The sequence below is a fragment of the Motiliproteus sp. SC1-56 genome (assembly GCF_017309075.1).
Classification (GTDB): domain Bacteria; phylum Pseudomonadota; class Gammaproteobacteria; order Pseudomonadales; family Balneatricaceae; genus Motiliproteus.
Window position 1 is genome coordinate 282888 of the sequence record NZ_JAEMGS010000002.1, and the last position, 57311, is coordinate 340198.

Sequence of the window (57311 nt, forward strand, 5' to 3'; positions counted from 1 at the left end):
CCGTGTACGCCGGTTCGATTCCGACTCCAGCCTCCATTTATCCCTCGTTTTTCTACTGTTCCTGATTCCATCGCGCCCATTTCCGTCGCTTGAATGCTCCGGGAAGGGTGGTTTTTTGTGTCGCGGAAATTAGAATACATATCAATCGATATGTATGGAGTATCAAATGGTATCCTCAACCCAGGAACTGGTGTTTCGAGCGGCTGATGAGTTGCTGCAAGAGGGGCGACGCCCTACGCAGCAGAGTGTGCGCGAGCGGATCGGGCAGGGAAGTGTCACGACTATCAATAAGGCATTGAACCGGTGGTGGGCTGAACTGGGCGGACGGTTGCAGGGACGGCGCCGCATGCCTGAGCTCCCCGAACCGGTGGAAGCGGCCATTAAAGACATTTGGCAGCTCGCGCTGGCGCACGCCGAGCATCAGGCTGAGGAAGCGCGGCGCGAGGCCGCTTTGAGAATCAAGGCGGAGCGGGAACAGTGGACGCAGGAGCGTGACGAGAAGCAGCAGGTGCTGAGCGGCTATCAGGAGAAGCTGGAGCGGGCGTTCGACCGAATCGACGCTTTGCAGCGTCAGCTCGATGAGCGGCGCGAGCAGGAGGGCGAGGAGGACCGCAGGCTGCTGGACCAAGAGCGCAAGTTGCTGGCCGGAGAGCGGGAGCTGCGTGCGCTCAATGCTGAAAACCGCAAGCTTCGCCAGACCATTGAACGGCTCGAGGTAGAGCTGCTAAACAAGCTAAAAAACAACAGCCTGAGTGGCAAGTCGGAGAATCTAGATGAAGCGGGCGCGCAGGAGGGGTTGGCCGAAGAAAACCGGAACCTGAGGACGGTTCTCTCCCAGGCGGATACGCGGCTGGCTCACCAGGAGGCTGAATTGGAGCGTTTGCGGAAGGCCCTGCAGGGCGAAGACTGAACGGCCCGCTGGCGTTGATTACGTTGTCCGGTTAGCATTGTCGCGCAGTCAGCGGAGCCTGAATACGTTCATGAACATTACCATCCCCGATTACTACAAAGCGTCCCAGATTATCACCGCGGTGAAAGAGGCTGAGCCCGGCGCCGTACTCAGCTGCACGAACGAGCGTCAGTTTGCGCTGCTTAAAATCGCCCTGGTTAAACTTCAGCGCAGTGAGCTGACGCTGCAGTTGCTGGACCAGCAGGGATATGCTTTGCGCCAGGTCACCACGCGCAAAAAACAGGCTGAACCGCAACCCTCGGCAAGCGACGAGATGGCCGCATCCCAGGTAAAAGCCGTGCGGGAACTTGAGAAAGCGCTGGTGCTTTGCCGGCGCGAGGGGCTGGCGGTGATCGGCTTCAGTGACAGCCTGGTGGCGGTTCCCGAGCACCTCGGTGCTGGACTCGAAGTGCTCAGCTCCACCTCCGCCATGGAGGTAGATACCGGCGACTGCTACCGTGGTTTTGAAGATGATATGGAGTAGACGCTTTAGCCCAGAAAGCTCCGGGTATCCTCGATAACGCTGCTGTGAGGCAGCTCCACCAGCTTGATCAGCTCCAGCTCGTCCCCCTGGGTTTTGAATAGGCCAAGGGCGAACTCGTAGAGGTTGAGCTGGTACTTCAGCATCAGCCCTTCAGCGAGGAATTGCAGGCAGATCGAGCCGCCGGCATCACCGTCTACGGGCGCTTCCGTTTCAATTTTAATCTTGTGGTGGTTGAGTTTCTTGTAGCTGGTGCCCATCAGCCGGTTGAGGATGTAGTCGTGTTTTAGCAGTTTCTGCACGCGGCGACCGTTATTCAGGTCTTTGATCTGGTATCCGAAGCCCTTGTTGACGACCTTGTAACTGAGCTCGGACCCGGTGACGCCGTTTTTGAGGGTCAGCCGAATGCGGTCATGCCCCAGGGTTTGCGAGATCGGCTTCCAGGCCTCCCACGAGGAGCGGGGGGTGAAGGATTCCAAAATTTCGATGATCTGCATGCAGTGCTCACGAAACACGTCCGGGTCGGATTCATGGGCGTAGCGCCAGTAGGTGCCGGTGCGGGTCTCGAAACCGGCGTACCCCGGAGTGCTCTGATCGTCGATATTGATCCCGTCCTCGCGCAGATCATTGCAACCCAAGTGGAGCGTCAGGGTGCCTTCCTGCGTATCTCCCCATTCGATTGTGCCGTCGTAATTTTCTCCGCAACGGTACAAAACACGCAGCCCTTCCGGTGGCAGATCCTGGGGCCTGATATGAATCATCACGTGTGCCGCCATCCCAATTTCTCCTGACAACTGGCTTGGTAGAGGTAAAAATAGCAGCTTAATGCCCGGCGGGCCGTATTCAAGCAAAATGCTGCAGTGCAAATTAACGCATTGATAAATTGAGAAAAAGCCTGATGGCGATCTAACCGAAGGTATGGGTGAACTTTCGCCGCTTTTGACATACACTGCCCCCTTCATCGTTTGCGGAGTCCCTTATGTCTGCGACCACAGTAATGCTGGTGGATGATCACGAAATCGTCCGCGCCGGCTTTCGACGTTTGCTGGATAACGCTGCGGACCTACAGGTTATCGGTGAAGCTGCTACCGGCGAGGACGGCTACCAGCTCTACCTGGAGAGCAAGCCGGACGTCGTCGTGATGGACCTGTCCATGCCTCCCGGCGTTGGAGGGCTTGAGGCGATCAATCGCATCCTGGCCTCCGATCCGCAGGCGCGTATCCTGGTTCTTACCGTACAGGAGTGTGAGCCATACCCCTCCCGTGTGCTTCAGGCCGGTGCCAAAGGTTATCTCACCAAGCGCTGCGCTCCCGAAGAGCTGATCGCAGCGGTGCGGCAGGTCGCCCAGGGGCGTGAGTTTATCGCGCCGGGTATTCGCAAAGAGCTCGATGGGAAGGGGGCCTCCAAGCTCGAGGCGCTCACCAAGCGCGAACTGCAGGTGTTTACGCTGCTGGCCAGCGGCCAGTCGGTTGCACAGATCGCTGACGCCATGTTTATCAGCCAGAAAACGGTCCATGCGCACCGTGCCAACATTCTCGGCAAGCTGGGGTTGAAGAAGACTTCAGACCTTATTCATCTGGCTATCAGACACGGCATTATTGAAGCCTGATAGGCTTTTATAACAGATGTTTAGCGCTATTTGTTTGATCTGTTTATGAGATTCATCCCTGCTGGTCGGCGCCAAAAAAGCGCCCTTTCAATGGCTCGGTTTAGCCGACCATCACATTTTTAGGCTCCAGCATCCCCTGCTCGACGATAAAGTCGATGATGGCCTGCACACCCTGACCACTCTTGAGGTTACTGAACACGAAGGGGCGTTCGCCGCGCATCTTTGTGGCGTCGCGGTCCATCACCTCCAAGGATGCGCCTACAAGAGGTGCCAGATCGGTCTTGTTGATGATCAAGAGGTCCGATTTGGTGATGCCGGGGCCACCCTTGCGCGGAATCTTGTCACCGGCGGAGACGTCGATCACGTAGAGGGTGAGGTCCGACAGCTCGGGGCTGAAGGTGGCGCTGAGGTTGTCGCCGCCGCTCTCTACCAGTACCAGTTCCAGCCCTGGGTGGCGGGACTGCAGTTCGTCAATGGCGGCCAGGTTCATGGAGGCGTCTTCGCGGATGGCGGTATGCGGGCAGCCGCCGGTTTCCACCCCCATGATGCGGTCCGCTTCCAGCGCTTCATGGCGCAGCAGAAACTGTTCGTCCTCCTTGGTGTAGATGTCGTTGGTCACCACGGCCAGGTTGTAGTGTTCGCGCAGCGCCTGGCACAGCTCCTTCAGCAGCGCAGTTTTGCCGGAGCCGACCGGACCGCCGACACCGACGCGTAGATATTGGGCACTCATCGATTGTTCTCCTCAAACAGGTTCTTTAAATAACGGTTGCACCAGTTCAGCTGCGGAACAGGCGCGAATATTGGGTTTCATGCAGGCTGCTGGCCAGTGCCACGCCGGGCAGGGTGGCGCCGAGCCGGTCATCGGGCAGTCGCTGGGCGGTGGCCACGGCCTGATCGATCACCGGCAGCAACCGCATCATCAGCTGTTGCGCCGCGGTCTGGCCCAGCGGCAGGGTTTTGCAGGCTACCGCGATCTGGTTTTCAAGCCACGCCCAGGCAAAGCCGGTTAACATCTCGCTGTCACTGACGCCGTAGTGGCCGGCAGCGCGGGCAAACTGGCTGCAGTAGCTGGGCTCTGCCGGCAGCCGGTCGTCAGTCTCGATCACCGCCAGTGACACCAGCAGGCGGCGGAGCGCCAGTCCCAGTTGCTGGTCTTCAAACAGCAGTTCTTTGGTTTCACGGTTGGCCAGCAGCCAGTGGTTCCAGTAGTTAACAGCGCCTTCGTCTTTCTGGCGGTAGGCCTCGGCGAAGCGCAACAGCAGCGGCAGCTCCAGCCGCGCCATCCCTTCGCCGAGTACCCCTTGCAGCCACTGCTGCAACTCGCTATCGGTGGTGATCCAGCCGCTGTCGATGGCGTATTCCAGCCCTTGCGAGTAGGCGAAACCGCCGATGGGCAGCGACGGGCTGGTCAGGTGCAACAGGTGCAGCAAGGCACGACTGCTGCCCACTGATGGCGCGCTGTTGATTTCAGTGGGCATGGGAATGCCCGTGCACGTGGTCATGATCGTGACCATGACTGTGGCCCTGAGTATTGCCGTGCGAATGGCTGTGACCGTGGGTATGGCTTTCGTGGCCGATATGGCTGAGACCGTAGGCGCCGTTTTCCGGACTGAAAGGGGCTTGCTCGGCGATCGCGGTGAGGCCGTAACGCTCGGCTAGTTCCTGCAGCACGTGATCGGGCTGGAACCGCAGCCAGCGATCGCCCACCTCTAACGGCACGTGGCGGTTGCCGAGGTGATAGCAGACCTTGGCGAATGCCAGCCAGTCGTCGGTGGAGGCGGTGACTACCGCTTCCGGGGCCGCCGTTACCTGGATCAACTGGCCGCAGTCGGTCTGCAGCAGATCGCCGTCAGCCAGAACCTGGCCGCGTTCGATAAACACGCCCACCTCGCGCCCGCCTTCGGAGGTGGCCTTGAAGCGACCCCGTTTGCGCAGGTCGTAGGGCAGCGCCAGGCGGTCGAGAATGGCGGCCGGCTGGCCGTCAAAGCGTTGGGTGATTTTCAGCATCGGTAGGTCCATCAGAATAAAAAGTAACGCTGCGCCAAGGGTAAAACCTCGGCCGGCTCGCAGGTGAGCAGCTCGCCGTCGGCGCGCACCTCATAGGTCTCCGGATCCACCTCCATCACCGGCATGCGATCGTTGAGCACCATGTCGGCCTTGCCCACCGAGCGCACGTTGCGGCAGGCGGCGAGGCTGCGCTGCAGCCCCAGGGTTTCGCCTAGGTTGCTGTCCAGCGCCGCCTGCGACACGAAGGTGAGGCTGGTGGCCGCCGCCGCCCGGGGCGATGCGCCGAACATCGGCCGGTAGTGCACCGGTTGCGGGGTCGGAATCGAGGCGTTGGGGTCGCCCATGGGGGCGGCGGCGATAAAGCCACCCTTGATGATCAGCGACGGCTTGGTGGCAAAAAAGGCCGGCTTCCACAGCACCAGGTCCGCCAGCTTGCCGACTTCGATGGAGCCCACCTGGTGACTGATACCGTGGCTGATGGCCGGGTTGATGCCGATCTTGGCGATATAGCGTCTGGCGCGGAAGTTGTCGCAGCCGTGGCTTTCGTCCTCCGGCAGTAGGCCGCGCTGTACCTTCATCTTGTGGGCGGTCTGCCAGGTACGGATGATCACTTCGCCCACCCGTCCCATGGCCTGAGAGTCAGAGGCGATCATGGAGAAGGCGCCGAGATCGTGGAGGATATCCTCGGCGGCGATGGTTTCCTTGCGGATGCGTGAATCGGCAAAGGCCACATCCTCGGGGATATTGGGGTCCAGATGGTGACACACCATCAGCATGTCCAGGTGTTCGTCCACGGTGTTGACCGTGTAGGGGCGGGTCGGGTTGGTGGACGAGGGCAACACGTTGGGCAAGCCGCACGCCTTGATAATATCCGGGGCGTGGCCGCCGCCGGCACCTTCGGTGTGATAGGTGTGGATGGAACGGCCCTTGAAGGCGGCGAGGGTATCCTCGACGAAGCCGGACTCGTTAAGGGTGTCGGTGTGGATCGCCACCTGCACGTCGTAGCGCTCGGCGACGCTGAGGCAGGCGTCGATGGCCGCCGGCGTGGTGCCCCAGTCCTCGTGCAGCTTGAGTCCCATCACACCGGCCTTGAGCTGCTCCTCCAGTGCTTCCGGCAGGCTGGCGTTGCCCTTGCCGAGAAAGCCGAAGTTCATCGGCAGATGGTCGGTGCCCTGCAGCATCTTGCCGATATTGAAGGGGCCGGGGGTACAGGTGGTGGCGTTGGTGCCGGTGGCCGGACCCGTGCCGCCGCCGAGCATGGTGGTGACGCCGGACATCAGCGCTTCGTCCACCTGCTGCGGGCAGATGTAATGGATGTGGGAATCGATGGCCCCGGCGGTGAGGATCTGGCCTTCGCCGGCGATCACTTCGGTGCCGGGGCCAATGATGATGGTGACTCCCTCCTGGGTATCCGGGTTGCCGGCTTTGCCGATGGCGGCGATGCGCCCGCCCTTGATGCCGACATCCGCCTTGACGATGCCCCAGTAGTCGAGAATCAGCGCGTTGGTGATCACCAGATCCATGGCGGTGTCGTTGCTGCCTTCATTAGTGCTTCCATTAGTCACTTGGGCCTGACCCATGCCGTCACGGATCACCTTGCCGCCGCCGAACTTCACTTCGTCGCCGTAGACGGTGTAGTCCTTTTCCACCTCGATCCAGAGTTCGGTATCACCGAGCCGCACCCGGTCGCCGGTGGTGGGGCCGAACATGTCGGCATAAGCCTGACGTGAAATCTTGGCCATCTCAGTTGCCTCCCTGCGTGTCGGTCTTGGCGTCATCGAGAGTGCCCATCACTTCGCCCCGAAAACCGAAAATGGTGCGCGATCCTGCGAAGGGCACCAGCTCGATGGTTCGGGTCTGGCCCGGCTCAAAACGGACCGCGGTGCCGGCGGCGATGTTGAGCCGCCAGCCCTTGGCGGCTTCGCGGTCAAAGCTGAGGGCTGGATTGGTTTCGAAAAAATGGTAGTGGGAGCCCACCTGAATCGGACGATCGCCGGTGTTGGCGACCTTGAGGGTCTGGGTCGGGCGGCCGGCGTTGAGCTCGATCTCGCCGGGTTGAATCTGCAGTTGGCCGGGAATCATGTCGCTTTCCTCTTGTGAATGCCGCTCGCACTACTGGATCGGTTGGTGCACGGTCACCAGCTTGGTGCCGTCGGGAAAGGTGGCTTCTACCTGAACTTCGTCGACCAGTTCGGCGATCCCTTCCATCACGTCGTCACGGCCGAGGATGGTGCGGCCATAGCTCATCAGTTCGGCCACTGTTCGGCCGTCGCGGGCGCCCTCCATGATTTCGCAGGAGATCAGCGCCACCGCTTCCGGGTAGTTGAGTTTCAGGCCGCGGGCGCGGCGTCGTTCCGCCAGCAAGCCTGCGGTGAACAGCAGCAGCTTGTCTTTTTCGCGGGGGGTCAGTTCCATCGTCTGCTCCGTAGATTCGGTGTTTGCTTGATCGTTGTTGGTCTGTTTGCTTGCCTCAAAAGGGATGGCTTACGTCAGCCAGATCCGCGGTATGAGCGCCTCTCGCTGCAGCAGCGCCGGGCGGATCTGTTGCCACAGGCGGGTAAAGCAGTGGCGCGCCTGTTCGCTGTCCTGCCCCAAGAGCCTTGCGACTAGCACCCCTCGGCGCCAGGTGATGGCCACGCGCAGGTGATTGCCGATAAGTGGCTCAAGGCTGGCACGCAGCTGTTCCAGCAACGCGCTGGGTTCCTGGTTAAAACCGACCGCATACAGTGAGCCGACCTGAGGATAACCCTGCAGTCCCCAGCACTCGTTAGCCAGAGCACTGCCGGCTTGCAGGTGCTGCTGTTCCAGCAGCAGCGGCAGGCCGTCGCGGTAGAGCTGGGTTTTCTGCACAAAACGGCCGTTGTCGAAACGGATCCGGCTGGCTGGGCGACCCAGGCAGATCAGCTCCCAGCCGACAAAGCGGGCATTGCCGGTGAGGTCAACCCGGGTGTCGCTATGACCGAGGGCACCGTCATAGAGAATGGTTTCCTGCGGCAGCCACTCCAGGGTGCTGTCGGCGGCCAGACGCAGGTTGACCTGCTGGTACTGGCTGACGCCGCAACTGTCGCCCTTGTAGATCTTGCCGGCGGAGGGGGTGGTGATCAGCGCTCCGCTGCGCTCTGCCAGCTCTGCCCCGATGGCGAGCTGGTCGCCGCTGACCAGTCCGCCCGGTGGATGCAACAGGTAGACATGGCACACCGGGCCTTCCGGGTAGAAGGGGCGCTGCACTCGCAATGGGCCTTCGTGAGCGAGGTGGGGCAGTGCAGTGCGGCCATGGCGTGGCTCAAAGCCAAGGGTGAGGCGGGCGCACCACCGGCGCTCACGGCCGTATCCCGCTGTGACTGTTTCCGGTTGGACTAACGCCTGGTTCATCGGGAACGCTTCTATCCTTGGTTGCTGCGTTTATATCGCTCGGAGGTGCGGGGCCGGCGAGGCCGGCGTTGACCCGGGATGTCGCAAGATGCGGGCCAACTTGTTGATATGACAGGTGCTTGGTGCTGAGCCGCAAAAAAGAGGGCGCAGTAACCCCGGCTAAGGGCCGGACCTGGCTGCAGCTGGATCCCGCAGGCCGTAGCCACGCACCGCAGCAGTGCTGTTGGCTGAAGTTGCACTGCCTTGGTGCGGACCAAGTGGGCCTGTTACACCGTCAGGTATTCGCGCACCAAGTCATCGGAAAGCTGCGCGATAGTCCCGGTAGCGACGTTGCGACCCCGGTCGAGAATGCAGAAATGGTCCGCAACCTTGCGGGCGAAGGGCAGCTTCTGCTCCACCAGCAGTACCGTCAGGCCGATTTCACGGTTGAGTTTGCGAATGATGTCGCCGATCTCCGCCACCACGTTGGGCTGAATCCCCTCGGTGGGTTCGTCCAGGATCAGCAGCTTGGGGTCGGTAACCAGGGCGCGTCCGATGGCCAGCTGCTGTTGCTGGCCGCCGGAGAGGTCACCGCCGCGGCGGTGCCGCATCTCACTCAAGACCGGAAACAGCTCGAAAATAAAGTCAGGGATCTTTCGCTGCCGGTCGCTGCGGGCGGGAAGGCCGATCTGCAGGTTTTCCTCCACCGTCAGCAATGAAAAGATCTGGCGTCCCTGGGGCACGTAGCCAATGCCGAGGATGGCCCTTTTCTCTGCCGACGCCTGGCCAAGGTCGAGCCCATCGAACTGCAGGTCGCCCGACCGGGTGGGTAACAGTCCCATGATGCTTTTGAGGAGCGTGGTTTTGCCCACCCCGTTGCGCCCCATGAGACAGGTGCAGGCGCCGCTTGGGACCTCAAGATCCAGATCCCACAGGGTATGACTCTCCCCGTAAAACTGGTTCAACCCGCGAATGCTGAGCAGGGAGCCCGGATCCTGCTCCTGATCACTGTTTATTGCCAGTTGGTTCATCCTGTCGCTCCTTTTCGGGCCGTTAATTGTTGTTTTTCGACCAGTTCGTTGCAGGGGTCGCCGGGTCACTCCCCGAGGTAAACTTCGATCACACGGGGGTCCGACTGCACCTGGTCCATGCTTCCCTCTGCAAGAACCGAGCCCTGGTGCAGTACGGTAACGGTGCGGGCGATGGAACGGACAAAATCCATATCGTGTTCTACCACCACCACCGAGCGCTCTCCGGCCAGCGAGGTCAGCAGCTCGCCGGTGCGATCCATCTCCTGGTGGGTCATCCCCGCCACCGGTTCGTCCACCAGCAGCAGCTTGGGGTTCTGCATCAGCAGCATGCCGATCTCCAGCCACTGCTTCTGGCCGTGGGAGAGGATTCCCGCCCGCAGCCAACGGTCGTTTTCCAATCCGATCAGCGCCAGTGTCTCGTCGATCCGGTCCATCTGCTCGCCGCTGAGGCGGGCCCGGTAGGTGGACCAGACCGCTTTATCGCCGGCCATCGCCAGCTCCAGATTTTCGAACACGCTGAGTTCTTCGAACACCGTGGGTTTCTGAAACTTGCGTCCGATCCCCGCCTCGGCGATCTGGGCCTCGTTCATCTTCAGCAGGTCGATGCGCTGGCCGAAAAACGCCTTGCCGCTATCGGGGCGGGTCTTGCCGGTGATGATGTCCATCATCGTGGTCTTGCCGGCCCCATTGGGGCCGATGATGCAGCGCAGTTCCCCGGGCTCGATATAGAGGTTGAGGTTGCTGATCGCCTTGAAACCGTCGAAGCTGACGTTGAGATCTTCGATGTAAAGGATGCAGTTGTGCCTGAGGTCGAGACGGGTGGAAGCTGCCGGCTTCAGGAATTCGAACACTTCGTCCCGATTAAGCCAGCTGGGTGCGTATCCCTGGGCATTCATGAGCGCGCCTCCTGCGCCAGGGGGCTCATCGGCGCCGTGGCGGTGTTTGCTGGGGAATCTGTCACAGAGTCCGGTGATGAACGGTGTTTAGCGCCTTGCGGGTCACCGTCGGAGGACGGCGCTGGGGGCGGCGAAAGAGCGGATGATCCGCTTTCATCCCCCGCCTGCCTCCGGCTGAACAGGCCGGCGATTCCCCGCGGCAGGAACAGGGTAGCCAGCACGAAGATAGCCCCCAGGGCGAACAGCCAGGCTTCGGGCATCGCCGCGGTGAAGTAGCTTTTGCCGTAGTTCACCAGGAGTGCCCCCACCACCGCCCCGAACAGGGTGCCGCGCCCGCCGATGGCGACCCAGACGACCGCCTCGATCGAGTTCAGGGGGGCGAACTCGTTGGGGTTAATAATCCCCACCTGCGGCACGTAGAGCGCGCCGGCCAGGCCCGCCAGCACCGCCGAGAGGGTAAACACCGCCAGCTTGATCTTCTCGACCCGGTAACCGATGAAGCGAACCCGGTCCTCGCTGTCGCGGATGGCGACGCTGACCCGCCCCAGGCGGGAGTTGGTGACGCTTCGACAGAGCAGGTAGCCCGCCGCCAGGGCGACGGCGGAGGCGATGAACAGCCCGATGCGGGTGCTGTCCGCCTGCAGGCTGAAGCCGAGCATGTCCTTGAAGTCGGTGAGGCCGTTGTTGCCGCCAAAGCCCATCTCGTTGCGGAAGAAGGCAAGCATCAGGGCGTAGGTCAGGGCCTGGGTGATGATGGAGAGGTACACCCCGGTCACCCGCGAACGGAACGCCAGCCAGCCGAAGGCGAAGGCCAGCACCCCCGGCACCAGCAGCACCATCAGGGCCGCAAACCAGAACTGGTCGAAGCCGTGCCAGAACCAGGGCAGCTCCTGCCAGTTGAGGAACACCATGAAGTCCGGCAGCTCGGAGTTGCCGTAAACCCCGCGATCACCGATCTGGCGCATCAGGTACATGCCCATGGCGTAGCCGCCGAGGGCGAAAAAGGCGCCGTGGCCGAGGCTGAGAATACCCAAGTAGCCCCAGGCCAGGTCCACCGAGACGGCGAGCAGGGCGTAGCAGAGGTACTTGCCCAGCAGGGTCACCGTGTAGGTGGGCACGTGCAGCCAGGAGGCTTCCGGTAGCAGCCGGTTGGAGGCTACCACGGCGACACTGATCAGCAGCAGGGCGCTGAGTAGAATCCGTCCACCACGGTCGTTGGCCAGTAGTCTTTTCATAAACATGGGCGACCTCAATCAACCTTCTGCCGCGCGTCCCTTTTGCGGGAACAGCCCGCGCGGGCGCTTCTGGATAAAGAGAATGATGAACACCAGCACCAGGATCTTGGCCAGCACCGCGCCGGCCCAGGGCTCCATCACTTTGTTGGCGACCCCGAGTGACAAACCGGCCACCAGGGTTCCCCAGAGGTTTCCTACACCGCCGAACACCACCACCATGAACGAGTCGATGATGTAGGCCTGGCCCAGGTTGGGGCCGACGTTGGTGAGCTGGCTGAGCGCGACCCCGGCCACCCCGGCGATACCGGATCCCAGACCGAAGGTGAGGGCGTCGACCCACTGGGTACGCACGCCCATGGCCCGAGCCATCTGGCGGTTCTGGGAGACGGCACGGACTTCCAGTCCCAGTCGGGTGCGCTTGAGAATCAGGTGCAGCAGGAAAAACACGATCAGGCAGAAGCCAATGATGTAGAGCCGGTTGAGGGTCAGGCTGAAGATGGCGTTGACCTCCCAGGTGCCGCTCATCCAGGCCGGGGTCTCCACCGAGCGGTTCAGGGGAGAGAAGATGGAACGCACCGCCTGCTGCAGGATCAGGCTGAGGCCGAAGGTGGCCAACAAGGTTTCCAGCGGGCGGCCGTACAGGAAACGGATCACGCCGCGCTCGATGGCGATGCCCACCAAACCCGAGACGACAAACGCCGCCGGGATCGCCACCAGCAAAGAGTACTCGATGGCGTTGGGCATCAGCAGCTGGATCACGTAGGTGGTGTAGGCGCCGATCATGATCAGTTCACCGTGGGCCATGTTGATCACGCCCATGACGCCGAAGGTGATGGCAAGACCAATGGCGGCAAGAATCAGCACCGAGCCGAGGCTGATACCAAAGAACAGGGTTTCCAGGTTGCCGAACAGCTTAGCCCTGGACTCGATGGTGGCGAGGGCCTTGGCGGCGGCTTTGCGGACCCCCGCGTCGGGGTCGCTTTCAAGCACGGCTACCAGGCGGTTGCGGACCGGGGGGTAAAGGCTGCCATCCAGCGCCTTGAGGGCCTGCAGCCGGTCTGTGCGTTCGCCCGACTCCAGCTGTGCCACCGCGATGGCCACATCGAGCACCGCGCTGACTTCGGCGTCCTGTTCAATGCCGCGCCGTTTCTCGAGCAGGGGCAGCGAATCGGTATCGAGCTCCGAGAGCATCGCTTCCAGCGCGGTTTTCCGAATATCGGGGTCGCCCGCCCCCAGTTGCAGCTCGGCGATCGCCTGGGTGAGCTGCGCGCGTAGCTGGTTGTTGATCGAGACTTTCTTGATGTCGCGCCGATCAACGGTGCCCAGTGCTTGACCGGTCACCACGTCGGTGATCGCGTATCCCTTGTCGGCATCTTGGCGGATAACGATGCGCTTGTCGGATTTGCGGTAATAGAGGTCGCCCGCGCTCATGGTCTGGAGCAACGTCAGCGCCTGGTCATGCCCGGATTCCGCCAGGTGTTCGATCGCCAGGGCTTTCTTGTCAAAGCTCTTTTCGCTCAGCAACGCCAGTCCTGCTTCGAAGTCGCCGCCCGCAGCCCGGGCCAAATTGGCATTGAGCAGCACCAGCGCCAGCAGCACGAGCGCCTGCACGGCCTTGGCCAATCCGGTCGGCAACCGGCAGCCCGGGTTGGTGCGGTAGTGTGCGTGGGGTGAGGCCATGAGGTCGCGTCCTGTCAGCGGAGGGGGCCGGATTCGGTGTCAGCCCGTGAAGCCCGCACGGCGGTGCGGGATAAGGAGCGAACCGGCCGCCGCGAGGCGGCCGGTCAGGGCCGGCTCGATCAGAAATTCTGGCCGGAGCACTTGCCGGTTTTGACGTTGTAGTTGCCGCAGGAGAGCGGGGGGCGCCAATCGGCGATCAGGTCCATTGAGCCCGGCAGGAAGTCGGACCAGGCGTCACCCAGCACGGTGCCGGACGTCTCCCAGACCACTTCGAACTGGCCGTCATCCTGGATCTCACCGATCAGCACCGGCTTGGTGATGTGGTGGTTGGGTGCCATGGTGGCGTAACCGCCGGTGAGATTGGGCACGCTGACTCCGATGATGGCGTCCTGTACCGCGGCAGGCTCGGTGGTGCCGGCCTTTTTCACCGCCTCAACCCACATTTTGAAGCCGATGTAGTGGGCTTCCATCGGATCGTTGGTGACCCGCTCTTTATCGCCGATGTAGGCGTGCCAGGCGTCGATAAATTCGTCGTTGGCCTCGGTGTCCACGCTCATGAAGTAGTTCCAGGCGGCGAGGTGGCCCACCAGCGGCTTGGTATCGATGCCGGAGAGCTCCTCTTCACCGACGGAGAAGGCGACCACCGGAATGTCTTCCGCGGAGATGCCCTGGTTGCCCAGCTCCTTGTAGAAGGGAACGTTGGCATCGCCGTTGATGGTGGAGACCACCGCGGTCTTCTTGCCGGTGGATCCGAATTTCTTCACATCGGCGACGATACTCTGCCAGTCGGAGTGGCCGAAGGGGGTGTAATTGATCATGATGTCGGCGTCAGTTACGCCCTTGCCCTTGAGATAGGCCTCGAGGATCTTGTTGGTGGTGCGCGGGTAGACGTAATCGGTGCCCGCCAGAACCCAGCGCTCGACGCCCAGCTCGTTCATCAGGTAGTCCACCGCCGGAATGGCCTGCTGGTTGGGGGCGGCGCCGGTATAGAAGACGTTCTTGGAGGACTCTTCCCCCTCGTACTGCACCGGGTAGAAGAGCACGGTATCCAGCTCCTCAACGACCGGCAGGACCGACTTGCGCGAGACCGAGGTCCAGCAGCCGAAGATGGCGTCGACATCGTCCTTTTCCACCAGTTCACGGGCTTTTTCCGCGAATAGCGGCCAGTTGGACGCCGGGTCCACCACCACGGCTTCCAGTTTCTTGCCCAGCAGGCCGCCTTGCTTGTTCTGCTCTTCAATCAGCATCTGCATGGTGTCCTTGAGCGTGGTCTCACTGATCGCCATGGTGCCGGAGAGCGAATGCAGCACCCCGACCTTGATGGTGTCGTCGGCGGCCATGCCGGCGGAGGCCATCATGGCCAACGCGATTCCTGAAGCCAGTTTTTTCATTTTCATGGTTTGTTCTTCCTTCCATTGCCTGAGAGGGGGATGCGATTCCGGTTGCCCGTCACCACGGCGGGGAGGCCGTCGGTGCCGACGAATTCGGAGTGCAAGGGATTCGTTAGCAAGCAGGGTTCAGCATGGGCCCTATGTTGCAATGCAGCTATGGGGCGATGAACGCAGAGAGGTACGTCAAATGACGTAGATCGTCTTTCGGGCGGGGGCGGGCGAACAGTATAAACGCCGTTCACAGGGGCCGAAGAGGGAACAGCGAAAGCTGGCACGCAGCCTGCAAGCATGTCGGTAATTTGCCGCTATTGATGGCGCTACCCAATTATTTTGCGCCGCAACAGTGCATTGCCGAGCCGTTTCAGGAGGGTGCTGCACCGCGTTGGTGCCACACCGAACGCCGGGTTCTAAACAAGGCCGAGCCGATGCCCGCTTCCCAGAAAGTGTTCAAGGTGCGCCGCCGCTACAACAAATGGGTGGCCAACCAGACGCTGGAAGATTTTGCCCTGCGCTTTACCGCCCGCAGCGGTCGGCGCATGAGCATTGAACGGGTGGCGCAGACGGCCCTGGGGGCCACGGCGTTTCTGGCCCTGGAGGGGCTGGCCGCGGCGGTCACCCTGAACTACGGCTTTATCAATACCGTGATCGCCATGCTGGTGGTGTGTGCGGTGTTTTTTGTCACCGGCTTTCCCATTACCTACTATTCCGCCAAGTACGGCCTGGATATCGATCTGCTGACCCGCGGCGCCGGTTTCGGTTACCTCGGCTCCACCATCACCTCGCTGATTTACGCTTCCTTCACCTTTATCTTTTTCGCCATCGAGGCGGCGATTCTGGCCTCGGCGCTGCAAGCGTTGTTCGGCATTCCGCTGTCGGTCGGCTACTTTCTCTGCGCGGTAGCGGTGATCCCCATCGTGACCCACGGCATCGCCGCCATCAGCCGTTTCCAGGTGGGAACCCAGGTGATCTGGTTGGCACTGCAGTGTGCGGCGCTGGCCGTGGTGGTGGGGTATGAATTCGACCGTCTGGAGGAGTGGCGCGGATATACACCGCCCCTGGTGGAGGGGGCGGGGAGCTTCAATATTCTGCTGTTCGGCGCCGCTGCCTCGGTCTTTTTCGCCCTGGTGGCGCAGATCGGCGAGCAGGTGGATTACCTGCGCTTTATGCCGCCGAAAACCGAGGAGAACAAGCGGCGCTGGTGGTTCTGGCTGGTGCTGGCCGGTCCCGGTTGGGTGCTGGTGGGACTGATCAAAATGCTGCTGGGCTCATACCTCGCCTACCTCGCCATCAGCGACGGGCTGGTCTACAGCCAGGCGATTGACCCGACCCATATGTACCAGCGTGTGTTCACCTACCTCACCCAGTCACCTCAGGTGGCGCTGGTTCTGGCGGCGTTGATGGTGATCCTGTCGCAGATGAAGATCAACGTAACCAACGCCTACGCCGGCTCAATCGCCTGGTCGAATTTCTTTTGCCGCGTCACCCACAGCCACCCGGGGCGGGTGGTGTGGCTGGTGTTCAACGTCACCATCGCCCTGCTGCTGATGGAACTGGGCATCTACCAGGCGCTGGAGGCGGTGCTGGGGGTGTTTGCCATCGTGGCGGTGAGCTGGCTGGCCTCGCTCGCCGCGGACCTGCTGATCAACAAGCCGCTGGGATTGAGCCCTGCCCATATCGAGTTTAAACGGGGGCACCTGTACGACATCAACCCCGTGGGCACCGGCGCCATGGTGCTGGCCACCGCGCTGGGGCTGCTCAGTTACCTGGGGGTATTCGGCGAGGTGGCGCGCACCCTCAGCCACTTTGTCAGCCTTCTCACCTGCTTCGTTGCGGTGCCGCTGATTGCCTGGGTCACAGAGGGGCGCTACTACCTGGCCCGGCAGTCGCCGGAACTGGTGCCGCTGCTGGCGCAGCAAGGAGGGGACAATAGCGACGGCCAAGGAGAAGGCTGGGGGGAAACCAACACGGCCGCCCGGGACCAGTCGCAAAGCCCCCTTCGGCGGCTTCACTGTGCGATCTGCGAGAACCCCTTTGAGCTGGAGGACATGAGTTTCTGCGCCGCCTACCAGCAGCCGATCTGCTCGTTGTGTTGTTCTCTGGACGCCCGGTGCCTCGAGAGTTGCAAGCCCCACGCGCGCCTGTCGCAGCAGGTCAAAACCTTTCTCAACCTGTTTTTGCCCCGGCCGCTGGTGGCCTGGGTCAACGCCCGACTGGGGCGTTTTGCCGTTCTCCTGGTCGTGATCAACACCCTCAACGCTGCGCTACTGGCGTTAATCTACCAGCACATGCAGCCGGCCTCGGTATCTGAGGCGCTGCTGCTGCAGCAGGCGCTGGTGACCCTGTTTTTCACCTTGCTGATTGTCACCGGGGTGGTCTGCTGGCTGTTTCTGTTGGCGCACGAAAGCCGGGTCGTGGCCCAGGAAGAGTCCAATCGCCAGACCCTGAAACTGACCCGCGAAATCGAAGCCCACAAGCAAACCGACCAGGAGCTGCAGGCCGCCAAGGAGCTGGCCGAACGGGCCAATGCGGCCAAGAGCCGCTACCTCTCAGGCATCAGTCACGAGCTGCGCACACCGCTGCAATCCGTGCTGGGCTATGCGCAACTCCTCGCCGAGCGGGGGGATGTGCCCGAGGATCACAAGCGAGGACTGGCGATTATTCAGCGCAGCGGCCAGTATCTGGCGGACCTGATCGAGGGGTTGCTGGATATCTCTAAGATCGAGGCCGGGCGGCTCGATCTCTACCGCAACCGGGTCAAACTGCCGCAGCTGATCGACGAACTGGTGGCGATGTTCCGAATGCAGGCGCTCGAAAAGGGGTTGCGCCTGGACTGCCGGATTTACAGTGCACTGCCGGACCGGGTGATCGCCGACGAGAAACGGTTGCGGCAGATTCTGATCAACCTGCTCTCCAATGCCGTCAAGTACACTGCGCGCGGTTCGGTGGAGCTGGAGGTGTTCTACCGCAATCAGGTGGCGGAGTTCGTGGTCAAAGACAGCGGCATGGGAATCGACGAGGAGGCCCTGAAGCGGATCTTCGACCCCTTCGAGCGGGTACGCACCGCTCACAGCAGCCACCTCCCGGGGACTGGCCTGGGGCTGACCATCGTTAAGCTTCTCACCGAAATCATGGGCGGCGACCTTCAGGTGACGAGCACCCCGGGGGAGGGGAGCTGCTTTCGCGTCAGCCTGATGCTGCCCTGGATCAGCGACGCCGAGGCGGGCGAGTTGGCGCCCCAGCGGGCGGTGGGTTACGAAGGTTACCAGCGGACGCTGTGCCTGGTGGATGACGATCCGGTGCTGCGGGGCATGCTGGCGGAGCTGCTGACCCCGTTGGGGTTTATCATCCTGGAGGCGCCCGATGCCGCCGCCTGCCTGCGGATGCTGGAGAGCGCTACGCCCGACCTGTTCGTGCTGGATGTGTCCATGCCAGGCATGAGCGGGCTTGAGCTGGCACGAGCGCTGCGCAAGCGAGGCGTCGGGGCACCGATTCTGATGCTCTCCGCCGATGCCCAGGAGGCGGACCGCCACCCCGAAGACCAGGCGGCCTTCGATGACTACCTGGTCAAGCCGGTGGCCAACCAGGTACTGCTGGACAAGCTTGCTAGCCACCTGCAGCTGCGCTGGACCTACCAGCAGTCTACCGACAGCCCTCCCGCTGACCATCCCTCAATGCCGCATACCGACTTCGCGGTTCCCGCGGGGGCGCCGTCGATACCGGATCACGCCCTGGTACGCGAACTCAGGGCCTATGCCGAAATGGGCTACCGCAAGGGGGTGCGCAACGTGTTGGCGCAGTTGGCGGCCGCTGCACTGCTTCCCCCCGAGACCCAACAGCGCCTGGAACAGCTCAGTGAGCAGTTTCAATTGGAGCAACTGGCGCTTTGCCTGGAGGACCCCGGTTCATGATGATGCCCGCAGCCTCAGATACGGTTCTGGTGGTGGACGATTCCGCCGATGCGCTCAGCCTGATCAACGACACCCTGGAACGGGCCGGCATGGACGTGCTGGTGGCGCTGGAGGGCAAACAGGCGCTGACCATCGCGCGCAGGATTCGTCCGGATATCATTCTGCTGGATGCCCTGATGCCGGTAATGAACGGCTTTGAAACCTGCAGCGCGCTGAAGGCGGATCCGTCGCTGGCATCGATACCGGTGATTTTCATGACCGGTCTTGCCGACACCGAGGACGTGGTCCGCGGCCTTGAGGTCGGCGGTGTCGACTACCTCACCAAGCCGATCAGACCCGACGAGCTGCTGGCACGGATGAAAGTGCATCTGAGCAACGCCCGCCTGACCCGCAGCGCCCAGTCGGCGTTGGACAGCACCGGCCAGCACCTGCTGACCGTCAACGTCCGCGGCGAACTGCTCTGGGCAACGCCCCAGGCCTACGCGCTGCTGGCCCGGGCCCGGGCCGACGAGCAGTGGCTGCAACAGGCCCTGGCGCCGCAGCTGGTGCGCTGGTTCGCCCACCAGCCGGAGCTGGGACAGAAACTGGCGCTGTCACAACTGGATTACCCGTTGACGGTCAAGCTGGTCGAACACCTGCCCAATGGCGAGCAGTTGCTCAAGCTGCTGGACGGGGAGCGCCCGGGGGGCGCGGCCCTTTTGCGCCAGCAGTTGGCGCTGACCGAACGGGAATCGGAAGTGCTTTTCTGGATCGCCAACGGCAAGACCAACCGCGAGGCCTCGGAGATCCTGGCCATGAGCCCCCGCACCGTGAACAAGCACCTGGAGCAGATCTTCCCCAAGCTGGGGGTGGAAAACCGCACCTCGGCGGCGGGCATCGCGCTGCGGCTGATGGCCGACAGCGATTGACACACCGCTGCCGCCCACCATGCGGTCAGCGGGCGCTGTGAGATCGGGGCTTGGCGCTGCGCGCTGTTGCGTTCCCCGCCGTACCTGAGCCGCCCAGACTGCAGGCCCTCGAAAGGCCGCTTCCGCGTGGTGAAGCCCTCGTCGGCGTCAAGGGGCGTAGTAGCCCCCAAGCCGGCGCAGGGTGTTCTCAAAATTCTCAATATTCTTGATCATCTGCGGCCCTCCGGTGGTGATGCACTCGGCCAGCAGGGCTTCGACCAGCGCGATCGAGGCCAGGATGGTGGGGAAAAAATGCGGCGTTTCGTTTTCAACGGTGAAGGTGATCTCGGCCCCTGCGGCCAGCGGTGAGCGAAGGCTGTCGGTGATGGCGATCAGCTTGGCGCCTGCCTCGCGGGCAATCTGGGCGGCGTGGACGGTCTCGCTGCTGTAGGGATCAAAGGCAAACGCCACCAGGACATCGTCTTTCCCTATTGCGGTCAGTTCGCTGATCAAAGAACCCTCCTGGCCCCGGATCAGCCGCAGGTGGGGAAAGGCAATACGGCCGACGTAAGCGAAGTGGTGGGCGCAGGCGAAGGTGTCTCGGTAGCCTAGAATAAACACGTTGGGCGACTGGGTAATCAGCGGTGCGGCCTGGCGCAGCTTGTCGAGGGTCTCCTCCTGGAACAGGCCATCCAGATTGCGGTAGGCGGCGCCGGCAAAATCGAAAAAAACCTTGTTGGCCGGATCGGCGCTGGCCATCTCCTGAAGGGTTTGAGCCCGGTTTCCGAAAGTGCTCGGCGCCTTTGAGTGCATCTCCTGGCGGAAAATTTTCCGAAACGCGCCGTAACGCTCAAACCCCAGGGTATTGGCCAGCCGGGTCAGCGTCGACGGGGTGGTGCCGGCCGCCTCGGCGCTCTTGCGGATCGACAGCAAGGCGATATCCACCGGCCTTTCCATCACGAAATCTGCCGCCTTCTTGAGCTGAGGCGTCAGCTCGGGATAAAGGGCCGAAAGCTGTTTGAGGGTGTCTTCGGCGGAGAGTTTTTTCTTCTTGTTTGGCGGCATGGGGCGGTCCCTGGGATGGCGTGTCGCTGGCGGGCCCAGTTTACAGGAAGAAACAAAAAAATCACAAAACACAAAAAACAGTACAAATGTATTGACGTGGTACAGATGTGTTTTATATTGCCTGCCAGAAAATACAAATGAACTTTGGAGAGGTGTTGTGCGGTCACCGCTCCGGCTAATCACACACAGGACACAGCCATGAGCGCCTTAAGTTTCGATACCGTGATTTACAACAAGCATGCTGCGCATGCGGAGATCCGCTTTAACCGGCCGCACCGCCTGAACGCGGTGGTCGAGCAGTTTTACCGGGAGCTGATTGCCGCGCTCAGGCAGGCGGAGGCGGACCCCGAGGTGCGCGCGGTACTGCTCACGGGGGAAGGCCGGGCCTTCTGCGTGGGGGCTGACCTCAAGGAGCACGCCGCCGGTGAGCGTACTCCCTACCAGCGCCGCCAGTACCTGCAGCTCGGTAACGATGCCTGCGAGACCATCTTCCGCCTAAACAAGCCGGTGGTCGCTGCGGTCAACGGCTACGCGCTGGGCGCCGGGGCTGAAATGGCCTGCTCGTGCGATTTCGTGCTGATGGCTGAAGGCGCTCAGCTGGGCTTTCCCGAAGTGAGCATTGGTACCTTCGTCGGCGGCGGCGTGACCCGTTTTCTGCCTCGCCTGGTGGGGCTGCCCAAGGCCCGCGAACTCATGTTCCTGGGTGAGCGCATCAACGGTACCGAGGCTGCCCGTATCGGGCTGGTGACCCGGGCCGTGGCGGACGAGGCATTGCAGGAGGAGGCTCAAGCCTTTATCGCAAAGCTCTCCACCAAGGCGCCGATCTCCATGGCCCTGGCCAAGAAACTGCTCAACACGTCCGACGAGTCCACTATCGATGCCCAGCTGACCCGGGAGCTGGACGGCCTGTTCATGTGCACCACCACCGAGGACTGGAAAGAGGGCGTCGCCGCCTTCGCCGAAAAACGTTCACCTAACTTCAAGGGCTGCTGACATGACCGCTTCCCAGCAAAAGAGCGCACTGCACGGGTTTCTCGCTCCCAACAGCATCGCCATCGTCGGCGCCTCGGCCGACCCCACCAAACGCGGCTACAAGGCGATCGTCGGTCTGCAGGAGGGGGGATTTGCAGGTGAAATCTACCCGATCAACCCCAAGGCCAGCGAGATCCTGGGGCTCAAGGCGTACCCCTCGCTGAGTGACCTTCCCAAAGGCGCAGATCTTGCGTTGATGTGCACCCCGGCCAGCTCCATCCCCGGCCTGCTGCGCGAGTGCGGCAGGGTGGGCGTCAAGGGCGCGGTGATCCTCGCCAGCGGTTTCGGCGAGACCGGTGCGGCGGGGGCGAAGCTGGAGGCGGAGGTGCTGGCCGCTGCCCAGGAGGCGAACGTGCGCGTCGTTGGCCCCAATACGTCGGGCATGTTTAACCTGCATCAGAAGGTGGACCTGCTGGCCCTGCAGGGAGTCAAACCCGGCGATATCGGCATTATCTCCCAGTCCGGTAACATGCTGCTGGCACTGGCCCTGGAGGCCCAGGCCCACGGCAATATCGGCTTCAGCACTTACGTGGGCCCCGGCAACCAGACCGATATCGGCTTTGCCGATTACCTGCGGTACCTGGGGGAGGAGGCCAACACCCGGGTGGCCACCTTCTATGTCGAAGGCTTTAAAGACGGCCGCCAGTTCCTGGACACGGCCCGCGAGGTGGCGTTGACCAAGCCGGTGGTTGTCTATAAATCGGGCAGCACCGAGGCCGGGCAGAAGGCGGCTGCCTCTCATACCGGGTCGCTTGCTGGTAGTTATGCCATGACCGCCGACCTGCTGCGCCAGGCCGGGGTGAACGTGGTCGAGCAATCCGATGAAATTCTGCCGGTCGCGGAAGGGCTTGCGCTGATGCAGCAGGCCGCCGGCAAACGGGTGGTGATTCTCTCCGACGGCGGCGGACAGGCGACCATCGCCTCCGACCGCTTGAGCGAGGCGGGAATGGAACTGGCGGAGCTGAGCGATGCCACCCGTGCCGCCCTTGGTGAGATCCTCTTTGCACAGGCATCCCTGGTTAACCCCGTGGACGTGGCCGGTAGTACGGACGCCAACCCGGAACTTTTCATCCAGTGCCTGGAAATCCTGGCTGCTGATCCAAACGTCGACATGGTCTTTCTGGTGGGGATGTTCGGCGGCTATGCGCTGCGCTTTGCCAAGGAACTGACCGAGGCGGAGCTGCGTGCGGCCGACGGCATGGCCGACGTGGCCGGGCGGATGGGCAAGCCACTGGTGGTTTTCAGCCTCTACACACCGGCCAAACCCGAGCCGCTGCTGCGCATGCGCGCTGCCGGCCTGCCGGTCACCGACTCCATTGAACACGGGGTCCAGGTGCTCAAGGCGCTGGCCGAGCGGGGCGGCTACATCGCCCGTCGTCAGGGCGAAGAGCAGGCGAGGGCGATCAGTGTCGACGCAGACATGCAGGCCTGTTTTACCACCGCCCGCAAGGAAAAGCGGGACCTTTTCGAGTTTGAAGCCAAGCAATTGCTGCGCACCTACGGCGTTGATGTGCCCAAGGAGTTGATCCTGCGCTCGGCGGACGAGATCGACCAGGCGGCCGAGTTCGGTGATACCCCCCTGGCGATGAAAGTGGTTTCCAAGGATATTCTGCACAAGTCCGATGCCGGCGGCGTGAAACTGAATTTGGTGGGGGCTGATGCCCTCCGCGCAGCGCGCGAAGCCATACTGGCGTCCTGCAAGGTCTACAAGGCCGATGCCGAAATCGAAGGCGTACTGGTGACGCCGATGGCGCGCAAGGGCACGGAAGTGATCATCGGCACGAGCCGTGACCCGATCTTTGGACCGGTCCTGATGTTCGGCCTCGGGGGAATTTTCGTTGAAATCCTGAAGGATGTTGCTTTCCGTGCCGTGCCCTTGAGCCGGGACGATGCCCGCTCCATGGTCGAGCAGATCAAGGCGCGCAAGATTCTGGAGGGGGCGCGCGGAGAACCGCCCGTGGACAAGGAGGCGTTGGTGGCGTTGTTGCTGAACATATCGGCCATCGTCGAAGCCCACCCGGAGATCGCCGAACTGGATCTCAACCCGGTGATCGCCTACAACGACGGTTACGCGGTGGTCGATGCCCGCGTCATCGTTGACCAAGGAGAGTGAACATGCTGCAACAGCCGCACCTGAAAGATGCGTTGCTCAACCTGGAGGAGCGCGTCGCGACCCTGACCCTCAATCGCCACGATCTGCGAAACGCCCTCACCGGCTCCAACCTTATTGAGGATATCGTCGCCGTCGCCGAGTGGGTCAACCATTGCGACGAGGTGTCGGTGCTGGTGATTACCGGTGCCGGCTCCGCCTTCAGCGCCGGAGGCAACATTCATGACATGGCGGAGCGTGGGGGCGATTTTGCCGGCGATGTGGCCGAGTGCGCCGACCGGTACCGCCGCGGTATCCAGCGGATCCCCCTGGCGCTGCAGGGGGTGGAGGTCCCTATTATCGCGGCGGTCAACGGCCCGGCTATCGGCGCCGGGTTCGACTTGGCCAACATGGCGGACATACGGATTGCCTCAAGCAAGGCAAAGTTTGGCGAGACCTTCCTTAACCTGGGCATCATTCCCGGTGACGGCGGGGCCTGGCTGATGCAACGCCTGATCGGCTACCAGCGTGCCTTTGAACTGACCCTGACCGGGCGGGTGATCGATGCCGGCGAGGCGCAGGAGCTGGGGATCGTCATGGAGGTGACCGCCCCTGAGGCGTTGATGTCCAGAACGATGGCGCTGGCCGCGCGGATGGCGGCCCAGCCTCCCAAGGCCACACGCCTGACCAAGCGGCTGATGAAAATGGCGCAAAAAATGGAGCTCAAGGAGTTCCTGGACCTGTGCGCCTGCTTCCAGGGGATGTGCCACAACGAGCCCGAACACCTGGAGGCGGTCAACCGAATGATTGCCCAGATGGGGCAACGTTAACCGCTGGGTTGACTATATTGGCGCAGGAGGATGTGTAATCACGCGAAAGGATTCGTTGCGAATTCAAGGTCCAAGTGAAGCAGGAGGCAGTCGCGTCTCCTGCGGCCTTGCCTCTCGGTGATTGGCCTTTAGGGCTATCTTAATAGGGAAGCGCAGCAGGATACGCTGCAACTAACCCTCCCGGTTAACACAACAAGAACGAGGATCACCCCTGATGAAACTGAAGAAACTTTTTACAAGCTCCCTGGCCGCCGCCGGCCTGGCGATCGGGATTCAGAGCGGTGCGGCAGTTGCGGCTGAACAGTCGTTCGTCACCATCGGCACCGGCGGCCAGACCGGCGTCTACTACGTCGTCGGCCAGTCTATTTGCCGGCTGGTGAACCGGGGGTCGGACGAGCACGGGATCAAGTGCACGGCGCCTTCCACCGGCGGCTCCGTAGCCAACCTCAACGCCATCCGTGAAGGTGGTCAGAACATGGGGGTTGCCCAGTCCGACTGGCAATATCATGCCTACAACGGCACCAGCAAGTTTGAAGAGCAGGGCGCCAACAAGGAGCTGCGCGCGGTTTTCTCCGTGCATCCCGAGCCCTTCACTGTTGTCGCGCGGGCAGATTCCGGCATCAAAACCTTTGATGACCTCAAGGGCAAGCGGGTCAACGTGGGCAACCCCGGCTCCGGCCAACGCGGCACCCTGGAAGTCGTGATGGCTGCCAAGGGCTGGACCATGGACGACTTCAAACTGGCGTCCGAGCTCAAGGCCGCCGAGCAGTCCCAGGCGCTTTGTGACAACAAGGTGGATGCCATCGTGTACGCGGTCGGCCACCCCAACGGCTCCATCAAAGAGGCCACCACCTCCTGCGAGGCGGTGCTGGTCCCGGTGAGCGGTCCGGCCATCGATAAGCTGGTGGCTGAAAACGATTTCTACGCGAGCGCCACCATTCCCGGCGGCATGTACAACGGCAGCGATGCGGATACCGAGACCTTCGGTGTGGGGGCCACGTTCGTCTCCTCCACCAAGACCGATTCCGAGACCATCTACCAGGTGGTCAAAGCCGTATTTGACAACTTTGACCGCTTTAAGCGCCTGCACCCGGCCTTTGCCAATCTTGATCCTGCCAAGATGATCAAGGACAACCTCTCAGCCCCGCTGCATGAGGGCGCTGAACGTTATTACAAAGAACGCGGCTGGATGTAATCCTCCCACCCCGCGGCGGCTTCGGCCGCTCTCAGCGGCCGCGCCTCCTTGCTTGATGGAGGGCGGTCGCTTACTCGGTTCGGGCGAATCCGCTTCCGCCTTCGCGGCAATCGCTGTCTGCAGGGCTGCAGCGCCCGGGTTACAGGACCGGAGAGAGTTATGAACGACTTCAAGCCTACCCAAGACGGCAAGCTGGACGAGGCCGAGTTGCAGGACCTGGTGGCGTCCACCGACAGCGGCGCCCGGGTTCCCGAGGGAATACAGCGCCTCATCCTTTTGGGGGTCGCGCTCAGCTGGTCCCTGTTCCAGCTCTGGATAGCATCCCCGCTCCCTTTTTACGACTGGCCGCTGGTCGGCAGTTTCGGTGTGTTTAACGACACCGAGGCCCGCTCCATCCACCTGGCGTTCGCGGTCTTCCTGGCCTTTATGGCCTACCCGGCGTTCGGCGGCTCCCCCCGCGAGCGGGTTCCCTTCGCCGACATGACCATGGCGCTGCTGGGCGCCTTTGCCGCCGCGTATCTGTTTATCTTCTACGAGGACCTGTCCGGGCGCCCCGGGGCCCCGATCGTTCAGGATATGGTCGTGGCCTGTATCGGCGTTGTATTGCTGCTCGAAGCCACCCGCCGCGCCCTGGGCCCGCCCTTGGTGATCGTGGCGCTGGTGTTTCTGGTTTATACCTTTGCCGGCCCCTACATGCCGGACATCATCGCCCACAAGGGAGCCACCCTGAAGCAGGTGGTCAACCATCAATGGGTCACCACCGAAGGGGTGTTCGGCATCGCCCTCGGGGTCTCCACCAGTTTCGTGTTTTTGTTCGTGCTCTTCGGTGCGCTGCTGGACAAGGCTGGCGCCGGTAACTACTTCATCAAGGTTGCCTTCTCATTGCTGGGTCATATGCGCGGCGGCCCCGCCAAGGCGGCGGTGGTCTCCTCGGGGATGACCGGTCTGATCTCCGGGTCGTCCATCGCCAACGTGGTGACCACCGGAACCTTTACCATTCCGATGATGAAGCGGGTGGGTTTCAGCGCCGAAAAGTCCGGTGCGGTGGAGGTGGCCTCCTCGGTCAACGGGCAGATCATGCCACCGGTCATGGGGGCGGCGGCCTTCCTGATGGTCGAATATGTGGGGCTCTCCTACGTGGAGGTGATCAAGCACGCCTTCCTGCCGGCCCTGATCTCCTATATCGCGCTGGTCTATATCGTCCACCTGGAAGCGCTCAAGCAGGGAATGCAGGGGCTGCCCCGCCGCGGCGTGATCCGCCCCTGGCAGGTACGGCTGATGGGCGTGTTGCTGGGCTTTGCAGTCACCGCGGCGATCGCCTTCGCCGTCTATTACGGAATCGGCTGGATCAAACCGCTGCTGGGGGACTACGCCGCCCTGGTCATTGCGCTGCTGCTCGGCGTGCTCTATGTCTGGCTGGTCCGCTATGCCGCCCGTTTCCCCGACCTGGAGCTGGACGACCCAGATTCTGAGGTGGTGGAGTTGCCCGAGACCGGCCCGACGGTCAAATCCGGCTTGCACTTTATTCTTCCCGTGGTGGTACTGGTCTGGTGCCTGATGGTCGAGCGCCTCTCTCCGGGGCTTTCCGCGTTCTGGGCCGCCGTACTGATGATGTTCATCCTGGTGACCCAAAAGCCGCTGTTCGCCTTCTTTCGCAACCAGGGAGACCTGGGCGATCTGCTGCGCGAGGGGGTCGACGACCTGGCGGTCGGACTGATCCTGGGGGCGCGCAACATGATCGGTATCGGCATCGCCACTGCCACCGCCGGTATCATCGTCGGGGCCGTGTCGCAGACCGGGGTGGGGTCGGTGCTGGCGGACCTGGTGGAGATCCTCTCCATGGGAAGCCTGCTGCTGATGCTGATCCTCACTGCGATTCTCAGTCTGATCCTGGGGATGGGGCTGCCCACCACCGCCAACTACATCGTGGTTTCCTCCCTTCTGGCGCCGGTGATCGTCACCCTGGGTCAGGAGTCCGGGCTGATCGTACCCCTGATCGCCGTTCACCTGTTCGTGTTCTATTTCGGCATCATGGCTGACGTCACGCCCCCCGTAGGGCTGGCCTCGTTCGCGGCTGCGGCGGTGTCCGGGGGAGATCCGATCCGGACCGGTTTCGTGGCCTTTTTCTATAGCCTGCGTACGGCGATCCTGCCGTTTCTCTTCATCTTTAACACCGACCTGCTTTTGATCGATGTGGGCTGGGGGCAGGGGATCTTGGTCTTTGTCGTGTCTACCGCGGCCATTTTGCTGTTTACCGCCGCCAGCCAGGGGTTTTTCATCGCCCGCAGCCGGCTGTACGAGAGTGCGCTTCTGCTCCTGATCGCGTTCTCCCTGTTCCGTCCCGGATTCTGGATGGACATGCTGGTGTCACCCTACAAGACGATGGCGGCCGCGGAGCTGTCGGCCGAGGGGGCTGCACTGCCTGCCGGCTCTGAGCTGCGCCTCCATATTCACGGTGAAGACGCGGTTGGCAACCCCCGCAGTTTTGTCGCGTTATTGCCCTTGGGCGAGGGGGATACCCTGAGAGCACAGGTTGCAGACGCGGGCCTGGAGCTGCTGGATAGCGGCGATAAGGTGGTGGTGGATATGGTGGGATTTGACAGTCCGGCGGAGAAGGTCGGCCTGGCCTTCGACCAGGAGATTGAGAAAGTCGAGGTTCCCGTGGAGCAGCCGCCTAAGGAGCTTATGTTCGTGCCGGCGCTGCTGTTGCTGGTCCCGATCGTGCTGATGCAGCGCCGTCGCAAGCCGGCCCCGGAGACCGCCTCCGCCACCTGAGAGATTGAAACCACGCCCGGCGGGCGTGGTTGATACCGCCGGCCGCGCCGGCCAAGGATAAAACATGTTTAAGAAGATTCTTATCCCGGTCGACTTGGAAGAGCCGCAGTTTTCGGACCGTGCCATTGCGCTGGGGCTGCGTGAGGTGGACCGGGAGGGGGGCGATATCCACCTGATGACGGTGATTCCCGGTTTTTCATCCCCCCTGGTGGCGTCCTATTTCAAGCGCTCTGATGTCAAAAAGGCCCATGAGGCGGTGGATCAGCACCTGATTGATTTCGCCCATGAGAAGATCCCAGCCGACGTTCACCGGACCCTGTCCGTGCACCAGGGTAATCCGGCCGAGCGGATCATCAAGCAGGCAAAGCGATTGGGGGCTGACCTGATCATCATGACCGCCCATCATCGCGGCAAGGTGGATCACGTTCTGCTCGGCTCCAATTCACAGCGGGTCGTCGACCGCGCACCCTGTTCCGTACTGGTTCTGCGGTCCTAGGGATTTGCCTCTGCTGCAAGTGCCCGAAAGGGGAAGGGTTATATCTGCGTAATTTGCATTGTGTTTGTGTCTTAATATGATGATTTAAAAGCAGTTAGGCTGCGGCTGTTGTGACCGGGGGCAATTGCTAGAGTATCTGTCCGGCCTGCTAAAAACAGCGCAACGTAGCGAACGCTTACGATTTCGTCCATTCGCGGAGGCTGCAGCCCGCTGCAGCGAAGCCCGCAAACCTGCGGCCTGATAGACGCGCCCGGCAAGCCGATACCTGCACCAACGCGGGGGCTGGACCGGCATTTTGAAGCCGCGACCTGATATCCTCACGTGCCTCTTTGCAGGCAACCCAACCATGCCAACGGCCTGAGGCAAGCCCGTTTGGTTAAGGCGTTGTTGTGTTTGAATAAATTGTTTTTTTAATCTGGATCAAAGGTACGCCATCTTAACGTGGACATCGATACCGCTATCGGTCATCGTCCACTATCGGTCGGGAAGTGTCTCGTCAGTGGTTTTCAGCCTGTAGTCACTCGATTGGTGTTATGACGTTCGATTTAATGTGGTTCTCCCAGCTGCTTTACCACCCGGCTGTTCAGTCGGGCGTGTTGCCCTTGGCATTGGCCCTCACCGTGACGGCCATACCCGCGGGTAATATTGCTGTTCGCGCGGCCTTCGCTGTCCTGTTTGCCTTTTTGCTCTCAGCCGCGCTTACCCTTGGCGGGGGGCTATTGCCGCTAACGTCTACCTCGAAGCTCATTCTCGGTGCGGCTGCTGCCTTCGTTGTTTTTACGCAGCCCGCACTTTCAAAGCGGCGCCAGGGAATGTTCCTGGGGTTGTTTGCAATCGCACTGCCGCTCTGGATGTTGTGGCCGGTTATCCAGCGCCAGGGCGTCGAGGGGGCGATCCAATATGGCTGGATGCCCTTTTATTCGCTTTACCTTGCGTACAGCCTTGGCCCCATGCAGGCGCTCCCCCGTGGCAGACTGGCCAGCCTGCTGGCGCTCAGTATCGGGACGGGGCACTGCGCGCTCATCGGCGCATCGATCGTTTACGCTCAGCTGGCCCTTGGTTTGGGGGCAGGGCTTGCTGCGCTGGCGCTTTGGTATCTTGTTCAAGCCCGGGCGGGGCTGACTCAGCGACTTGCGGCCCCGGCAGCCATCACGCTTGGCACCCTCGGCGGTGGTGCGACGGTATTTGCCAACCTGCCCATAACTGCGCTCATGATCCTGGCCCTGGTTCCGCAAATGGTGCGTCTGCCGGTGCCTAAACAGTGGAGCGAACGGGCAGCGTTCGTGACGGTATCCCTTTACTGCCTGGTTCCGGTTGTCGGCGCGCTTACCGTTGTGTGGCGCACGGCGGGGAACGTCGGCTACTAATTCTCTGAAATAAAAACAGGAAACAACCTTACAGGAGTTAGACATGTTGAAAAAAACACTGCTCGCATGTGCGCTGATCGCGCCACTGTCAGCAAATGCGGACATCTACACCATCGACCCGGCGCACTCGTTTGTCCATTTTTCCATCGATCACATGGGCTTCTCCAAGCTGACAGGCCGTTTCAACGCCATGTCCGGCACGATGGACCTGGATTTTGACAAAGGCACAGGGACGGTGGATGTCCGGGTCGATCCCGCCTCGGTTGATACCGCCCATCAAAAACGCGACAACCACCTGCGCTCGGCGGACTTTTTCAACGTCGTGGAATTTCCCGACATCACCTTCAAATCAACCAGCGCAACGCTTTCCGACAACGGTGGAACGCTCAAGGGCGATCTCACCATCAAGGGCATTACCCAGCCTGTGACACTGGTGATTTCAAATCATGCCTGCGGTATTCAGCCGTTTAACAAAAAAACCATCTGTGGTTTCAACGCCACGACCAACATCAAACGTTCTGATTTCAACATTAACTGGGGCCTGCCCAACATCGTGGGCGACGAAGTGGCGTTATCGATTGAAGCCGAGGGCATAAAGGAGGAGTAAAGGCCTCCGGAGTAACCCAATGGGGCTCGGGCGCACCGCTCCCGAGCCCGCCGCTTCACACGGCAGCATCGTCAGGCACGGCCGGCGAGGGCGTCCAGGGACAACATGATGGGAAGGTAAATGCTGGACTTTTTTCACGGACAAATGGATTACCTGAGCTTTATCAAGGGGCTGCTGTTCTTGTTCTTCAGTGGCGGTTGCCTGCTCTACCATTCCAAGGACCGCCTTAATCCGTTTCTGTTTCCCCTGGTGTGGTTCGGTCTGTTTCAGGCGTTACTGGCCTGGAGTCATTACCTCGTCCATTTTTACGGGGCTGACGCCCGCGACGTACATCACTATTCCCACAGCATTGAGCTGCTCTCTTATCTCTGTCTGCTCGCCATCCTGCCGGGGTTTCTGCTCAGGGGGCGGCGTTTTGCCCTGGCCAGCACCTGGGTGCTGATGGTCGGGTTTGGTCTGTTACTATCTGTAGTCGGCCATTCAGAAATCTTTAACTTTTACCTTGAGCTGGTATTGGTGCTGGCCTCCACGCTGGCGGTAACCGCCATCTTCCGATATCGCAGCGACTCCCGGATCCGCACCCCAAGCTACATTGCTATCACCATTTTGCTGATCAGCACAGCGCTCTTTCAAAGCCTGATAGGGCCGCCGCTGGGGTCGTTGCTGTCCGCCGAAAAAGGCGCTCAGTTACTCGATATCGTTCACGCTGTGGTGGTTTGCATTGTGGCGCTGGTGGTGTGGCTGGATATCGTGTTCTACGTGGAGGAGGGCGATCCTGCGCTTCGCCCGGCCCGGGAAGTTGCCCGTGATCACAGGGTCAAATACGGTGTTTGGTTGGGCATCAGCCTCCTTCTGGTACTGTTTGCCGGCTGGTACGGGGTCCAGGTACTGGGCGAAAACGCCATCGACTCGGTCAAGGGGCGGACCCAGGCCGCCACGGAGATTCTCTCCAACCAGATTCGCGATGAAATTGCGCGCGCGGATCTGGCGGCAAATATTCTGGCTAAATCGATCAATGTGCCCGAGGTGTTCACCAGCCCGGAGCAGTCTCATTCCGAGGTCAAGCTGATCCTTGACCAGATGAGTTCGGTACTGGAATCCTCCGTCGCGTTTTTGATGCGAACCGACGGGCACGTACCACTGGCTTCAAGCAACGCCGAAGGGCTGGCAGGAAGCAACTTTGGCTTTTTACCTTACTTTCAGGAATCAGTGGCCTACGGTCTGGTCGGGCGAGACTTCGCCGTCGAGCCCAACCTCACCGACCGAGGCTACTATGTCAGCCACCCCGTGTTTACCGACAACCGCACTCTCGCTGGGGTGGCGGTCGTTAAAAAACTGTTGGCGCAGGGCAACCGGGAGTTCAAAACCTTTGAAAACTGGTTTCTGCTGGATCCCAACGGCGTGATTTTTATTTCCGGGCGTGAAGACCTGCTGCTTAAGAGTCTTTGGAATTTTCCCGAAGCGCGAAAGCAGGAACTGACCCGCATTGGCCACCTAGGGCCGGGGCCGTTCGAAGCCATCTTTCCGCAGCAGCTTAGCGATGGTGACGAAGTCACCTTCGAAGGGCGACCCTCGGTGGCCTCCATTATCGACATCAATGCCGCAGGCTGGAAAGCGGCTGTGATCGGTGATTTCTCCCACGAGGTGCAGAGCCAGCGGCTCAGTGGTATCGGCGTCACCCTGTTTGTGAGCCTGTTTATCCTGACGTACTTTATCGTCGCCCAACGCGAGGCGGTGTTCGAACAGCAGATGGCGGAAGACAAGATCATGCTGGAGTCGATGAACGACCAGTTGGAATTGCAGGCCGCCACCGACCGGCTGACCGGCGCGTTTAACCGACATAAGTTTGAGTCGATCTTGCAAGATGAGGTGAGTCGGGCCAATCGCTACGGCACCAGCTTCTCGTTAGCGCTCTTTGATATCGACCACTTCAAGTCGATCAATGACACCTTCGGCCACCAAGCGGGTGACGAAGTGCTCAAGGGGCTGGTCGGCCTGGTGCGCGAGCACGAGCGGGCGACGGATCAGCTGGTGCGCTGGGGCGGGGAGGAGTTCATTGTAATGATGCCGATGACCAATCTTGCCGGTGCTCGTGTGATGGCGGAACGTCTACGCAAGGCCATCGAAAAGCACGCTTTCCCACACGGCAAGCCGGTTACCGCCAGCTTCGGCATTGCCCAGTACGACGGTACGCCGGTTGATGGCTTCCTTAATCGTATCGACGAAGCGCTCTACCGAGCGAAAGATAACGGCCGCAACCAGGTGCAGGAGGCCGAGGCCGCGTCTTGATCCTATCGGCGCCAAAATGGGCGTCTCGTTAACGAGCACCCCCGAACAGGCGGCGCATCCTGCTTTTTATAATGCGGGATGGGCCCGCCGGTCGCGCACGTGTGTACCTAGCGACACCTCACAACTGGTTCTGTAATTGTGCGATGAAGCCCGGATGTTCAGCCGCTCTTGTTGACCGGATCCCGGATTGTCAAAGGGCAGGGCGTATCGGGTTTCACCAACCACCGCGAGGATGGCTCGGAAGGGCTATTCAGCGTTTATCGGTTGTGGGCTTCTGCTACTGCAATCGCTGTCATATTGAAGATCGAAGGCACACTGGGCTCTGGGTCATGATCTGAACCAGCTTCTTGGTGGCAGGCCGAAACGGGTCCCCCGAGACACCCTCACCACCATACTGGCCTGACCGCGCCGTACTATTCGGTGAACACCTTGTTACGTATAGATTCACTGAGATCGCCGTATCGGCATGCATTTCTCCTTGATCAGTACTCGTGATTCAGTTCACTGGATACTCTGCGGGCTGAACCCATCTTTAATGCGCCCGTCAAATAGCTGGTATCGAAGCTGGTGCGGGAGAGCAGCTCCGCCTTGGCTGGGATGCGCAGCCGGGGTGTCTCAATCTAGAACCGTAGTTAGATTTGGTTTTTAGTGTGCTGATTTAATGGCAATTTCTACCTGACGCGTGATTCAGAAACCCGGGAGCAGGCCGGAAATGCTTGGATCGATGATAGATAGGTGGATGGATGGGCAGGCGACCCTGGCAGTGAAGCACTGGTGGCATTGCCGCAGCAACGCTGACCGATCCGATGCACTGCGACTGATCGGTTAAAACCTGCGTTCACGCTGCCCAAGGCGACGCGTTATTACCATCGCAAAGAACTGCAAGCATGCGGTGTCGATATCGCCATACGGCAGGACAGCGGCGTGAGAACTAATGCCGTGCCACTGGGTGCACCCTTGAGGTGGAGCCGGCCGAAATCCCGTCCTGGGCGTTCTCATAGCGCCTGATCCGCGCATCGGGTACTGATGCTGACCATCACCGGTGACTGAGCAAGGTGCTGCGCGAGCCGTCTACGGATGCCGCACTGAAGAGCTTGTCCCGCAAGCGATCGTCGTTCTGGGGTCGTCACAAGGGCACCAGGACGACGAAATTTACCTGGGGCGTTCCTACGTCAAATAAAGCAGTCAAAGGCCGGAGAGCGCTGCACGGGCGGACGGTGTGTCTCGGTGGCGCTGTACGCGAGCTGCGAGCACCGGTTTCGCAAGTTCAACGCCAAAGGCGAACCTAAAGCCGCCAAATGAGGCTGGCTATGGAAATGGCATCAAGCGTCGAGCTGCTGAACAAGCTGCTCGACATCCAAACCGCGCGCAGGAAGCTGGAGAGCCTGATCTCGGAAGAAGCTGCGCACCAACTGATCGGCCACATCAACCGCGACCTCGACCAACCGGTGCTGAAGTTGCTTGAGGTGCTCGGTTAATCTGATATCAAAATGGTAACAATCCCAATCCCAATCCCAATCCCAATCCCAATCCCAATCCCAATCCCAATCCCAATCCCAATCCCAATCCCAAGCCCTCATGATCGCCAGGCGACCCGTAGAAACGGCGCAACAACGCAAGCCGGGATCGGGGGAGCGTCTGCAGGCGCAAGTCGACTGTATTTAATAGTCGGCTCTTGGTTCGCGGTGGGTTGTTTTTTCTGGTGACGCTGTGCGCATGGAGCGTAACTGAGGTCCCGAAACCCGACCCAAATTCGCGTAGCGTCACGTTCTAAAACCGTATCGGATGACGAGAGGTCGAAGCGCCGCGCCAGCGCCTCCAAAACTCTCCATCCATAACTGCGCATAATCTATATTATGTTAAATCTATAATTATAAAGACCGGCGCTTGGCCGCTGTGCCGTTTGTTTGCGTTCACACCGGTTTTGCGGAATTCGTCCCTGCTCCCCCTTCGTAAGCCCTCATCTGTGCCGATTAAGGCTTGCTCGTAAAGGGGCTGCTGGGGCGTTAATCTGTTGTGACTGGAGCCGTGGCAATCGCTTCGCCTGCCAGGCGATTTGATGACACTGAGTGAGGGCTGGGGTGGTTGCTGTTTAGCGCTTTGCTGTCTTCAAGGAGCAGGAACCATCAGGGCGCCTGCCCCTCTTTGATGCTGGTTGTCCCCGGCCAGCGAATTGAACAACGCTGGCGCCGTAGGGTTGGTACTTGGCGCGCGGGGCTTCAAATAGGGGGCAGCCGTATCCGATGACTTCGGGTTATCAAGGGAAGTTTAACAGTCAGCGCGGAGGATCTTGGAACGGGCGACGGCTTGTCCGTCCAGGATGGAAGTCTGGCTATCATTCGGACTGCGTCAGGCGCGAAGCTCCTTCTGTTCAATATGCCTGATACCCGTTAAGCGCGGTTCTCTCCGGACGTTCGGGATCAAAGACGGTGTGCCGACAAAGCGGCGGGCTCTGGGCTAGACTCATGACGGTCACTACCGAACATGGGCTGCAGCAGAGGATAGCTTTCCACGTGAACTACGCTCCTAATCTCCGCCGGGGGGCAAGGCGAGTCCTCGTCCTGTCAGCCCTGCTGTTGAGTTGTTCTTTCGCCTTCGCTAAGCCGTCCGCCACCAGTAAATATGCGCTTATCGATGCGGATGAAATAACCGACGGCGCCAGTCGGGTGATCCTGCCGTACGCATTCAGCACTGATCGAATGGGTTTGAATTTCGGGCTTGGGGGAATCTGGAGCGGCTACCACCAGCCGCAGATGACCTTTGGTCTTACCGGGTTTGGCGGGGAGGTCAGCGAAGCGATCGGCGGCGGGGTCTGGGACTACCGGGTCCCCTACTCTGATCGCTGGTATTTGAGTCTGTACGGCATGGCCGGCTATTACCCCGATCAGCGCGCTTACACTGCGGTACGTGACGAGTTTGTTTCTGACCGATCCTATCCGGGGAGCAACGACTCCAGCGACAGCCAGTTTATCGAGGCCGATGGCCATTCGAACTTCTGGGACCTGAAGCTTGAATACACCCTGCCGATTGGCGCCGGCGCGCGCCAGGGCGCCTTCGAGTACCGCATGAAAAAAGGGTTGCTGGCGTCCTCTCCGAGCGGTGGAATAAGCTGGAATCCTTTTGAGAGCGGCATCACCACGCTGGTATTGCGCCAGTTCAACCGCTACCAGAGCTATGAAACAGGCGAGCGGGAGGTTGACGGTGCGGTGCACGCCCTTGAGATCGGCCTGCTTTACGACAACACCGATTTTTCGCTCAACCCCTCGACTGGTAGCTCGCAATACCTGGCTGTCAGTCACGATGCGGGCTGGCTCGAGTCCAAGCAGCAGTGGAGCTTTATTCAGGCCGAATGGAGCAAATACCTGCCGATGGGGGAAACCGATGGGGCCCGCCAGCGGGTTCTGGCGTTCAACCTCTGGGCCGCCTATTCGCCGAGCTGGCGAGTCAGCAGCAATGCCGATGGCGAGCATAAAGTAAGCGACGCCCCGCCCTTTAATGAGGGTGCCACCCTCGGTGGCTTCTACCGTATGCGCGGTTACGATCAGAACCGCTTTCACGACAAGGCTGCCCTCTACGGCACGGCGGAGTATCGCTACACCCTCAGATACAACCCGATTCCTCAGATCGACTGGCTCAGGTTTACCCAGGTGCGCTGGTTTCAGCTGGTGGGCTTTGTTGAAGCCGGGCGCGTCGCCCCGCACTTCTCGCTGGGTGATTTCGATGGCGACATCAAAACCGATTACGGCGTGTCTTTGCGTGCCCTGGCAGGCACTACCGTCGTGCGCATGGATCTGGCCCACTCCGACGAGGCGACCAACCTCTGGGTAATGGTTGGACATCCCTTTTAGCAAGGTGGTGCGTGCCTCTCTATCGGTGTCTCCCCTTTTTTTTCGACTTTCCCGTGGCGATAAAAAATACGTATCAAATGATACGTATCGCGTACTAAATGATGATGGTAATTGGCCTGCTAGATGCGGGGCGAACGGCGACACCTGGCATCGATGGGGCCCCGTCAACGCGGTGCGACTTCCCCTGCCCTGCACTCGGCCCTCACGTGCTCACGCTTCCCGATATCGGATTTAACGGCAATGACCTCCCATGCCGTGAGCGGTCGAAAGTGGGTCGGTCAGCGGTGGCGTAATTTTGCCGTCTTAAGCTGCAGTCCTTGGCTGGCCGCCTGTATGTTTCGAGATCTGATTATGGTCTTTTGTTGGCGAAGGTATGATCGTTTGCAGGCTCTTTGGCGACTCGCCTTGAGGTAACATGGTGCATCATTTATGTGTCATAACAAGCTGATTTAAAGGTGTTGTTTATGTGTTTTTTTGGAAGGTCGGCGCTATTGAGCCCGATGAGCAGCGGTTAGATTGGCACCCAAAAAACCGGGCATCGGCCCGGTTTTTTTGGATTACGCTTGGAGCCGTGGTTAGCGGGCTGCCACTGCGTCCTTGGCCGGCAGTTTGAACGTCCAGACCGTGCCACCCTGATTCAGGTGCTTGACCCGTTTCGCCACTTCGCCACCCCACAGGGGAACGGCGCCGCCCCAACCCGAGACCACGGAGATGTACTGCTCGCCGTCCTGTTCCCAGGTGATGGGTGAGCCGACGATACCCGAGCCGGTGTTGAAGCGGTATTTCATCTCACCGGTCTTGGCATCAAAGGCCATCAGAAAACCCTCTGGGTTGCCGGTGAACACCAGTCCGCCAGCGGTTGCCAGCACGCCGCCCCAGAGAGGCGCGTTGTTTTCGTAACGCCAGACCTCCTCCCCGGTTTTAGGATCGATGGCACGCAACACTCCGATGTACGCGTCGTTGATGGGCTTGATGGTAAAACCGGCGCCCAGGTAAGCAGCCCCTTTTTTGTACGCGGTCGGTTCGTTCCAGATATCCATTTCCCATTCGTTGGAGGGCACATAGAAGAGCCCGGTTTCCTGGGAGAACGCCATCGGCATCCAGTTCTTCCCACCCAGGAACGAGGGTGCCGCCACGACAGTACTGCCCTTCTTGCCATCTTCGGCTTCGGTGGGGTTGCCCGGACGGTTCTCGTCGACGTATATCGGACGTCCGTTTTTGTCCAGCCCCTTGGCCCAGGAGATTTTGTCGACAAAGGGGAAGCCGCGGATAAAGTCGCCGTTAGTGCGGTTCAGGACGTAGAAGAAGCCATTCCGGTCGGCGGTGGCCGCCGCTTTCACGGTCTTTCCGCCCTCTTCATAGTCGAAGGCGATCAGCTCGTTCACGCCATCATAGTCCCAGCCATCGTGGGGCGTAGTCTGGAAATGCCAGACAATTTTCCCGGTATCCGGGTCGATCGCCAAGCGGGAGGAGCTGTAAAGGTTGTCTCCCGGACGCAGGTGGGAGTTCCAGGGTGCCGGGTTGCCGGTGCCGAAAAACAGCAGGTCGGTGTCCGGGTCGTAGGTGCCGCCCAACCAAGTAGCCGCCCCACCCGACTTCCATAAATCCCCCGGCCAGCTCTTGCCCGCTTCGCCGCCGGTAATGCCATTCTCCGCGCCATTCAGGTAGCCCATATGACCTTCGACGGTCGGGCGAGTCCAGACGAGCTCGCCGGTCTTGGCGTCATAGGCTTCAACTTTGCCGACAATGCCAAATTCGCCGCCGGAGACACCGGTGATCACCTTGCCCTTGACCACGATCGGTGCCGCGGAGATGGAGTATCCGGCCTTATAGTCAGCCACTGTTTTTTTCCAGACGGTCTTGCCCGTATCCTTGTTCAACGCCACCAATTTGGCATCCAGGGTGCCAAAGATGACCAGGTCGTCGTACAGGGCGACGCCCCGGTTGATCACGTCACAACAGGGCATGATGTTGTCGGGCAGTCGCGCGTCATACTGCCAGAGTTCCTCGCCGGTCTTTATATCGATCGCGAACACCCGTGAGTAAGAGGCCGTCACGTACATCACCCCATCCTTGACGAGAGGCTGGGATTCCTGCCCGCGCTGTTTCTCGCCGCCAAAAGAGAAACCCCAGACGGGCCTCAAGTCCTGGACCGTGTCGGCATTGACCTTATTCAGAGGGCTGAAACGTTGGGCGCGTGGCCCAAGCCCGTTGCTGACCACGTCCGCGGTGGTCTGCTGGTCATTGAGAATATCGCTGTCGGTCACGTTCGCCTGTGCGCTGTTTGCCAGCGCCAGCGCGGCGGCCAGGGTGGTTATTGCAACCCCCGTGCTCAACCCCGTTATGTTCATAGTCGTCTCCTAAACGCTTTGATTTTTATTCGAGTGGGCTGGTTCTAGTCACGGGCCCGCCCTACCGACGTGAGATAAACCTTCACGCGCTACCCTATTTTCCCTCCCTGCTATCGCTAAGCCATTGAACGGAGGGGGTGGTTTTCTAGTCCCTTGGTAGTAATACTCGGCCGGCTGAGGCTTGCGGGGGTTGAACCCTTAAAGGGCGTTCATGGGACGTCAGGGGCGAAATGTCTTGTAACCCGGGGTGTCCGACCGGTGAGACAGGGCCGCTTTTAACGGGCCGGCACCGGTAAGAGTCGCTTGCCCGCGCTGCGCGCAAGTGGCGAAAAGGCAGTGAGCGGGAGGAGCGGTCAGTGCTTTCCCAGCTGGAGGTAATATCCCGGCGGCTCGTAGGCCAGCCCGTAGCGCTCGAACAGATGGGTCATGTCGCCGCTACGAACCGTCTGCTCGATCACGTCTCCCAGGGCATACGCGAGCTGACGGAAATTCTCGCGCACCGCCATGCCCACATCCCAGGTCGGTTTGTAGAGGTTGGGAAAGGGCACCGACAGGCTGGCAATCCTGTCGCTCAGCCGCATTCCCCATTCCACTTCGGCGCGCTGTCCCATAACCGCGGACACCTGGCCGTTGAGCATGCCGTCAATGGCTTCGTCAAAACGCCGGAAGTGGACGACGTTGTGGCGCAGCGCACCGCGAAACGCACCGCTCAGGTAGAGGTCAGGCAAACTGTCTATTTCGACGCCCACCCGGTCATATTGAAAGACGGCCAGGTTTTCAAACGGCGCCATTCTGTCGGCGTGGTAGCCCAGCACCCATTGCTCCTGTTGGTAAGGGGCAAAAAAATGCACCAGGTCATTCATCACCCGCCCGTCCGGGTCCACCTTGTAAGCGAACGCCTTGTCGTAAGGAACCCGCAACATGACATCCGCCACCGGGCGTTTCAGCATGGGTGCCCCCGCCTCGCGCTCAAGAACCGGCCCTTTCCAGATGTAATTGCGCAGGTCGTCATCAAGGCTTTCGTCGGGAGTCATCCAGACCAGTTCCAGCGCGACCCCCAGTTGCTCCGCCAGCAGGGCGGCGATTTCGACATCCACACCCCGGGCGCTGCCCTCCTCAAGAAAGGAGTAAGGCGGATAGCCGCTATAGACCGCCACCTTGAGAAAGCCGCTGGCTATCACGTCATCGTAACTGCGTGCTAGGACCTGTTCGTTGCTCCATGACACCAGCACCAGGGTAAGCAGATAAACCCGAAGCCTCATACTCCCTCCTTGCGCTATTGAACCGCGACGGATTCGAGCCAGCTACGGATTGACCAGAGTGCTTCCTGGCTGAGGAAGTCCGCCATCTTCGGCATATAGGGCACCCCGTTCCGTGTCGCGCCGTTGATCACGCGGTAGGAAAACCATTCATCACCTTCAATACCGGACTCCAGTTCCCGCAGGTCAGGCGCGATTCCCCCGGAAATGGCATCCAGCCCGTGACAGCGTGCGCAGTTCTGGGCATAGGCGGATTTACCGATCTTGATCGCCAGTTCGTTCCCTCGGTAGGGATTCTCGTCGAGCCACTCCTCCCCGAGCGGGTCCAGGCCGCTGACATCGACGCTTTGAGGGGTGACGTCCCCGTGGGCCCAGGCCTGGCTGGACGTGATCAAGGCGAAGGCCAGGCATACCGGCTTTACAGATAGCGAGTTTTTCATCGTATTCACCCACGATTGTTATTTTGCGTTGGTAAAGGGTCCGTAGCCCATTTTAAGAATTGGGTAGCGACAACCCAGAGCACTTTGGTGGGCGCCTTTTCATCCGTTGGTAGTAGACCCTGGGTGTTACTGCACCAGGAAGCCGCCCGACATGCTTGGATACGAGGCCGAGGGAGACAGAGGCGTAACGCCCCGGTTTGACTGGTGGGAAACGGATATCGGGTTTGGCCTTCAAGCGCCAGCTGCACTCGGTTGCCGGCGTTAATTTCCACTCCCCGGGCCTCCACCTTGGGCAAAAAAACCAGGCGAAGAATCCCGGGGGCTCAAGGTGTACGCCTCCCGCCCTCTCCGTTCAGCCGGCTCATTGGCAGTGGCCAATAGCAGCGGATGAGGGGCGTCAGATTGCAGCTGCCACTCATGGTCGGTGGGGAGGCCTCGCCGCCCAGAAATAGTACTAGAGGAGTAATTTAACGGTACTTATTGCATATTTCGGCCCATCGCCCGGGGCGCCAGAATGGGGTCGAAGACGAACAGCCGGAGCGACAGCTATGCAGCAGAAGGGGCAGTCAACAGCCAGTGCTAAGGGCTCCGTGCTGCTCTGCCTGCTGTCATGCGCGATCCTGCTTTTCGCCCCCTGGAGCGCGGCAGAAAACGCAGCCCTTCGGGTTCAGGTCGGTTACCTGGAGCTGCTCGAAGAGCAGCCTCCTCTGCTCTCGAACGTTCTGCCAGAACCCCGGGACAGAGGATTGCAGGGCGCCAGGCTTGGCATCGCTGACAACAACGCTGGCGGACGCTTTCTCGGTCAACAGTTTGAACTGTTGAACTTCCGGTCCGACTCCCCCAACGCCCTGATTGAGCGACTGGACCAGTGGGTCAGCGCGGGCGTCTCTGTGGTGGTTGCCAACCTCCCCGCGCCGCTGCTGAGCGACCTGGCGCAACGTTACAGCACCGAGCAGCTACTGCTCTTTAACGCCGGCTCGGCCGACAACGCGCTGCGAAGTCAGCAGTGCCTGGCCAATGTGCTCCACACGTTACCCAGCCGGGCGATGCTGACCGACGCCCTGGGCCAGTGGCTGACCCAGAAAAAACTTCGGCGCTGGCTGGTCGTTGAGGGTGCCCGCCCGGCCGACCAGGAGTACGTCCAGTCCCTGCAACGCACCGCACAGCGTTACGGCAGCAAAATCGTCGCCCGCAAGCGCTGGCGCTTTGATTCGGACCTGCGTCGCAGCGCCCAACGGGAGGTGCCGCTCTTTACCCAGGCCGGGGACTATGACGCGGTGGTGGTGGCGGACGAGCTGGGGGATTTCGGCGAATTCCTGCTGTACAACACCTGGCTACCCCGCCCGGTGGTTGGCACCCAGGGGTTGACCCCGGTCGCCTGGCACCGGGTGGTGGAACAATGGGGGGCGGCCCAGCTGCAACGGCGGTTCGACCGGCAGGCCGGCCGCTGGATGAGCAGCGTCGATTACGCGGCCTGGGCCGCGGTACGCAGCGTTGGCGAAGCGGTGGCCGCGGTTGGGCAAACAGACGCCGGCACGTTGCGGCAGCACCTGCTCAGCGACGGCTTCCAGCTGGGCGGGTTCAAAGGCCGTAAACTCAGCTACCGACCCTGGAATGGCCAGTTGCGCCAGCCCATTGCGCTGGTGCACCCACGGGCCCTCGTTTCCCAGTCCCCGCAGGAAGGATTTCTGCACCCACAGAACGAACTGGACACCCTGGGGTTTGACCGCCCGGAGAGCCAGTGCCAAGACCTGTTAGCCGGAGCCCGCCGATGAAAACCTGCAACCCGCCGCTGTTGGCGGCTGTCGTCACGTTCTCGAGTCTGTTCGCGCCCCTCAGTCAGGCCTCGATCGCGTATGTTTCCAATGAAAAGGACAACACCCTGTCGCTGATAGACTTGGACACCCTGGAGGTGGTTGAAACCATCGACGTGGGGCAGCGGCCGCGGGGAATTACCTTCAACAAGGATTTCAGCAAACTGTATATCTGCGCCAGCGACGACGACACCGTGCAGGTCATGGATACCGGATCCCACCGGATCATCGGCGAACTGCCCTCCGGGGAGGATCCGGAACAGTTCGCCCTGCACCCGGACGACCGGCACCTGTACATCGCCAATGAGGACGATGCGCTGGTGACCGTGGTCGATGCCGAGCGCTCAACGGTCATCGCCCAGATCGATGTGGGTGTGGAGCCCGAGGGAATGGCCGTCAGCCCGAGGGGTGACCTGGCTATCAACACCTCCGAAACCACCAGCATGCTTCACTGGATCGATACCCGAACCCACGAGGTGGTCCATAACACCCGGGTTGAACAACGCCCGCGCCATGTGGAATTCACCCGCGACGGAAGCCGCTTCTGGGCGAGCTCTGAAATCGGTGGGTCGGTGGTGGTGGTGGATGTCGACAGCCGACAGGTCATCAAAACCCTGAGATTCCAAATCCGCGGTGTGCACCCGGACAAGGTGCAGCCGGTGGGGGTCAAGCTGACCGACGATGGAAAGTATGCCTTCGTCGCCCTGGGGCCGGCCAACCATGTGGCGGTGGTAGACGCCCGGACGTTCGAGGTGCTCGACTACCTGCTGGTGGGGCGCCGGGTCTGGCATATGGCATTCAACCCACAGCAGACGCTGTTGCTGACCACCAACGGGGTCAGCGGTGATATCTCGGTGATCGATGTCGACGCCATGAAAGTAACCCGTTCGGTCAAGGTTGGCCGCTATCCCTGGGGGGTGGCCGTTAAACCATGACGCCCGACGCGAACCTCCTGCCCCGGATCACCCCCCTGCTTGAAGTCGAGCAGTTGCGGTTCGCCTATGGTGCAGGCGGCCCCAGGGCGCTGGACGGGGTGAGCTTCACGTTGCAGCCGGGCCAGTTCCATGCGCTGCTGGGACCGAATGGCGCCGGTAAAAGCACCCTTTTCGGCCTTATCAGCCGGTTGCTGACCATCCAACGGGGGGATATTCGACTGGCGGGTGCCAGTTTGCAGCGCGCCCCCGCCAGGGTGCTTCAAGAGGTTGGCACGGTATTCCAGCAAAGCACGCTGGATCTGGATCTGACTGTGGAGGATAACCTCCGTTACCACGCCAGTCTTCACGGGATCGGCGGCGCCGTCTGTGCGTCCCGCATCGAGACAGAGCTGGCGCGGCTTGAACTGGCCGCTCAGCGCAAGACCCGGGTGCGGCAGCTGAACGGCGGCCACCGGCGCCGGGTCGAAATCGCCAGGGCGTTGCTGCACCGGCCCCGTCTGCTGCTGCTGGACGAGGCCACGTCCGGGCTCGACAAGCGGGCCAGGGACGCGATCATTCGACATATTCGAAGGCTGTGCTCGGATCGCGGGGTCGGGGTGCTTTGGGCCACCCACCTGATCGAAGAGGTTCAGTCCCGTGACCCGGTCACCCTGCTCTACCAGGGCCGGGTGCTGGCCGACGACACCGCCCTGCAGATCTGCCGCGACAGCCGCCGGGCAACCCTGGTCGAGGCCTTTGAAACCCTTACCGAACGCCGTCCGACCCCGGTCGAGTCCGACGAAGGGACGGCGTATTCCACGGAGGCGCTGTCCACATGATAACGGCTCGCCCTGCAGCCCCCGCCTTGGGACTGCAGGCTTACCACACCGCCTTTCGCGGCATTCTTTACCGCGAACTGTTGCGCTTCATCCATCAGCGCAGCCGCTTTTTTAGCGCCCTGGTGCGCCCACTGGTCTGGCTCGCGGTGTTTGCCGCCGGTTTTCGTGCGGCGTTGGGTATCTCGATCATCGAACCCTACGGCACATACATCACCTACGAGGTCTACATTGCGCCGGGGCTGGTGGCGATGGTGTTGCTGTTCAACGCGATGCAAAGTTCCCTGTCGATGGTCTACGATCGGGAAATGGGGGGCATGCGCGTGCTGTTGATGAGCCCTCTTCCCCGCGGCTACCTGCTGTTGTGCAAGCTGCTGGCCAGTGCTTTGGTGTCCGTGCCCCAGGTATACGCCTTCCTCGCCGTCGCCTGGTGGTTTGGGGTGGAGCCGCCGCTAGTCGGCTATTTCTGGCTGTTGCCGGCCCTGCTGCTCTGTGCCCTGCTGCTGGGGGCCTTAGGGCTGTTTATCTCGACCTTTATTCGGCAGCTGGAGAATTTCGCCGGCGTGATGAATTTCGTGATCTTTCCGATGTTCTTCATCTCATCCGCCCTCTACCCCCTGTGGAAAATGCAAGAAGCCGGCGAGCTGTTGTATCGCCTGTGCCAGTTGAACCCGTTCACCTATTGTGTCGAGCTGATCCGCTTTGCGCTCTACGGGAAGCTCAACGCACAGGCGCTGCTTGTCGTCAGTGTCACGGCACTGCTGCTGGTGCTGATGGCGGTGCTCGCCTTCAACCCGCAGCGTGGTATGACGCGCGCAGGCAAGGCGTGAATTGATGTCACTCGGAAAGCCGGCAATCCTGGCGTTCATCGGCTTAACCGCGGCTCGTAGCCTGATCGCCAGTCCCCTGCCTGAAGGCTTTGCGGATGCACAGCCAAGGGTCCAGCTTTACATGGCCTACGCCCAGTTCAAAATGGCCAATTACACCGAAGCGGAAACCATGTGGCGTCACGTCAAGGGGCCGGCCAGGGCCGAAGCTGCGTTTAATTTGGGCATACTCTATGAGCAGGGGCTGGGGGTGAAGGCCGACATGGCGCAGGCGTTGCGTTTTTACCGTCAGGGGGCCGAAGCAGGCAGCCGGGCGGCGGCCTACCAACTGGGGCTGATTTACCTGGAGCACAGCGAATTTCGCGACCGCCAACAGGCCGAACACTGGCTTAGTGTCGCAGCGCTGGACGGCGACAGCGATGCCGCCGCGCTGTTACAACAACTGGATAACAGCAGCGCGCCAAACGATCCTATGGACGAGGTCCGAATTCTGCTGGTCCGGGGTGAGGTCGAGCAGGCACTGATGCAATTAACTCAGATGGCCCAGGCCATGCCGCCGGACTACCGCGCCGTTACCCGCCTGGCCTGGTTGTATGAAACAGGCCTCGGGGTGGAGCGGAACATCGAAACGGCCGCCCGCCTGTTCCGTCAGGCGGCAGAGGCCGGCATCGCCGAGGCGCAGTATGCCCTGGCGCTGATGCTGCAAACCGGGGTCGGCCAAGCCCAGAATCTGGAACAGGCCAGCTACTGGTTGCGGCAGTCGGCGGCCCAGGGCTACCCGCCGGCGGTACGAAAAACGGAGGCCGCCAATTGACGGGGCAGACCGGGAACGCTGTTGAAAGTAAGCCGAGGCCCGCCTCTTCGCTGACCCTGCTGGTGCTCACCGCCCTCGCGCTGCTTGCTTTTGCCGGCAACTCGGTGCTTTGCCGGCTGGCGTTGAGCGACCGCTCAGGCGCAGCGGCGATGGATGCTGCCAGCTTCACCTTGATTCGGCTCGGCTCGGGAGCCCTGGTGTTGCTGCTGTTGACCTAATGGCAGCGCCCTTCCCGGCCGGTGAGCCTGCGGACGCACGGCAGCTGGCGGGCGGCGGCGTTACTGTTCGGCTACGCCGCTTGCTTCTCTTACGCCTATAACAGCCTGGATACAGCCACCGGCGCACTGATCCTGTTTGGGGCCGTGCAGTTAAGCATGATCCTCACCACCCTGTTCAAGGGTGGCCGCCTGCGATCCGCGGAGTGGATGGGCCTGGGGCTGGCGCTTTCCGGGCTGACCTATCTGCTGTTGCCGGGACTGCAGGCCCCGCCCCTGACCGGCTTTGCGCTGATGGCCGCGGCCGGCGCCGCCTGGGGAGGGTATACCCTGAAGGGTAAAGGATCTTCCAGTCCGCTGGCAGATACGACCTCGAACTTTATTCGCGCCCTGCCCCTGGCCCTGTTACTGCTGCCCTGGGCCCTCTGGCAAGGGCAGCTGTCCATCGCCGGCGTCCTGCTGGCGACGGCATCCGGGGGACTGGCCTCGGCGATCGGTTACTGCATCTGGTACCGCGCACTGGCGGGTCTGTCGGTCACCCAGGCGGGCGTTGTTCAGCTCTCGGTGCCGTTGATTGCGGCAGCCGGCGGGCTGCTGTTCGCGGGAGAGTCCTTAAGCGGGCGCCTGCTGATTGCCGGCGCGCTGATACTCGGTGGCATCGGGCTGACACTGCTCAAGCGCCGCTGAGGGGCGCGCTGCCTCTGTGCGTGGATAGCGATGCAACAACTTTCGCTCTTCCTGCTCGATATAGCGCCTTGAGCGCTGCTCGGGGGGGCGATCTCCCTGCCACTGATGCAACACCCGGGTTGGGCTCCCCCCCAGGACCAGGATTCGGTCGGCCAATTGAACCGCTTCGCGCAGGTCGTGGGTGACAAGCAGAATGGAGCGGTCGTGCCGCCGCCGGCGCAATGCCTGAATCCGTTGCCGCATTTCCGCCGCCGTCGGCGGATCCAGCGAGACAAAGGGTTCATCCATCAAGATCAGGCCCGGATCGATAATCAGGCACCGGGCCAGCGCCGCTCGCCGGGCCATTCCCAGGGATAAGCGATTGGGGTAGCTGTCGATATACTCGCCTAAACCCATCTGGGCCAACAGTGGCGCTATCCGGTGGTAGTGTTCCGGGTCCACGACCAGCTGCAGATTCTGCCTGAGGGTACGCCAGGGCAGTAGCCGTGGCTGCTGAAACATGTAACCAACCGCCGGACCGTCGACTGATGGTCCCGCCCGCGGACCCGTTAACGTCCCGGCGTAGTCCGTGTCGAGGCCCGCGATAATGTTCAGCAGCGTGGTTTTGCCGCAGCCGGAGGGGCCCAGCAGGCAGAGCAGCTCGCCGGGGGCTACCCGGATATCAAACGCTTCGAACAGCCGGCGGGCCCCATAGTCTTTGGCGTCCACCTGTAAGCGGATCATTGCCCGCCTGCCTCGCGCCAACGCCGCTGGCGCTGTTCAGCCGGGCGCAGCACAAACCACTCTACCGCCTGCACGATGAGAATAAAGGCTAGGCTGTAGGCCAGGATGACGGGCACGTCGAACATCTGAAACGCGAGATGGAGCTGAAACCCCACGCCATCGCTGCGTCCAAGCAGTTCAACGACTAGCACGATTTTCCAGATCAGCGCGAGCCCGGAACGGGAGGCGATCAGAAAGTAAGGGGCCAGCTGCGGTAACAGAATCTCCCGCAGCCGCCGGTATCCTGATACGCGGTAGACCCGGGCCAGTTCGGTCAGCTGCGGATCGAGGCAGCGCGCCCCCTCGCGCAGGGTCACGGCGACATTCGGCACCTTGTTGATCACCACCGCCACAATGGCGGCGAACTCTCCCATCCCCAGCCAGATGTAGAGCAACAGGATAACCACGAGGGCCGGAATATTGAGCAGCACGACCAGCAGCGGGTCCAGCAATCGGTTGGCCCGAGGGTAGATGCCCATAGACATCCCCAGTAGCGTTCCCAGCAGCATGGCGAGGCTGAAGCTGATCAGGACCCGGCCCAGGGTCGCCCCCAGGTGTTGGGATAGTTCGCCGCTGAGGGTGTGCTGCCAGAGGGTCGCCAGCACCTGTTCGGGGGTGGGAAGTAACGGTTGGGACAGGCGCAGCGCCAGCCCCTGCCACAGAACCGCCAGCAGCACCATCAACAACGCCGGAGCCGCCGGGTTGAGCCGTGCCAGCGCCTTTCGTGGCGCGCTGAACTGGCTGGCAGAGGCGCTCATCACCGGAGCTCGTCACTCGGCGTCGGCGAGCCAGAATCCCGCTGGATCAAGCCGCTCAGCATCGCCCATCAACTGCTCGCCGCCGATACGGTAAAGCAAGGCGAACATTTTGGCGGCATCAGCGACCTGTTCCGGGCTCAGGGGCTTGGGGCGCCCGGCGAGATACCCTTGCTTGAGTTGTTCGAAGCTGGCCTCATCGTCGGCGCGCATCAGCGGGCGGATCGCAGCCCAGGCCTCGGGTTGGTGTTGCAGAAGGTTCTTGGCGTCTTCCGATGCCCGCACCAGCCCCCTTACCCGCTCCGGGTAGCGCTCAGCCCAGGACTGATGGAAGACATAACCGAGCATGGGCAGTTCGCTGTTCAGCCCCAGCTCCCGACTTACCTGCTTCAGGTCCGTAAAAACCGGGTAGCCCTGGGCCTTAAGCCGTGCGCCAAAGTGCCAGAAGGTCACCAGTGCATCCAGTTGACCGCGTTCGAGGGCGGCATTGAGCAACGGCGGCGCACCGAACTGCTGCTCGGTTGCTTGCTTGAGGTCCAGCCCCTGCTGTAGGGCACGCGCCTGCAGCAGCAGCCAGCCTTTGCTCGTCGGCCCCCCGGCGATGCCGATCCGCTTGCCGGCCAGGTCGGCTAAGGACTCAACCTGCACCCCCTTGGCCAGCAATACCTCACCGATGGCATTGGAGAAAGGCACGAACTGCAGTTGCTGCCCCTGCTGGCGCTGGCGACTGACCCAGATCCAGTCGGCCACGATCACATCCGCGGCCCCGCTAAGCAGTGCGGTGCGGGTGGCACTCATCCCTGCCAGCAGCGAGACCTGCAGGTCAATGCCGTGCCGCTGATCAAAGCCTTGGCGTTTCAGTGTTTCCAGCTCCCAGTTGAGGGTGCCGAATTTCAATGCCGCCACCCGCACCGGCGCCGCCTGCGCGTTTGCCAGGGATGAACACAGCCAGACGAGCAGCAACGCCATTACCCGGGAAACGCTCATCCGGGTAGAAGGCAAGAGTGATCCAGTTCGGGGCAGCGCGTTCATCGGGCTTCTCCATATCGGTTAAAACGGATGGTTTAAACCTTACCGGCCCCGGCTGAACGCCAGACATTGTACTTTCGACCCCTTTTTTGAGGCCCAAGGTAGCATTACTACTTTGTGACAGTGGCGCTTTAATTAACGGCACATAACAATAAAGGGGATACCCACGATGCAGTCGCTGAACGTTCGGTCTGAACCGGTTACAGGGACGGCTTGCCTCAGCGCCGAGGGCCCTTCGGGCAGCCCTGTGACGGGTCAAAATAATACTGGGGATCCACAGCACAATAAGAATTCACGGATGGAGTACAACGTGTACAAACTGCTGATCGCGGATGACCACCCGCTGTTTCGCGAGGCGATAGCGGATGTGATCCGCGCCCGCTATGCGGATGCCGACATCCTCCAGGCCGAGGATCTTGAGAGCGCCGCCGAGCAGGCCGAGGCGCACGACGACCTTGACCTGATACTGCTTGATCTGAATATGCCCGGGATGCATGGACTTAACGGCTTGATGCAGCTGCGCAACGAGGCGCCCACCATCCCGGTGGTGATCATTTCAGCAGAAGAAGACAAGAACACCGTACTGCAGGCCATGACCTACGGCGCGGTCGGGTTTATCATCAAATCCCTGCCCCGCGACAAGATGACCCAGGCGCTGGAGCAGGTGCTGGCCGGCCAGGTCTACCTGCCTTCAGACGTCATCCGTTCATCCGGGAGCAGTTCAAGTCGTCGTCGGCAGGATGAAAACCAGATTCCTCCGGAGATGCTCAACAGCCTGACCCGGCGTCAACTGCTGGTCCTGGAACGCATGGCCAGCGGCGAATCCAACAAGCAGATCGCTTACAACCTCTGTATCGCTGAAACCACGGTCAAGGCGCACGTATCGGCCATCCTGCGCAAGCTCAACGTTCACAACCGCATTCAGGCGGTGCTGTCCGCGGGCAATATCGACTTCAATCAGTACCTTAAACGATAGCTCTATGCTGTTGTTTTATGGCTTAATATTTAGCCGTGCCGGCCGATCATCGGCTAGACCGAATCGCTAGCTAGACCCGGCCGGCAGAAGGTTCAGCCAAAACCCGTTAACGGCCCGGGTGCCTATCGGAGTCCTTGCCTTTTTGCAGCAGGTGCTCAAGCGTTGTTTTTAGCCGGGCCGGGCGCACCGGCTTATTCATCAGCTGGTAACCCAGGGCTCGCACCTGCTGTTTCAGATCGTTACTGTAGTTGGCGGTGATCATCAGCACAGGGGCGTCAATGGCCAGCTCGGTGCGCATTCGCCTGACGGCTTCCAGGCCGGTGCGCTGATCGTCCAGGTGGTAATCAACCACCACCAGATCAAACGTACCCTCCTTTTCTGCGAGCTGGCGACACAGGTCGGGGTAGCTCAGCGCCGTGGTCACGCGGCAGCCCCAGCCCTCGAGCAACAAGCGCATCGCTTCGCAAATAGACTGTTCATTGTCGATTACCAGCACCCGACTGCCCTCGAGGCGCTGGTTGCAGAGCCGCTGAAGCGGGGTCTGCGCGGCGGCGAACGCACCGGCAGGCTCCGGGGACGCCGCTCCGTAGGGTACCAGCACAGAGAAACAGGACCCCTTGCCAGGCGTCGAGCGGACAATCACCGGGTGGTCGAGGATGCGGGAGACCTTATCCACGATAGCCAAGCCCAAGCCCAAACCCCGGTCCTTGGCGGAGTTGTTTTGCTGCACCCGGTTAAACTCCTGGAAGATTTCCCCGAGCTTATCCTCGGCGATACCGATCCCCGTATCCCAGACCTGAATCAACAGACCACCGGCTTGGCGTCGACACCCGAGGGTCACCCGGCCTTCGGGGGTATACCGCAGGGCATTGCTCAGAAAGTTTCGCAGGATGCGGGCCAACAGCTGACTGTCAGTGGCAATGCTGGCGCTGGAGGGAACCCAGCTAAAACGCAGCGCACCCTGCCCGGCCAGGGTCTGGAATTCATTGGCCAGGTTTGCAAGCAGGCGGTTGGCACTGAACGCGGTGATATCCGGTTTTACTACGCCGGCGTCCAGCTTGGAGATGTCCACCAGCGCCGCCAACAGACTCTCCACGTCCTCTAGCGAGTAGTTCAAGGACTGGACCAGCCCCCGGGTTTTTTCTCCTAGCGGGTGCTCCAGCAATGACGCCGCGAACAGGCGGCCGGCGTTCATCGGCTGCAGCAAATCGTGGCTGGCGGCGGCCAGAAATTTGGTTTTTGAATAGTTGGCCTGCTCCGCCTCCCTGCGCGCTTCGATCAAACGGGCTTCCACCTGCCTGCGCTCGTCAATTTCCCGGACCAGGCGCCGATTCACTGCGGTCAACTCGGCGGTCCGTTCCTCAACCCGGTGTTCCAGGTTCTGGTGGGACTGTTCCAGGGCGTCCGCATTGCGACGCTGTTCGGTGATGTCTTGGACCAGCACGTAAAAGCCGTGTACCTCGCCTTGGGGGTCGACCTGGGGGACGTAGCTCTTGATGACATGACGGCTTTGCCCGTCATGGGTTTGCTCGTCAATCTCGAAAGAGACCCGCTGCCCTGTCAGGGCCTGGCGGACGAACGGCAGCAGTTGTTGCAGCCGCTCCTCCGGCACCACTTCGTCGAGCCTTCGACCAAAAATCTCTTCACGCCCCCAGCCATACCAGTTTTCATACGCCCGGTTGGTAAAGGTGAAGGTCAGTTCCCGATCAACAAAGGCGATCAATGCAGGGACGGCATCGGTGATCAGACGGATACGCCTTTCGCTGGCGGCCAGCGCGGCCACCGCCCGACTGCGTTCGCTGATATCGGTGTAGGTGTTGACGAACCCGCCACTGGGCAGCGCGTGGCTGCAGATCTCCAAGATACGGCCATCACTCAAGTATTGCTCGTGCTGCAGGCAGGCCCGGGCATCGGGGGTTAAAGCGCAGACTTCGGTGTCGGCCATGACCCGATCAAAGGCGTCACCCGGGCGAAGCCGGTCACTGTCCACCCCCGTCAGGTCGCAGAAATGGCTGTTCCAGGCCTCGAGCTGGTTATGTTGGTTAACCAGCACAACACTTTGCGACAGGTTGTCCAGGGTGTGCTGCAACACCTTGGATTTATGAGCCAAGGCGCGCTCGCGAACCGCTCGTTCATTCTCGATCAATGCGGTGATGTCCTTGTAGAGCACCACCAGGCCGCCGTCACCGGTGTCCCGCTGGCTGACCTGCAGCCAGCTGCCACTGCGCATTCGAAATACCTTTCCATCGCCCAGCGGCGTGCCGCTGGCGGCGAGGCCGTCGCTGTAGTACCGCTCGATCAGGCGCTTGCTCTTGGCCAGGGCCATGATTTCGTCGATATGGACCCCGGGGCGAATTTCCACGCCGGAGGCTTGCCAGAACTTGAGAAAGTTGGAGTTGGCCAGCAGCAAGCGCCGGTCCCTGCCGTAAAGAACAAAGGCGTCGGAAATGCTTTCGATCGCTTCCTGCAGATTCCGGTGGGCCCGCCCCGCTTCGGCGCTGGCCTGTTTGAGCGCCTGGTTGCTCTGCTTCACCTCAGCCAGGGCGCAGTTCAGCGCATGGGTGCGCTCGCGCACCTGTTCGGCCAGAAATACCGCATGCTCGAAGTGACCGTAGGCTCCTTCCTGTTGGTTGACCCCGGACTCGACCCGCTCCATCAACGCGCTGTTGATCTTACGCAGCTTCTGGTTTTCCGCCCGCAACTGGCTAAGCTGCCGTTGCAACTGCGCCTGCGACGAAGATTCCGAGACCGCCCCCTGCTCCGACAGCGGCGGGCTCTCGGCCTCGGCCTTGAGCAACTCAACCATTGCGAACGCCTCCCCCGATAGCGACACCGGTGAAAGTCTGGTTGAGGTGCAAACCGTCGTATTGCTCGCCGTAAGTGTTGAATCCGATGACCCGGTTTTCGCACAGCACCCGGGATATGGGCAGGTTCAGCTGCCGTTGGTCGGATTCGAGACGCCGAAATATGCAGTCGTAACCGATCACCAGGCTGGGCTTGCCGATTTTGCTGCGAATGCCCTTGAACAAGTGTTCCAACCCCTGGACCAAGTCACCACAGCGCGCCCGCGTCAGCACGATGCCGGTCTCAACAGCGCAGTAAAACGTCAGGCTCAAATCCGGGTTGACCTTCTGGATGGCCCTTGAAAAGTATCGCTCGCCGACTTTCACGGCCAGGGGGTTGAGGGCAAAGACGCTGGAGTCCAGCTGCTCCACGCTAAGGTTCAGGGCCTGCGCATATTCCTGTGCGGCAGGCATCGCATTAAGCTCCAGCACCCGGCGAGTGGCGCTGTCGGCCGCAGTCACCACCAGCTTGTCCTGTGTCGCCTGCAGGTGATCGATGCTGAACACCTCGAAGCTGCAGCGGGTATTTACCAGCACCAGAATCGCGGCATCCGAATGAAACTGCCCCTCGTAGTAAACGTGGGTATCCCTGAAGTGCAGGTCATCCCCCGCCGAGCCGCCGAGCAGCGGCACGCTGCCCAGATGGGCGCTGAGCACATTAAGCAACTGCTCTTCCCGAACCGAGAGCCCGTCAAGCAGCGCCAGGGCAAATGAGTGTCCCTTGATGGGGGCGACCTGCTTGGCCTTGCACCCATCCAGCACACCGTGCACCAGCGCCTGGGCATCGGAAAAACTGAAATCGGCCAGATCCCGGAACAGGGCGGTCTCGATCGCAAAATAGCGCGCGTCGAAACCGATAGCGGTGATGCTGCCACTGGTGTAACCCGATTCACAGATTTCCCCTGCCGTGGTGCAGCCCACCAGGGGGATGTTGCCGAAACGGCGTCGCAGGGCACTGGATAGATCATCCAGGTCGTAGTGTGTCGCGCAGAAGAAAAGCACCAGGCTCAGGGGCTTTACCGCCAGCTCCCGGTAAAGTGTCGCGGCGGCCGCCTCGACATCGGCATCGTGACTGACGCTGGTGACGACCGGTTGATGCACGGCTTGGGCAGGATTGGATTTGGCGGTTAGCACCTCGACCCCCAACGGATTCGTTTACATGAAGCCATTTTAGGGAGCGCCAGATTGCGCAGAAATAGTACTTCCGACCCCTTTCCCAGCGACCTAAGCAGGGGGTGTTTCAGGAGGCGGACGTACTCGGTCATCCATCCGCCTCCGCGCCTTTTGCGACCGCCTGCTTGCCTCCAGTGCCAGAGGCCGCCCCACGGCATATTGTCCGTTGGCACCTTAGTCGTAGCTATCTGGCTCAGAAGTAGGATTGTTGCGCTGCCCGCAGTGCTTAACATCGGCTGAGTATCCAAAAACGCCATCGCGGGGTGCGCCATCAGGCTTTCATCGGGCTTCAAATCGCTGCTCTTGACGGCGCTACTGATCGTGGCGGGGAACCTTCATGCTGTTTCAGCCCGGAGTAACGGTCCTGAGGCCATCATCCAGCAGCTATTCCCCAAGGCCACCCGAATCGGCGCCAAGCTCAGCGATTTCCCGGTCTACCCGGTGTATCAGCTGCAGCAGCTGCTCGGTTATGCCTACGAATCGACTGATCTCAGCGACCTGCCGGGATTTGCCGGCAAGCCCATCAAGTTGATGATCGGGCTGGATGCCGAAGGCCGTTTCAGCGGCGTAAAGGTCCTGGATCACCATGAACCGGTCTTCCTCCACGGACTGGGACCGCAGCCATTACTAGATTTTGTTTCCCAATACGCGGGCCACTCCTTAACCGAGAGCTTCGTGCTGGGTCATAAGCCGCGCGCGCCCGGCGTAAATAGCGGAACCGTGCACATCGACGGCGTCACCAAGGCGACGGTGTCGGTCATCATCATCAATGACACGATCCTCTCCACTGCGCTGCAAGTGGCGCGCTCCAAACTGGAGAGCTTCGCACTGCCCCCGGCTGCGCGGGTCCGGGAGACGTTCTATGAACCCCTGACCCCTTTGCAACTGTTCGAGCGGGATTATCTTCAGCGCTGGCAATTGGAGCGTCCCGCCGTTGAGCGTGCCCTGGGACAGGCCCTGGACAGCTACGCCCCGTTCAATCAAAGCAGCGGGGACGGCGAGTTGAGCACGCAGCTGTTCAGCGAGCTCTATTTCAGCTATCTGAACGCACCGATAATCGGCCGCAACGTGTTGGGAGACGGCGCTTACCAAAGCCTGATGCAAAGCCTTGGCAAGGGCGACCAGGTTATTGCCGTCTGGTCCCGCGGCCCGTACCTGCATAGCGCCGACGACTTCAAGCCCGGCTCAGTTTCAGAGCGGCTCGGGCTGGCACAGCAGGATCTGGCCATCGAGTTGAGGGATCTTAACGCCCTGGACGAGGGGCAGTTGCTCGAGCTCGAAGGCTTGCCGGAGATGGAGCGGGTACACCTGTTCAGGATAAAGGGGCTTGCGGGCTTCAACCCCGCCGCCGGCAGCGAATTGAGGCTCAACGTGGAGCTGTCCCGAAATCACCTGGTCCGGGACATCGCCAGTTTTTCCCATGCGTTTCAGTTCCCCCCGCAGCTGTTCGAACTCGTCGAGCAAGCGTCGGTTCCCGCGGCCAAGTCCCCAATCTGGCTGACGATCTGGCAGGACCGGTGGTGGCAGGTCGCCATCCTTCTGGCCTCGCTGGGGCTTTTGACCACGTTGTTTGTCGGCCAGCGCCGGTGGGTAACGATGGGAGCCTGGCTGACCCGGACGCGTTGGATGTTCCTGACCTTTACCCTGTTGTTTATCGGTTTCTACGCCCAGGGGCAGCTGTCCGTGGTCAACATTTACACGCTGCTGCTGGCCCTGTACGAGGGGTTTGACATTACCCTTTTCCTGCTCGACCCGGTGATTTTTATTCTCTGGAGCTACACCTTTATCAGCCTTTTTCTCTGGGGGCGGGGTCTCTACTGCGGCTGGCTTTGCCCCTTTGGCGCCCTGCAGGAGATGCTCTCCTGGCTGGCCGCGAAGTTGAAAATCCGGCAGTGGCGGATCAGCCCACGCTGGCATCGCCGGGGACTTTGGTTGAAATACCTGCTGCTGGTCGGTCTGGTGTCGACCGCGTTCGCCTCCCTGAGTCTGGCCGAGCGCCTGGCCGAGGTGGAGCCGTTCAAAACCAGCATCACCCTGGGTTTTGACCGGTACTGGCCTTTCGTACTCTATGCCTTGGCGCTGCTGGCGCTGGGCCTGTTTGTACACAAGTTCTATTGCCGCTACCTCTGCCCTCTGGGCGCAGGGCTTGCGATCATCGGCCGGCTGCGGCGCTTCAGCTGGCTCGATCGAATCGACTTGTGCGGCGCGCCCTGTCAACGCTGTCGGCACCGGTGCGGCATCGGCGCGATCAGGCGCGACGGAAGCGTCGACTATGACGAGTGCATCCAATGCCTTGAGTGCGTGATCATCCTCCACGATCCGGGCCAGTGCGTCGCCGCGTTGCAACGCCGTAAACAGCGTACGTCCTCTCCGACGCCTGTTCCCGCTGAGGGCCCGCAACCGCTGGCGCCAAGGCTCTCTGGTCTTCCTGCGCGCCCCCGGTAAAGCCCGCTTACGCGATGAACGAGCGGTTTGCGGACTCGCCATCTTCCCTACGACTCTCGGCTAACGGGTAAAACGGTTAAAGTCTGATATATTCGAAGGAAAATCTAAGACTAATAATAAGTAACGCCCGATGACCAATAGCAGTCCTATCGC

50 protein-coding genes and 1 tRNA gene (2 of these 51 cut by a window edge) are annotated in these 57311 nt (G+C 61.1%); 29 read left to right on the plus strand and 22 right to left on the minus strand.

The annotated features are described in order from the left end of the window. The 3 genes from JGZ97_RS03195 to JGZ97_RS03205 all read left to right on the plus strand — a co-directional run. A tRNA-Cys gene (locus JGZ97_RS03195) sits at positions 1 to 36 on the plus strand (it extends 38 nt beyond the left edge of the window). A 130-nt stretch (positions 37 to 166) separates the two neighbouring features. Next, a complete protein-coding gene (locus JGZ97_RS03200) occupies positions 167 to 910 on the plus strand; it encodes a DNA-binding protein (RefSeq protein ID WP_207061151.1) in 744 nt (247 codons plus the stop codon). A 70-nt stretch (positions 911 to 980) separates the two neighbouring features. Then, positions 981 to 1433 carry a response regulator gene (locus JGZ97_RS03205; RefSeq protein ID WP_207061152.1) on the plus strand — a complete coding sequence of 151 codons (453 nt, stop codon included), beginning with the start codon at positions 981 to 983 and terminating at the stop codon, positions 1431 to 1433. Between the two features lie 5 nt (positions 1434 to 1438). Here the strand turns inward: JGZ97_RS03205 and JGZ97_RS03210 are convergent, their stop codons facing one another. Continuing rightward, complete coding sequence (locus JGZ97_RS03210; RefSeq protein WP_207061153.1) at positions 1439 to 2206, minus strand: hypothetical protein; 768 nt, start codon at positions 2204 to 2206, stop codon at positions 1439 to 1441. A 203-nt stretch (positions 2207 to 2409) separates the two neighbouring features. Here JGZ97_RS03210 and JGZ97_RS03215 point away from each other — a divergent pair, with 203 nt between their 5' ends. Then, positions 2410 to 3039: a response regulator transcription factor gene (locus JGZ97_RS03215; RefSeq protein ID WP_207061154.1), complete on the plus strand. Its 630-nt coding sequence runs from the start codon at positions 2410 to 2412 to the stop codon at positions 3037 to 3039. Between the two features lie 100 nt (positions 3040 to 3139). On the opposite strand, the gene ureG is transcribed toward JGZ97_RS03215, so the two are convergent. From ureG to urtA, 12 genes are all read right to left on the minus strand, one after another. Then, complete coding sequence (gene ureG / locus JGZ97_RS03220; RefSeq protein ID WP_207061155.1) at positions 3140 to 3769, minus strand: urease accessory protein UreG; 630 nt, start codon at positions 3767 to 3769, stop codon at positions 3140 to 3142. A gap of 46 nt (positions 3770 to 3815) precedes the next feature. Further along, positions 3816 to 4541 carry an urease accessory protein UreF gene (locus JGZ97_RS03225; RefSeq protein ID WP_242521499.1) on the minus strand — a complete coding sequence of 242 codons (726 nt, stop codon included), beginning with the start codon at positions 4539 to 4541 and terminating at the stop codon, positions 3816 to 3818. Further along, on the minus strand, positions 4507 to 5046 hold the full coding sequence (ureE, locus tag JGZ97_RS03230; protein ID WP_207061156.1) for an urease accessory protein UreE: 540 nt from the start codon (positions 5044 to 5046) through the stop codon (positions 4507 to 4509). The genes JGZ97_RS03225 and ureE overlap by 35 nt, the downstream gene beginning before the upstream one ends. A gap of 11 nt (positions 5047 to 5057) precedes the next feature. Next, positions 5058 to 6788 carry an urease subunit alpha gene (ureC, locus tag JGZ97_RS03235; protein WP_207061157.1) on the minus strand — a complete coding sequence of 577 codons (1731 nt, stop codon included), beginning with the start codon at positions 6786 to 6788 and terminating at the stop codon, positions 5058 to 5060. 1 nt (position 6789) lies between these two features. Continuing rightward, positions 6790 to 7128 (minus strand): urease subunit beta, encoded by a 339-nt coding sequence (locus JGZ97_RS03240; protein WP_207061158.1) that lies wholly within the window; start codon positions 7126 to 7128, stop codon positions 6790 to 6792. Positions 7129 to 7158: 30 nt separating this feature from the next. Next, complete coding sequence (gene ureA / locus JGZ97_RS03245) at positions 7159 to 7461, minus strand: urease subunit gamma (RefSeq protein WP_207061159.1); 303 nt, start codon at positions 7459 to 7461, stop codon at positions 7159 to 7161. A gap of 69 nt (positions 7462 to 7530) precedes the next feature. Next, on the minus strand, positions 7531 to 8418 hold the full coding sequence (locus JGZ97_RS03250) for an urease accessory protein UreD (RefSeq protein WP_207061160.1): 888 nt from the start codon (positions 8416 to 8418) through the stop codon (positions 7531 to 7533). Between the two features lie 266 nt (positions 8419 to 8684). Beyond that, positions 8685 to 9380, minus strand: a complete 696-nt coding sequence (urtE, locus tag JGZ97_RS03255; protein WP_207061246.1) for an urea ABC transporter ATP-binding subunit UrtE — start codon at positions 9378 to 9380, stop codon at positions 8685 to 8687. 113 nt (positions 9381 to 9493) lie between these two features. After that, entirely contained in the window at positions 9494 to 10324 is an 831-nt protein-coding gene (gene urtD, locus JGZ97_RS03260) for an urea ABC transporter ATP-binding protein UrtD (RefSeq protein ID WP_207061161.1), read from the minus strand. Further along, positions 10321 to 11559, minus strand: coding sequence for an urea ABC transporter permease subunit UrtC (gene urtC, locus JGZ97_RS03265; RefSeq protein ID WP_242521500.1), 1239 nt, complete (start codon positions 11557 to 11559; stop codon positions 10321 to 10323). The genes urtD and urtC overlap by 4 nt, the downstream gene beginning before the upstream one ends. A gap of 18 nt (positions 11560 to 11577) precedes the next feature. Next, positions 11578 to 13239, minus strand: coding sequence for an urea ABC transporter permease subunit UrtB (gene urtB, locus JGZ97_RS03270; protein WP_207061163.1), 1662 nt, complete (start codon positions 13237 to 13239; stop codon positions 11578 to 11580). 119 nt (positions 13240 to 13358) lie between these two features. Continuing rightward, positions 13359 to 14636, minus strand: a complete 1278-nt coding sequence (urtA, locus tag JGZ97_RS03275) for an urea ABC transporter substrate-binding protein (protein ID WP_207061164.1) — start codon at positions 14634 to 14636, stop codon at positions 13359 to 13361. Positions 14637 to 15055: 419 nt separating this feature from the next. Between urtA and JGZ97_RS03280 the strand changes: the two genes are divergently transcribed. Further along, positions 15056 to 18538 (plus strand): ATP-binding protein, encoded by a 3483-nt coding sequence (locus tag JGZ97_RS03280; protein ID WP_207061247.1) that lies wholly within the window; start codon positions 15056 to 15058, stop codon positions 18536 to 18538. Then, complete coding sequence (locus tag JGZ97_RS03285) at positions 18535 to 19446, plus strand: response regulator transcription factor (protein ID WP_207061165.1); 912 nt, start codon at positions 18535 to 18537, stop codon at positions 19444 to 19446. The genes JGZ97_RS03280 and JGZ97_RS03285 overlap by 4 nt, the downstream gene beginning before the upstream one ends. A 147-nt stretch (positions 19447 to 19593) precedes the next feature. On the opposite strand, the gene JGZ97_RS03290 is transcribed toward JGZ97_RS03285, so the two are convergent. Beyond that, positions 19594 to 20490, minus strand: a complete 897-nt coding sequence (locus JGZ97_RS03290) for a MurR/RpiR family transcriptional regulator (protein ID WP_207061166.1) — start codon at positions 20488 to 20490, stop codon at positions 19594 to 19596. Positions 20491 to 20688: 198 nt separating this feature from the next. Here JGZ97_RS03290 and JGZ97_RS03295 point away from each other — a divergent pair, with 198 nt between their 5' ends. From JGZ97_RS03295 to JGZ97_RS03355, 13 genes are all read left to right on the plus strand, one after another. Next, on the plus strand, positions 20689 to 21483 hold the full coding sequence (locus JGZ97_RS03295) for an enoyl-CoA hydratase/isomerase family protein (RefSeq protein ID WP_207061167.1): 795 nt from the start codon (positions 20689 to 20691) through the stop codon (positions 21481 to 21483). Position 21484: 1 nt separating this feature from the next. Then, positions 21485 to 23635, plus strand: a complete 2151-nt coding sequence (locus tag JGZ97_RS03300; protein ID WP_207061168.1) for an acetate--CoA ligase family protein — start codon at positions 21485 to 21487, stop codon at positions 23633 to 23635. 2 nt (positions 23636 to 23637) lie between these two features. Continuing rightward, positions 23638 to 24441: an enoyl-CoA hydratase-related protein gene (locus JGZ97_RS03305; RefSeq protein WP_207061169.1), complete on the plus strand. Its 804-nt coding sequence runs from the start codon at positions 23638 to 23640 to the stop codon at positions 24439 to 24441. Between the two features lie 214 nt (positions 24442 to 24655). Then, positions 24656 to 25636 (plus strand): TAXI family TRAP transporter solute-binding subunit, encoded by a 981-nt coding sequence (locus JGZ97_RS03310; protein WP_207061170.1) that lies wholly within the window; start codon positions 24656 to 24658, stop codon positions 25634 to 25636. A 159-nt stretch (positions 25637 to 25795) separates the two neighbouring features. Beyond that, the gene (locus tag JGZ97_RS03315) at positions 25796 to 28411 is read left to right on the plus strand and encodes a TRAP transporter permease (RefSeq protein WP_207061171.1); all 2616 of its coding nucleotides are present in this window, start codon (positions 25796 to 25798) and stop codon (positions 28409 to 28411) included. 64 nt (positions 28412 to 28475) lie between these two features. Continuing rightward, a complete protein-coding gene (locus tag JGZ97_RS03320; protein WP_207061172.1) occupies positions 28476 to 28907 on the plus strand; it encodes a universal stress protein in 432 nt (143 codons plus the stop codon). A 533-nt stretch (positions 28908 to 29440) separates the two neighbouring features. Then, positions 29441 to 30274: a hypothetical protein gene (locus JGZ97_RS03325; RefSeq protein WP_207061173.1), complete on the plus strand. Its 834-nt coding sequence runs from the start codon at positions 29441 to 29443 to the stop codon at positions 30272 to 30274. Positions 30275 to 30317: 43 nt separating this feature from the next. Next, complete coding sequence (locus JGZ97_RS03330; RefSeq protein ID WP_207061174.1) at positions 30318 to 30881, plus strand: YceI family protein; 564 nt, start codon at positions 30318 to 30320, stop codon at positions 30879 to 30881. Positions 30882 to 31001: 120 nt separating this feature from the next. Continuing rightward, complete coding sequence (locus JGZ97_RS03335) at positions 31002 to 33170, plus strand: sensor domain-containing diguanylate cyclase (RefSeq protein ID WP_207061175.1); 2169 nt, start codon at positions 31002 to 31004, stop codon at positions 33168 to 33170. A gap of 843 nt (positions 33171 to 34013) precedes the next feature. Beyond that, positions 34014 to 34178 (plus strand): phage/plasmid replication protein, encoded by a 165-nt coding sequence (locus tag JGZ97_RS18440; RefSeq protein ID WP_370583991.1) that lies wholly within the window; start codon positions 34014 to 34016, stop codon positions 34176 to 34178. A 302-nt stretch (positions 34179 to 34480) separates the two neighbouring features. Continuing rightward, positions 34481 to 34648, plus strand: a complete 168-nt coding sequence (locus JGZ97_RS03345; protein WP_207061176.1) for a hypothetical protein — start codon at positions 34481 to 34483, stop codon at positions 34646 to 34648. Between the two features lie 778 nt (positions 34649 to 35426). Then, positions 35427 to 35564, plus strand: a complete 138-nt coding sequence (locus JGZ97_RS18445) for a hypothetical protein (protein ID WP_207061249.1) — start codon at positions 35427 to 35429, stop codon at positions 35562 to 35564. Positions 35565 to 35869: 305 nt separating this feature from the next. Continuing rightward, entirely contained in the window at positions 35870 to 37018 is a 1149-nt protein-coding gene (locus JGZ97_RS03355; protein WP_207061177.1) for a BamA/TamA family outer membrane protein, read from the plus strand. A 575-nt stretch (positions 37019 to 37593) separates the two neighbouring features. Here the strand turns inward: JGZ97_RS03355 and JGZ97_RS03360 are convergent. The 3 genes from JGZ97_RS03360 to pedF form a co-directional block, all read right to left on the minus strand. Continuing rightward, a complete protein-coding gene (locus JGZ97_RS03360) occupies positions 37594 to 39369 on the minus strand; it encodes a PQQ-dependent methanol/ethanol family dehydrogenase (protein WP_207061178.1) in 1776 nt (591 codons plus the stop codon). Positions 39370 to 39722: 353 nt separating this feature from the next. Then, positions 39723 to 40631: an ABC transporter substrate-binding protein gene (locus JGZ97_RS03365; RefSeq protein WP_207061179.1), complete on the minus strand. Its 909-nt coding sequence runs from the start codon at positions 40629 to 40631 to the stop codon at positions 39723 to 39725. Positions 40632 to 40645: 14 nt separating this feature from the next. Further along, the gene (pedF, locus tag JGZ97_RS03370; protein ID WP_207061180.1) at positions 40646 to 41068 is read right to left on the minus strand and encodes a cytochrome c-550 PedF; all 423 of its coding nucleotides are present in this window, start codon (positions 41066 to 41068) and stop codon (positions 40646 to 40648) included. Between the two features lie 548 nt (positions 41069 to 41616). Between pedF and JGZ97_RS03375 the strand changes: the two genes are divergently transcribed. Genes JGZ97_RS03375 through JGZ97_RS03400 form a run of 7 tightly spaced genes read left to right on the plus strand, consistent with a single transcriptional unit; the run spans position 41617 to position 47175 of the window. Further along, positions 41617 to 42843 (plus strand): ABC transporter substrate-binding protein, encoded by a 1227-nt coding sequence (locus tag JGZ97_RS03375; protein WP_207061181.1) that lies wholly within the window; start codon positions 41617 to 41619, stop codon positions 42841 to 42843. After that, positions 42840 to 43817, plus strand: a complete 978-nt coding sequence (locus JGZ97_RS03380; protein WP_207061182.1) for a YVTN family beta-propeller repeat protein — start codon at positions 42840 to 42842, stop codon at positions 43815 to 43817. Before JGZ97_RS03375 ends, JGZ97_RS03380 begins: the two co-directional genes overlap by 4 nt. Then, entirely contained in the window at positions 43814 to 44635 is an 822-nt protein-coding gene (locus tag JGZ97_RS03385) for an ATP-binding cassette domain-containing protein (RefSeq protein ID WP_207061183.1), read from the plus strand. Before JGZ97_RS03380 ends, JGZ97_RS03385 begins: the two co-directional genes overlap by 4 nt. Then, complete coding sequence (locus tag JGZ97_RS03390; protein ID WP_207061184.1) at positions 44632 to 45462, plus strand: ABC transporter permease; 831 nt, start codon at positions 44632 to 44634, stop codon at positions 45460 to 45462. Before JGZ97_RS03385 ends, JGZ97_RS03390 begins: the two co-directional genes overlap by 4 nt. 4 nt (positions 45463 to 45466) lie before the next feature. Continuing rightward, positions 45467 to 46273 carry a tetratricopeptide repeat protein gene (locus JGZ97_RS03395; protein ID WP_207061185.1) on the plus strand — a complete coding sequence of 269 codons (807 nt, stop codon included), beginning with the start codon at positions 45467 to 45469 and terminating at the stop codon, positions 46271 to 46273. After that, positions 46270 to 46491, plus strand: a complete 222-nt coding sequence (locus tag JGZ97_RS18450) for a hypothetical protein (protein WP_370583986.1) — start codon at positions 46270 to 46272, stop codon at positions 46489 to 46491. Before JGZ97_RS03395 ends, JGZ97_RS18450 begins: the two co-directional genes overlap by 4 nt. A gap of 21 nt (positions 46492 to 46512) precedes the next feature. Beyond that, positions 46513 to 47175, plus strand: coding sequence for an EamA family transporter (locus tag JGZ97_RS03400; protein ID WP_370583987.1), 663 nt, complete (start codon positions 46513 to 46515; stop codon positions 47173 to 47175). Here JGZ97_RS03400 and JGZ97_RS03405 read toward each other — a convergent pair. Genes JGZ97_RS03405 through JGZ97_RS03415 form a run of 3 tightly spaced genes read right to left on the minus strand, consistent with a single transcriptional unit; the run spans position 47101 to position 49724 of the window. Continuing rightward, on the minus strand, positions 47101 to 47898 hold the full coding sequence (locus JGZ97_RS03405; protein ID WP_207061186.1) for an ABC transporter ATP-binding protein: 798 nt from the start codon (positions 47896 to 47898) through the stop codon (positions 47101 to 47103). The two genes, JGZ97_RS03400 and JGZ97_RS03405, sit on opposite strands and share 75 nt — an antisense overlap. Further along, entirely contained in the window at positions 47895 to 48695 is an 801-nt protein-coding gene (locus tag JGZ97_RS03410) for an ABC transporter permease (RefSeq protein WP_207061187.1), read from the minus strand. The genes JGZ97_RS03405 and JGZ97_RS03410 overlap by 4 nt, the downstream gene beginning before the upstream one ends. 12 nt (positions 48696 to 48707) lie before the next feature. Then, entirely contained in the window at positions 48708 to 49724 is a 1017-nt protein-coding gene (locus tag JGZ97_RS03415; protein ID WP_207061188.1) for an ABC transporter substrate-binding protein, read from the minus strand. Between the two features lie 307 nt (positions 49725 to 50031). On the opposite strand from JGZ97_RS03415, the gene JGZ97_RS03420 reads away from it, so the two are divergent. Then, a complete protein-coding gene (locus tag JGZ97_RS03420; protein WP_207061250.1) occupies positions 50032 to 50697 on the plus strand; it encodes a response regulator transcription factor in 666 nt (221 codons plus the stop codon). 106 nt (positions 50698 to 50803) lie between these two features. Here the strand turns inward: JGZ97_RS03420 and JGZ97_RS03425 are convergent, their stop codons facing one another. Then, positions 50804 to 53503, minus strand: a complete 2700-nt coding sequence (locus JGZ97_RS03425; RefSeq protein ID WP_207061189.1) for a NahK/ErcS family hybrid sensor histidine kinase/response regulator — start codon at positions 53501 to 53503, stop codon at positions 50804 to 50806. Further along, entirely contained in the window at positions 53496 to 54674 is a 1179-nt protein-coding gene (gene nosP, locus JGZ97_RS03430) for a nitric oxide-sensing protein NosP (protein ID WP_370583988.1), read from the minus strand. Before nosP ends, JGZ97_RS03425 begins: the two co-directional genes overlap by 8 nt. Positions 54675 to 55034: 360 nt before the next feature. On the opposite strand from nosP, the gene JGZ97_RS03435 reads away from it, so the two are divergent. Next, positions 55035 to 57158, plus strand: coding sequence for a 4Fe-4S binding protein (locus tag JGZ97_RS03435; RefSeq protein WP_207061190.1), 2124 nt, complete (start codon positions 55035 to 55037; stop codon positions 57156 to 57158). Between the two features lie 130 nt (positions 57159 to 57288). Next, positions 57289 to 57311: the beginning of an alcohol dehydrogenase-like regulatory protein ErcA gene (gene ercA / locus JGZ97_RS03440; protein ID WP_207061191.1), read on the plus strand. Its footprint extends 1147 nt past the window's final position; the window shows 23 of its 1170 coding nt (coding positions 1-23); its start codon is at positions 57289 to 57291; its stop codon lies beyond the right edge, outside the window.

What these genes read in the sequence shown, in the direction of transcription:
- JGZ97_RS03200 (WP_207061151.1), top strand. Translation starts at nt 167, where the DNA reads ATGGTATCCTCAACCCAGGAACTGGTGTTTCGAGCGGCTGATGAGTTG.
- JGZ97_RS03205 (WP_207061152.1), top strand. Translation starts at nt 981, where the DNA reads ATGAACATTACCATCCCCGATTACTACAAAGCGTCCCAGATTATCACC.
- JGZ97_RS03210 (WP_207061153.1), bottom strand. Translation starts at nt 2,206, where the DNA reads ATGGCGGCACACGTGATGATTCATATCAGGCCCCAGGATCTGCCACCG.
- JGZ97_RS03215 (WP_207061154.1), top strand. Translation starts at nt 2,410, where the DNA reads ATGTCTGCGACCACAGTAATGCTGGTGGATGATCACGAAATCGTCCGC.
- ureG (WP_207061155.1), bottom strand. Translation starts at nt 3,769, where the DNA reads ATGAGTGCCCAATATCTACGCGTCGGTGTCGGCGGTCCGGTCGGCTCC.
- JGZ97_RS03225 (WP_242521499.1), bottom strand. Translation starts at nt 4,541, where the DNA reads ATGACCACGTGCACGGGCATTCCCATGCCCACTGAAATCAACAGCGCG.
- ureE (WP_207061156.1), bottom strand. Translation starts at nt 5,046, where the DNA reads ATGCTGAAAATCACCCAACGCTTTGACGGCCAGCCGGCCGCCATTCTC.
- ureC (WP_207061157.1), bottom strand. Translation starts at nt 6,788, where the DNA reads ATGGCCAAGATTTCACGTCAGGCTTATGCCGACATGTTCGGCCCCACC.
- JGZ97_RS03240 (WP_207061158.1), bottom strand. Translation starts at nt 7,128, where the DNA reads ATGATTCCCGGCCAACTGCAGATTCAACCCGGCGAGATCGAGCTCAAC.
- ureA (WP_207061159.1), bottom strand. Translation starts at nt 7,461, where the DNA reads ATGGAACTGACCCCCCGCGAAAAAGACAAGCTGCTGCTGTTCACCGCA.
- JGZ97_RS03250 (WP_207061160.1), bottom strand. Translation starts at nt 8,418, where the DNA reads ATGAACCAGGCGTTAGTCCAACCGGAAACAGTCACAGCGGGATACGGC.
- urtD (WP_207061161.1), bottom strand. Translation starts at nt 10,324, where the DNA reads ATGAATGCCCAGGGATACGCACCCAGCTGGCTTAATCGGGACGAAGTG.
- urtC (WP_242521500.1), bottom strand. Translation starts at nt 11,559, where the DNA reads ATGAAAAGACTACTGGCCAACGACCGTGGTGGACGGATTCTACTCAGC.
- urtB (WP_207061163.1), bottom strand. Translation starts at nt 13,239, where the DNA reads ATGGCCTCACCCCACGCACACTACCGCACCAACCCGGGCTGCCGGTTG.
- urtA (WP_207061164.1), bottom strand. Translation starts at nt 14,636, where the DNA reads ATGAAAATGAAAAAACTGGCTTCAGGAATCGCGTTGGCCATGATGGCC.
- JGZ97_RS03280 (WP_207061247.1), top strand. Translation starts at nt 15,056, where the DNA reads ATGCCCGCTTCCCAGAAAGTGTTCAAGGTGCGCCGCCGCTACAACAAA.
- JGZ97_RS03285 (WP_207061165.1), top strand. Translation starts at nt 18,535, where the DNA reads ATGATGATGCCCGCAGCCTCAGATACGGTTCTGGTGGTGGACGATTCC.
- JGZ97_RS03290 (WP_207061166.1), bottom strand. Translation starts at nt 20,490, where the DNA reads ATGCCGCCAAACAAGAAGAAAAAACTCTCCGCCGAAGACACCCTCAAA.
- JGZ97_RS03295 (WP_207061167.1), top strand. Translation starts at nt 20,689, where the DNA reads ATGAGCGCCTTAAGTTTCGATACCGTGATTTACAACAAGCATGCTGCG.
- JGZ97_RS03300 (WP_207061168.1), top strand. Translation starts at nt 21,485, where the DNA reads ATGACCGCTTCCCAGCAAAAGAGCGCACTGCACGGGTTTCTCGCTCCC.
- JGZ97_RS03305 (WP_207061169.1), top strand. Translation starts at nt 23,638, where the DNA reads ATGCTGCAACAGCCGCACCTGAAAGATGCGTTGCTCAACCTGGAGGAG.
- JGZ97_RS03310 (WP_207061170.1), top strand. Translation starts at nt 24,656, where the DNA reads ATGAAACTGAAGAAACTTTTTACAAGCTCCCTGGCCGCCGCCGGCCTG.
- JGZ97_RS03315 (WP_207061171.1), top strand. Translation starts at nt 25,796, where the DNA reads ATGAACGACTTCAAGCCTACCCAAGACGGCAAGCTGGACGAGGCCGAG.
- JGZ97_RS03320 (WP_207061172.1), top strand. Translation starts at nt 28,476, where the DNA reads ATGTTTAAGAAGATTCTTATCCCGGTCGACTTGGAAGAGCCGCAGTTT.
- JGZ97_RS03325 (WP_207061173.1), top strand. Translation starts at nt 29,441, where the DNA reads ATGACGTTCGATTTAATGTGGTTCTCCCAGCTGCTTTACCACCCGGCT.
- JGZ97_RS03330 (WP_207061174.1), top strand. Translation starts at nt 30,318, where the DNA reads ATGTTGAAAAAAACACTGCTCGCATGTGCGCTGATCGCGCCACTGTCA.
- JGZ97_RS03335 (WP_207061175.1), top strand. Translation starts at nt 31,002, where the DNA reads ATGCTGGACTTTTTTCACGGACAAATGGATTACCTGAGCTTTATCAAG.
- JGZ97_RS03345 (WP_207061176.1), top strand. Translation starts at nt 34,481, where the DNA reads ATGGAAATGGCATCAAGCGTCGAGCTGCTGAACAAGCTGCTCGACATC.
- JGZ97_RS03355 (WP_207061177.1), top strand. Translation starts at nt 35,870, where the DNA reads ATGGGTTTGAATTTCGGGCTTGGGGGAATCTGGAGCGGCTACCACCAG.
- JGZ97_RS03360 (WP_207061178.1), bottom strand. Translation starts at nt 39,369, where the DNA reads ATGAACATAACGGGGTTGAGCACGGGGGTTGCAATAACCACCCTGGCC.
- JGZ97_RS03365 (WP_207061179.1), bottom strand. Translation starts at nt 40,631, where the DNA reads ATGAGGCTTCGGGTTTATCTGCTTACCCTGGTGCTGGTGTCATGGAGC.
- pedF (WP_207061180.1), bottom strand. Translation starts at nt 41,068, where the DNA reads ATGAAAAACTCGCTATCTGTAAAGCCGGTATGCCTGGCCTTCGCCTTG.
- JGZ97_RS03375 (WP_207061181.1), top strand. Translation starts at nt 41,617, where the DNA reads ATGCAGCAGAAGGGGCAGTCAACAGCCAGTGCTAAGGGCTCCGTGCTG.
- JGZ97_RS03380 (WP_207061182.1), top strand. Translation starts at nt 42,840, where the DNA reads ATGAAAACCTGCAACCCGCCGCTGTTGGCGGCTGTCGTCACGTTCTCG.
- JGZ97_RS03385 (WP_207061183.1), top strand. Translation starts at nt 43,814, where the DNA reads ATGACGCCCGACGCGAACCTCCTGCCCCGGATCACCCCCCTGCTTGAA.
- JGZ97_RS03390 (WP_207061184.1), top strand. Translation starts at nt 44,632, where the DNA reads ATGATAACGGCTCGCCCTGCAGCCCCCGCCTTGGGACTGCAGGCTTAC.
- JGZ97_RS03395 (WP_207061185.1), top strand. Translation starts at nt 45,467, where the DNA reads ATGTCACTCGGAAAGCCGGCAATCCTGGCGTTCATCGGCTTAACCGCG.
- JGZ97_RS03405 (WP_207061186.1), bottom strand. Translation starts at nt 47,898, where the DNA reads ATGATCCGCTTACAGGTGGACGCCAAAGACTATGGGGCCCGCCGGCTG.
- JGZ97_RS03410 (WP_207061187.1), bottom strand. Translation starts at nt 48,695, where the DNA reads ATGAGCGCCTCTGCCAGCCAGTTCAGCGCGCCACGAAAGGCGCTGGCA.
- JGZ97_RS03415 (WP_207061188.1), bottom strand. Translation starts at nt 49,724, where the DNA reads ATGAACGCGCTGCCCCGAACTGGATCACTCTTGCCTTCTACCCGGATG.
- JGZ97_RS03425 (WP_207061189.1), bottom strand. Translation starts at nt 53,503, where the DNA reads ATGGTTGAGTTGCTCAAGGCCGAGGCCGAGAGCCCGCCGCTGTCGGAG.